The sequence below is a fragment of the Nonomuraea sp. NPDC051941 genome, from assembly GCF_044593615.1.
In genome coordinates this window covers 1-45,014 of record NZ_JBIUCF010000076.1, presented here as the reverse complement: position 1 = coordinate 45,014, position 45,014 = coordinate 1, and the positions used below count along the sequence as shown (strand labels likewise).

The 45,014-nt window shown below is 70.8% G+C and carries 34 protein-coding genes; 12 read left to right on the top strand and 22 right to left on the bottom strand.

The genetic code is table 11. The annotated features are described in order from the left end of the window. Window positions 1-176: 176 nt before the first annotated feature. Genes ACIHFD_RS62545 through ACIHFD_RS62515 form a run of 7 tightly spaced genes read right to left on the bottom strand, consistent with a single transcriptional unit; the run spans window position 177 to window position 7,881 of the window. Window positions 177-1,238, bottom strand: a complete 1,062-nt coding sequence (locus ACIHFD_RS62545) for a hypothetical protein (RefSeq protein WP_397375054.1) — start codon at window positions 1,236-1,238, stop codon at window positions 177-179. After that, on the bottom strand, window positions 1,235-1,492 hold the full coding sequence (locus tag ACIHFD_RS62540; protein ID WP_355199297.1) for an acyl carrier protein: 258 nt from the start codon (window positions 1,490-1,492) through the stop codon (window positions 1,235-1,237). Before ACIHFD_RS62540 ends, ACIHFD_RS62545 begins: the two co-directional genes overlap by 4 nt. 5 nt (window positions 1,493-1,497) lie before the next feature. Next, window positions 1,498-2,688 (bottom strand): radical SAM protein, encoded by a 1,191-nt coding sequence (locus ACIHFD_RS62535; RefSeq protein WP_397375053.1) that lies wholly within the window; start codon window positions 2,686-2,688, stop codon window positions 1,498-1,500. A gap of 22 nt (window positions 2,689-2,710) precedes the next feature. Continuing rightward, window positions 2,711-3,679, bottom strand: coding sequence for a phosphotransferase family protein (locus ACIHFD_RS62530; protein ID WP_397375052.1), 969 nt, complete (start codon window positions 3,677-3,679; stop codon window positions 2,711-2,713). After that, window positions 3,679-4,698 carry a MupA/Atu3671 family FMN-dependent luciferase-like monooxygenase gene (locus ACIHFD_RS62525; RefSeq protein WP_397375051.1) on the bottom strand — a complete coding sequence of 340 codons (1,020 nt, stop codon included), beginning with the start codon at window positions 4,696-4,698 and terminating at the stop codon, window positions 3,679-3,681. Before ACIHFD_RS62525 ends, ACIHFD_RS62530 begins: the two co-directional genes overlap by 1 nt. After that, the gene (locus ACIHFD_RS62520) at window positions 4,688-6,151 is read right to left on the bottom strand and encodes an AMP-binding protein (protein ID WP_397375050.1); all 1,464 of its coding nucleotides are present in this window, start codon (window positions 6,149-6,151) and stop codon (window positions 4,688-4,690) included. The genes ACIHFD_RS62525 and ACIHFD_RS62520 overlap by 11 nt, the downstream gene beginning before the upstream one ends. Beyond that, a complete protein-coding gene (locus ACIHFD_RS62515) occupies window positions 6,148-7,881 on the bottom strand; it encodes a condensation domain-containing protein (RefSeq protein WP_397375049.1) in 1,734 nt (577 codons plus the stop codon). The genes ACIHFD_RS62520 and ACIHFD_RS62515 overlap by 4 nt, the downstream gene beginning before the upstream one ends. A 300-nt stretch (window positions 7,882-8,181) precedes the next feature. Here ACIHFD_RS62515 and ACIHFD_RS62510 point away from each other — a divergent pair, with 300 nt between their 5' ends. Next, the gene (locus tag ACIHFD_RS62510) at window positions 8,182-9,960 is read left to right on the top strand and encodes an ABC transporter ATP-binding protein (protein WP_397375048.1); all 1,779 of its coding nucleotides are present in this window, start codon (window positions 8,182-8,184) and stop codon (window positions 9,958-9,960) included. Further along, a complete protein-coding gene (locus ACIHFD_RS62505) occupies window positions 9,957-11,708 on the top strand; it encodes an ABC transporter ATP-binding protein (RefSeq protein WP_397375047.1) in 1,752 nt (583 codons plus the stop codon). Before ACIHFD_RS62510 ends, ACIHFD_RS62505 begins: the two co-directional genes overlap by 4 nt. Window positions 11,709-11,714: 6 nt before the next feature. Here ACIHFD_RS62505 and ACIHFD_RS62500 read toward each other — a convergent pair whose 3' ends face one another. The 3 genes from ACIHFD_RS62500 to ACIHFD_RS62490 form a co-directional block, all read right to left on the bottom strand. Further along, on the bottom strand, window positions 11,715-12,443 hold the full coding sequence (locus ACIHFD_RS62500) for an NAD-dependent epimerase/dehydratase family protein (protein ID WP_397375046.1): 729 nt from the start codon (window positions 12,441-12,443) through the stop codon (window positions 11,715-11,717). Window positions 12,444-12,497: 54 nt separating this feature from the next. Then, window positions 12,498-13,616, bottom strand: coding sequence for a HesA/MoeB/ThiF family protein (locus ACIHFD_RS62495; protein WP_397375045.1), 1,119 nt, complete (start codon window positions 13,614-13,616; stop codon window positions 12,498-12,500). A gap of 193 nt (window positions 13,617-13,809) precedes the next feature. Continuing rightward, the gene (locus ACIHFD_RS62490) at window positions 13,810-14,571 is read right to left on the bottom strand and encodes a phosphotransferase (RefSeq protein ID WP_397375044.1); all 762 of its coding nucleotides are present in this window, start codon (window positions 14,569-14,571) and stop codon (window positions 13,810-13,812) included. Between the two features lie 213 nt (window positions 14,572-14,784). On the opposite strand from ACIHFD_RS62490, the gene ACIHFD_RS62485 reads away from it, so the two are divergent. Next, entirely contained in the window at window positions 14,785-15,108 is a 324-nt protein-coding gene (locus tag ACIHFD_RS62485; RefSeq protein WP_397375043.1) for a hypothetical protein, read from the top strand. 104 nt (window positions 15,109-15,212) lie between these two features. Next, on the top strand, window positions 15,213-16,199 hold the full coding sequence (locus ACIHFD_RS62480; protein ID WP_350740162.1) for a polyprenyl synthetase family protein: 987 nt from the start codon (window positions 15,213-15,215) through the stop codon (window positions 16,197-16,199). Window positions 16,200-16,266: 67 nt separating this feature from the next. On the opposite strand, the gene ACIHFD_RS62475 is transcribed toward ACIHFD_RS62480, so the two are convergent. Continuing rightward, window positions 16,267-19,149 carry a choice-of-anchor L domain-containing protein gene (locus tag ACIHFD_RS62475; protein WP_397375042.1) on the bottom strand — a complete coding sequence of 961 codons (2,883 nt, stop codon included), beginning with the start codon at window positions 19,147-19,149 and terminating at the stop codon, window positions 16,267-16,269. Between the two features lie 290 nt (window positions 19,150-19,439). Here ACIHFD_RS62475 and ACIHFD_RS62470 point away from each other — a divergent pair, with 290 nt between their 5' ends. Both ACIHFD_RS62470 and ACIHFD_RS62465 read left to right on the top strand, forming a co-directional pair. Further along, complete coding sequence (locus ACIHFD_RS62470; RefSeq protein ID WP_397375041.1) at window positions 19,440-22,043, top strand: M4 family metallopeptidase; 2,604 nt, start codon at window positions 19,440-19,442, stop codon at window positions 22,041-22,043. Between the two features lie 8 nt (window positions 22,044-22,051). Continuing rightward, window positions 22,052-25,552, top strand: a complete 3,501-nt coding sequence (locus ACIHFD_RS62465) for a S8 family serine peptidase (protein WP_397375040.1) — start codon at window positions 22,052-22,054, stop codon at window positions 25,550-25,552. Between the two features lie 51 nt (window positions 25,553-25,603). Here ACIHFD_RS62465 and ACIHFD_RS62460 read toward each other — a convergent pair whose 3' ends face one another. The 11 genes from ACIHFD_RS62460 to ACIHFD_RS62410 form a co-directional block, all read right to left on the bottom strand. Beyond that, window positions 25,604-26,884 (bottom strand): amidohydrolase, encoded by a 1,281-nt coding sequence (locus ACIHFD_RS62460; RefSeq protein ID WP_397375039.1) that lies wholly within the window; start codon window positions 26,882-26,884, stop codon window positions 25,604-25,606. Further along, window positions 26,881-27,978 (bottom strand): tartrate dehydrogenase, encoded by a 1,098-nt coding sequence (locus ACIHFD_RS62455; protein WP_397375038.1) that lies wholly within the window; start codon window positions 27,976-27,978, stop codon window positions 26,881-26,883. The genes ACIHFD_RS62460 and ACIHFD_RS62455 overlap by 4 nt, the downstream gene beginning before the upstream one ends. Continuing rightward, entirely contained in the window at window positions 27,975-29,510 is a 1,536-nt protein-coding gene (locus ACIHFD_RS62450) for an ABC transporter substrate-binding protein (RefSeq protein WP_397375037.1), read from the bottom strand. Before ACIHFD_RS62450 ends, ACIHFD_RS62455 begins: the two co-directional genes overlap by 4 nt. 123 nt (window positions 29,511-29,633) lie before the next feature. After that, window positions 29,634-31,127, bottom strand: coding sequence for an aldehyde dehydrogenase family protein (locus ACIHFD_RS62445; RefSeq protein ID WP_397375036.1), 1,494 nt, complete (start codon window positions 31,125-31,127; stop codon window positions 29,634-29,636). Then, on the bottom strand, window positions 31,124-32,125 hold the full coding sequence (locus ACIHFD_RS62440) for an oligopeptide/dipeptide ABC transporter ATP-binding protein (RefSeq protein WP_397375035.1): 1,002 nt from the start codon (window positions 32,123-32,125) through the stop codon (window positions 31,124-31,126). Before ACIHFD_RS62440 ends, ACIHFD_RS62445 begins: the two co-directional genes overlap by 4 nt. A 35-nt stretch (window positions 32,126-32,160) precedes the next feature. After that, window positions 32,161-33,165 (bottom strand): ABC transporter ATP-binding protein, encoded by a 1,005-nt coding sequence (locus ACIHFD_RS62435; protein ID WP_397375034.1) that lies wholly within the window; start codon window positions 33,163-33,165, stop codon window positions 32,161-32,163. Next, window positions 33,162-33,965, bottom strand: coding sequence for a GntR family transcriptional regulator (locus tag ACIHFD_RS62430; RefSeq protein ID WP_397375033.1), 804 nt, complete (start codon window positions 33,963-33,965; stop codon window positions 33,162-33,164). Before ACIHFD_RS62430 ends, ACIHFD_RS62435 begins: the two co-directional genes overlap by 4 nt. A gap of 113 nt (window positions 33,966-34,078) precedes the next feature. Further along, window positions 34,079-35,011, bottom strand: a complete 933-nt coding sequence (locus tag ACIHFD_RS62425; protein WP_397375032.1) for an ABC transporter permease — start codon at window positions 35,009-35,011, stop codon at window positions 34,079-34,081. After that, on the bottom strand, window positions 34,998-35,933 hold the full coding sequence (locus ACIHFD_RS62420; RefSeq protein WP_363968981.1) for an ABC transporter permease: 936 nt from the start codon (window positions 35,931-35,933) through the stop codon (window positions 34,998-35,000). Before ACIHFD_RS62420 ends, ACIHFD_RS62425 begins: the two co-directional genes overlap by 14 nt. Window positions 35,934-35,979: 46 nt before the next feature. Next, window positions 35,980-37,260 (bottom strand): FAD-binding oxidoreductase, encoded by a 1,281-nt coding sequence (locus tag ACIHFD_RS62415; RefSeq protein ID WP_350740199.1) that lies wholly within the window; start codon window positions 37,258-37,260, stop codon window positions 35,980-35,982. A 16-nt stretch (window positions 37,261-37,276) separates the two neighbouring features. Next, window positions 37,277-37,951, bottom strand: a complete 675-nt coding sequence (locus ACIHFD_RS62410) for a haloacid dehalogenase type II (protein ID WP_397375031.1) — start codon at window positions 37,949-37,951, stop codon at window positions 37,277-37,279. Window positions 37,952-38,406: 455 nt separating this feature from the next. On the opposite strand from ACIHFD_RS62410, the gene ACIHFD_RS62405 reads away from it, so the two are divergent. From ACIHFD_RS62405 to solA, 6 genes are read left to right on the top strand one after another with little or no spacing between them, the layout of a single operon-like run. Continuing rightward, window positions 38,407-39,678, top strand: coding sequence for a cation diffusion facilitator family transporter (locus ACIHFD_RS62405; protein WP_397375030.1), 1,272 nt, complete (start codon window positions 38,407-38,409; stop codon window positions 39,676-39,678). A 5-nt stretch (window positions 39,679-39,683) separates the two neighbouring features. Beyond that, on the top strand, window positions 39,684-40,265 hold the full coding sequence (locus ACIHFD_RS62400) for a GNAT family N-acetyltransferase (RefSeq protein ID WP_397375029.1): 582 nt from the start codon (window positions 39,684-39,686) through the stop codon (window positions 40,263-40,265). After that, on the top strand, window positions 40,249-40,662 hold the full coding sequence (locus tag ACIHFD_RS62395; RefSeq protein WP_350740211.1) for a hypothetical protein: 414 nt from the start codon (window positions 40,249-40,251) through the stop codon (window positions 40,660-40,662). The genes ACIHFD_RS62400 and ACIHFD_RS62395 overlap by 17 nt, the downstream gene beginning before the upstream one ends. Window positions 40,663-40,715: 53 nt before the next feature. Next, a complete protein-coding gene (locus ACIHFD_RS62390; RefSeq protein WP_397375028.1) occupies window positions 40,716-41,978 on the top strand; it encodes an aspartate aminotransferase family protein in 1,263 nt (420 codons plus the stop codon). Then, window positions 41,953-43,485, top strand: coding sequence for an NAD-dependent succinate-semialdehyde dehydrogenase (locus ACIHFD_RS62385; protein ID WP_397375027.1), 1,533 nt, complete (start codon window positions 41,953-41,955; stop codon window positions 43,483-43,485). Before ACIHFD_RS62390 ends, ACIHFD_RS62385 begins: the two co-directional genes overlap by 26 nt. Next, window positions 43,482-44,672 (top strand): N-methyl-L-tryptophan oxidase, encoded by a 1,191-nt coding sequence (solA, locus tag ACIHFD_RS62380; protein ID WP_397375026.1) that lies wholly within the window; start codon window positions 43,482-43,484, stop codon window positions 44,670-44,672. Before ACIHFD_RS62385 ends, solA begins: the two co-directional genes overlap by 4 nt. Window positions 44,673-45,014: the final 342 nt, after the last annotated feature.

Here is a 45,014-nt window from a genome sequence, read left to right as displayed (position 1 = left end):
CCCCGCCCGGCCAACTGCCCGCGCTGGCCATCGACCAGATCGTGTGCACGGCCGCCGCCATGGCACCGGAAATCCCTGCCGGCCAGGTCACCGTCCTCGGGGCCGGGCAGGACAGCGGCCCCCGAAGCTGCCCGAGGTAATGCTGGGCGGCTCGTGACGGGGGAGCGAGCACGGCGTCAGCTGGCAACCGCCGCCAACTCCCGCGCGTAATCACGGGGCCGGTCGTGCAGGTCGAGCAGGCGGCGGTGCATCCGCGCCAGCGGTTCCAGCGAGAAGCCGGTGTCCCGCCACGCCTCGAACGTGATGCCGATGCCCAGGTCAACGCAGAACTGCACGTTACGATCCTCGTGCTCGCCGTACCCCTCCAGGCAGATGATCGGCGTCGCCGCGGTGAACGCGTCGAGGATCGTGCCTCCGCCCAGCTTGGCCATGATCGCCACGGCGTGCCTGGTCAGGTCGAGTGCCTGGTGATGGTCCTCGGCCTGCTCGTACACGGGGGGCGCGTCGGCGACGATCTCGCCGAAGGGCGGGAAGCCGTCGTCGTGCCAGGGATTCCAGGACGGATCCATCATGAAGCGACGCGAGCCGGGAGCCAGGTCGGGGGACTCGCCGACGTCGCGCACCACGAGGTCGAGGGGCAGGCCCGCGGCGTTCAGCTCGGCGGCCCGCTCCAGGTACGTGCCCATCGACCAGCCGCCGCCGTGCGCCAGGACACGCCTGTCCCGATCCTCCCAGCGCAGCGGCGGCTCGGTGGTGGCCCTGATCGTCCAGGGGATGTCGTTGCCGGCGGAGTCGAACAGCCACACCTCCCGATGCCTGTCCAGCGACTCGGCCCGGCGGGCGAAGGACGGCGAGTTGGCCGAGTCGGCGTGGCACACGTCAACGGGTACGGCCCCGAACTCCTCCGCGTAACTCTCCACGACGGGCAGCCAGAGACCGCTGAAGACGACGAAACGGTGGACCGCGCCGTCATGCCAGCGCTTCTTCGCCGATGCGATCAGCATCGGGTCGAAGGCGTCCGACAGGTTGCGGAAAAGGCGCTGGCCGACCCGGGCGAGACGGAAGTCCCGCTGGTACGCCTCCTTGCTCGCGGAGATCCTGTCGCGCCGTTCGGGCTGCCAGAACGCCTCGGCCAGGAAGACCTCGCCGGACGCCCCGAGCTCCTTGAGCCGCCGCCTGAGCAGCAGGCCGGTGACGTGGGCGCCGAGCCCCGGGCCGCCTGTCAGGATCGCGATCATGCCAGGGCGTTGACATGCGACAGGACGAAACCGCAGAAGGCGCGGATGGAGTACAGCCCCTCGATGTCCAGCCGGTCGAAGTCGAGCTCCACGTTGAACCTCTCCTCGACCATGAACAGGAAGTTGATCAACTGGATGGAGTCCATGCCCAGCTCACGGATGATGTCCGCGTCGTCGCCGAGCTCCTCCGCGGCCCAGTCGTCGCCCAGGGCCTCGGCCAGCATCGACTTGATCTGCGGCAGGAGGTCGTCCATCTCGTTCACACTCCGTTTTCGTAGAGCGATGAGCACTTCGAGCAGACGGGCATCAGGCCCGTCGCGCGCAGCGTGGTGCGCACCCGGCGGAAGGCGGGGCTGTGCCAGACCTCCGCCAGCGTCCCGTCCCTGATGTCCCCGACGATGAACTCGGGGAAGAACTTGCACGAGCTGACCTTGCCGTCGGCGTGCACCTCCAACCGGCTGGAGACCGCCAGGCAGGTGGACTTGCCCGCGACCAGCCGGCTGCGGCCGAGGGCGAAGTCGGTGACGTCGTCGAGCGTCACCTCGGGCGTGTAGCGGATCCAGGGCTTCCACACGCGTCCGGCGAGCCTTCTCATCGACTCCAGCAGGACGGGGATGTTGTCCGGTTCGAGGTGGTAGGTGTAGGAGTGCCAGGTGGCCTGCCCGGGCGGGGGCGGCGGGTTGAGCCAGGCGAAGTCGCGCGCGTACACCTCGTCCATCCGCGTGGCGGCCTCGGGAGTGATCCACCAGGGCAGCTGGAAGAAGACCGAGTGGAGCTCCAGCTCCTCGGCCCACTCCATGAACTCGTACAGGCGGCCCGCCGTCGCGTTGCTGACCATGGAGTTGACGGTGACCTCGCCCTGATACTCCCCGCTCCTGCGCAGGTCGAGCAGGGTCTTGAGGTTGCGTTCCGTCCTGGAGAACGACCTGGGCCCGCGCAGCGCCTCGTGGTCGGCTTCGAGCCCGTCGAGGCTGACCGTCAGGTTGAGGTTGCTGCCGAGCTTGAGCAGGTGCTCCAGGTTGCGCTCGATGAGCAGGCCGTTCGTGCAGATGTTGACCTTGCGCGGGTAGCGGAGAAGGAGCTCGACCAGTTCGGGCAGGCGGCGGTACATCAGCGGCTCGCCGCCCCACAGCCAGGTCTTGGGCCTGGTCGCGTCCGTCTCGCGGAGCAGCCGTTCGAGCACCTCGATGTCCAGCTCGGCGGTGACCCGGTCTCTGCTGTAGTCGCGCAGGAAGCCCTGGTCGTTCCACTGGAAACAGTGGTCGCAGCGCAGGTTGCAGGAGTAGGTGAGCTGTAGGCTGAGCTCGCCGGGCAGGTCGGTCGCGTAGCCGGGATCGGCTCCGACCCCCCTCTTGGTCCGCGACCGCACCGTGAGCTTGCGCCGGACGTCGGCGAACTCGGCCGGGGTCAGCGTCCTGCTGGATCGATTCTCCGTCAGCTTTCTTTCCACCTTGCTCATCTCCCTGCGCGGTTCAGCGGATCAGCTGTTCGAGGAGCACTTTCACGACGCGGTCATGGCGGTCGGCGTCATCGAATCCCCGGGGCTTCTCTTCGATGATCATGATCAGGTAGAGGTAGGTCCGATAGAGGGCGAGCCTGGTTCGCGCGCTCCCGGTGAGTTCGAGGCGCCCGCCGGCCTGCCGGTAGCCCTGCAGCAGGTCCGGGTCGTGCTCGGCGCGGCCGTACACGTCGAGGGAGACGAAGTCGGCCAGCGGATCCCCCCAGAACGCGCGTTCGTGATCGATCAGCGCCGCGATGCGCGGCGGCCGGCGGTCGAGGTCCAGCAGGATGTTGCCGGGCCACAGGTCGAAATGGACCAGGGCGGGCTCGGTGATCTCGTCGAGCGCGCCGGCGTCGGCCCGTACGGCACGCGCGATCTCGTCGGCCGGCCAGGGAAGGTCGGCGTCGAACCGGACGGCGTCGGCGAGGAGGCCGTCGACCATGGCCAGGAAGGCCTCCCGCCAGGTGGCGGCCCTCATCCCGGGCAGATGCGGGTAGCCGAACTCCGTCCCCTTGATGCGATGCAGCGCGGCGACGTACTCCCCGAGCGTGGAGCGCAACTGCCGGGACTCCTCCTCGGCCAGCCGCTCGGTCGCGTCCGACCAGGGGACTCCCTCGACCGCGGTCATGATCAGATGCGGTACGGGGCCATCGAGGCAGGCGTGGAGCAACCGGGGCTGCGGGACGCCGGCCCCCTCGGAGAGGGAGTAGAACAGCGCCTCCGTCCGGATGATGTCCCGCTCGTAGGCGAGGAGTCCGGCATCGCCGGGAGGGCTGAGCTTGAGGACCACCTCGGAACCGTCGTCCAGCCGGACGCGCCACAGCGCGGCGAACGTACCCGCTCCCAGCTCTCGCGCGGCGACGGCGCGGCGTCCGAGGGCGCGCTGGACGAGCCCCTTGACCTCGGCCTCGGGCAGGCGCCTCTTGGTGTGCGCGTCCATCAGTGATCACCGCTGTCCAGCAGCTTGCCCAGCAGATCCAGGCTCCCGAGGACCGCGGACGTCTCCAGGCCGAAGTCGATGAGGCAGGCGATCTCGTCCACGCCGATCGCCGCCAGCCGGCGGACCCGTTCCGCCGCGACGGCCGGCTCGCCCAGCAGGCCCGCCTCGTCGAAGAACCGTTTGACGGCCCTGCGCGTCATGAACTCGACAGCCTTGGGGCCGAGCGCGGCGGGGTCGACGTCGCGCGCCGAGCCGGCGCTCGAACCGAGGTGCAGGCCGACCGAACTCCGGACGTACGCCGTCAGCGCCTCCCGCACCGCGTCGGTGGGCGGCCCGAGGTGGGTGTGCAGCATCACCACCACGTCGCCGGGCCTGCCGTCGAGCCCCGCGCGGTATTCCTTGATCTTGAGTGCCAGCTCGTCGACGCTCTGGCTGAGCAGGTTGGTCAGGACCCCGACGCCGAGGGTGCCGGCAGTGCGGAACGTCCCGACGCTGCCGGAGCTCGTCAGCCAGACCGGGAGCTCCGGCTGGACGGGTGGCGGGAAGATGCGGACCCGCTGTTCCTCGCCCACCCCGGTGACGACGCTCACCTCGTCCCCCCGCCACAGGCGGCGGACCTGTTCCAGCGTCTCCACGGTGATGCGGGTCCTGTCGGCGTACCTGTCGGGGTTGAAGGCGAAGTCCACCGCGTGCCACCCGGAGGCGAAGGACACCCCCACCCGCCCGCCGGACAGGTTGTCGACCACGGCCCAGTCCTCCGCGATGCGGATCGGGTGATGCAGCGGGGCGACCACGCTGCCGGCGCGGACGGCCACGCGTTCGGTGACCGCGGCGACGGCCGCGCCGGTCACCGCGGAGTTCGGATAGAGCCCGCCGAACGCGTGGAAGTGCCGCTCCGGCGTCCACACGGCCGTGAAGCCGTGCGCGTCCGCGTAGCGTGCCCCCTCCAGGAGCAGCTCGTAGCGGTTGGCGGAAGGTTGCGTGCTGTCGTCGGCGAAGTAGAACAGACTAAAACGCATCGGCTCTTTCTCTTCCGCGGGTCTTCTCCGGAGGCTGGGGCAGCCGGGGGCGGTCGACCTTCCCGCTCAAGGTCCGTGGCAGCTCGTCGAGCCACACGAACACGGTGGGAACGACGCCCGGCGGGAGATGTTCGCGCAGATGGTGCAGCACCTCCTGCTCGTGGCGGCCGTCGTCGGCGACCACGTACGCGCAGAGCTTCTCATCCACGAGGACGACGTGGGCGTCGTGGACCCCGGGGGAGCGCATGAGCACGTTCGCCACGTCGTCGAGCTCCACGCGCACGCCGTTCACCTTGACCTGCCGGTCGCGTCTGCCCAGGAGCTCCAGGGAGCCGTCCGGCCGGAACCGCCCGAGGTCGCCCGTCCGGAACCGGTGCGGATCGGACGGGTCGAAGCCGCCTTGCCGTTCCCCGAGGTAGCCGTGGAGCGAGAAGGGCGTGCGCAGCTCGACCTCGCCCGACTCCAGGAGCCGCACCGTCACACCTGGGAGGGGTTCGCCGACGGGGACCGATTCCGCCGTCGCGTCCGCGGCGGTGATCCGGTGGAAGAGCTTGGTCATCGTGGTCTCGGTGGGGCCGTAGAGGTTGATCAGCTCCTTCTCCGTCCCGAAGAGCTCCTGCCAGGAGCGGACGTCGGAGGGACGTACCGGCTCTCCCGCCAGCAGGACGGCGCGCAGTTCGCGCAGCGACCCGGGTGTCAGGTCCGCCGCTCGGAGCGTGCGGAAAACCGTGGGGACGCAGTGGAGGATCTGCACGCGGTTGGTCTCCAGCCAGTGGGCGAGCCCCTGGCCGCTGCGGGCGCTCTGCGGGGCCACGACCATCGTCCCGCCGGAGCACAGCGGGACGAAGGCGTCGCGCAGGAAGGCGTCGAACCCGGCGGAGGTGAGCGAGGAGACGCGCGTCCCCCTGCCCGCGCCCACGAGGTCGATCTCCCAGGTGACGAAATGCGTGATCGCCGGGAGGCTTCCCACGACCCCCTTCGGCCGGCCCGTGGTTCCCGAGGTGAAGTAGACGTAGCCGGGGCCGTCCGGCTCGCCGGGGTTCCATCGTGCCGGATCCACCGCGTGGTCTCGTACGTCCCGGGCGTCCAGGGTCCGGAACCCTTTCGTGCCGGTTCCGGCCAGGACCGGAGCTCCGGCCCGGTCGACGACGACGGCTCCCGGCCGCAGGTCGTCGATGGCCATGGCCAGCCGCGCGGGCGGCGTTCGTACGTCCACCGGAGCGAACACGCGGCCGCAGGCCATGGCCGCGAGCATCGCGGCGACGGTCTCCACCGGATCGGCGCACACGATGAGCACCGGATCGCCGCCCGGGACGGTATCGAGTTCCGCCAGGTGTCCCGAGGCCCGGACCGCGAGGTCGTGGTAGGTGGCGACCCGCTTCCTGCCGTGGATCGCGATGTCCTGCGGATGAGCCCGAACGTGGCGCATCCACCGGCCGACGACGCCGGTCATCCCGGCTGCCCTGTCGTACGGCCCGCGCCTTCCGCCACCACGGGCCGGTCCAGCCAGGCGTCCAGGTCGCTCACGTCGTCCGGGGCGTGATCGCAGAGCACATAGCGGCGGGGCGTCATCGCGGTGGGACGGCGGCGCAGGCCCTCCATGCAGAGCGCGTGCGCCTCCTCGGCGGATCGGACCCGCGGGCCACGGGCGAGGAAGGCCACCAGCGGCTCACCCCGGACCTCGGGGAAGACCCGGGCGGGGAGCGGCGTGAGCACCTCGTCGAGGAGTCGCTGCACCTCGCCGACCTGGATCCAGCACGAGTCGACCAGCAGCCAGTCGCCGTCCCGTGGAAGCGGGCCCAGCCCGGTGACCTCGTCCATCCGCGGGCGGCTCAGATCCTCCGAGGCCGCCGACAGGAGGAGGCGCTCGATCGCCAGCAGGATCCGTTCGAGCTCGTCCCTGGGGACCCGGTCCAGGTGGCCGGTCCACAGCCGCAGGCGGAGCGTCTCCTCCGCGGCGAACAGGTCGAACCTGAGCATGACGTCGGTCTCCACCATGGGTGTCCAGGTGAGAGCGGTCTCGGCCGGGGCCTCCGGAGGCTGGGAGTCGAGCCGGCCCACCACGAGATTGTTGAACAGGGGCTCGAAGCAGAAGCGGACACCTCGCCGATGCTCGGCTCGTCCGGCGATCTGCGAGCGTTTCTCGACGTCGTAGATCCCGTGCTTGCCCGCCTTCACGGTCGCCAGCCAGGCCTGGTGGACACATCTGTCGAAACTCATGGATTCCAGGTCCACGCGCATGGGGGCCGACTGCACCAGAGTCCCGAGGTAGTCCGCCGAACGGCTGTCGTACCGGTTGCTGGAAAGCGTCAGGAAGTCACCGGCGGAGTGCCCGGTGCGCTGGGAGAGCACGGCGCAGATGGCGGCCAGGACGATCGCCGGGCGGCCGAATCCGACGCGCGCCTCTGTCTCGGCCAAGGCCGTCGCCGCCGCCTGCGAGCACAGTTCGGCGGCGACCGAGTCGCGCGGCGAGCCCGTGGAGGCGGCCGTGTAGAGGTGGTGCGGCGCCCGGTTCAGCACGCTCTCCCACAGCGCCAGAGCGCTCGCCGTACGGCGCGCCAACGGCGGACGCCGCTCGGCCCAGGCCTGGTCCAGCGGCTGATGACGGGCCTGCCCGATCTCACGCTCCGCGGGGTGGCGCACCAGGTGCGCGAACTCGCGGCCGAAGACGGCGAGGCCGAGGAAATCCGCGGTCAGATGAGAGAGGTCCATGACGCCGGCGAGGACCTTGCCGCCGCGCGTGGCCAGGGCGACGCGCAGCGGATGCGTCTTGGGACTGTACGGCGGGCGTGTGTCCAGGAGGGTTCCGAGCTCCGCCGCCAATGCGGCGGACTCCACCGGCCCGGCGCCGGCGTCGAAGCGGTGGATGATCAGCTCACCCGCCGCGGCGACCCGCTGGGCCGGGGGAGGGCCGGTCGCGTAGGTGGAGCGCAGCCCCTCATGACGGGCCAGCAGAACGGCGAAGGTCTCGGTGACGTCGTCCAGCTCGGTGCCCTCGGGCAGCTCCAGCGCCCACCGCATCCAGCCGTGCGCGTCGGGAAAACCGTCCAGCCACCGCAGGATGTTCAGCTGGCCGAGGGTCAGGGGCCCGTCACCGGCGCGATCGCCCTGGAAGGGGACGACGATCGGTTCGCACTCCGTCAGCGTGAGCTCGTGAGTGAGCGCGGTGAAGACATTCGGCATCGACGCAGATCACCCTCGCAGACACGTGCTTCGCGTGGACCGAAGGACCTTGTTCCTCTGCATTCAGCCCATCGCAGAGTCCAAGCTGCCGAAACTTTCGGACTGCCCCCGATAAGCTAGCCGGAGCGTATGTGAGCATTTTTTGATCGTCAAGAGCCATCGGAAGCCTTGTCAAGGACATGGAGCGGGTGCCGGCCGCACGGGAAGGCTCCATTGACCGACCCGCGGAATCGGACATACGCTGCGCAAGATTTCGCGAGGGAATGGAAAGTTTTCGTCGGCCTTGCCTGAGGGATGCCCATGCGAGAAAGGCTGGACCTGCTGAGGCTCTTCCGCTACGCGGGCCCGGCGGTGTCCATCGCGTTGACCGTGATGGTTCTCATCGATGCGGTGGTGCCCGCGGGCGTCGCGATCGCCGTCCAGGAACTGGTGGCGGCGGACGGCCGATCCGCGCTGGCGCCGGTGCTGCTCATGAGCGGCGTGGTCCTGGCCGGGCAGCTGGCGCTGGCGTTCCGGCTCCCCGTGGGACGGCTGGCGGCCGACCGCATCGACGGCGCGCACCGCACGCGGATCGCCGCCCTGGTGATGGGCGTGCCGACCGTGGACGTGGCCGAGAGGCAGGACGTCCAGGACCGGGTGAAGACGACCACGGCGGAGCCGCGGGACTGGGTCGACAGGACGTCGGGCGACGGCGCCGTGAGCCAGCTGGAGCTGGTGGGCCATGCCGTCGGGATGGCGTCATCCGCGGTGGTGCTGGCCTGGTGGTCGTGGTGGCTGGTGCCGGCGACGGTCATCCCGGCGGTGTGCTTCCGCATGATGCACGGCCGCCAGTGGGTCCGGCATTTCCGGATCTGGGTGGAGGGCGTCCTGTACCACCGGCGGTGGAAGTACTGGGGTGAGGTCGCCACCACGCCGGCGGCGGGCCGGGAGCTGCGCGTCTTCGGAGCGGGCGAATGGCTGCTCGGGCACTACACGCGTGACATGCGCACCCACGTGGATCCCGTGTGGGAGGACGATCGGCGGGTGCTGCGCCAGTTGTGGCTGGCGCTGCTCCTCCCGCTGGCCGGATGCACCGTGGCCTTCACCTGGGTGGCCCTCGGCACGGCGGCCGGCCAGGGCAGCATCGCGCTGGAGGTGGCCGTGGTCACCGCGGCCTGGTCGGTGTTCAGCGTGGCCATCAGGACCGACGACGTGATCTCCCTCGAAGGGGCTCGGCCGGTCAGGCGGGCCGCCGGTGAGCTGGAGCGGATCAACCCCGCGCCGATCCCGCTGCGCGCGCACGCCGAAACCCCAGCGGGCCCGCCGCCGCTGCTGCGCTTCGAGAACGTACGCTTCGGCTACCCGGGCCGGCAGGTGCTCAACGGCGTCGACCTGGAGATCAGGCCGGGGGAGTCGCTGGCGCTGGTCGGGCTCAACGGCGCGGGCAAGTCGACGCTGACCAAGCTGCTGGCCGGGCTGTACCGGCCCGACTCGGGCAGGATTCTCGCCGACGGGACGGACATCGCGGACATCCCCGACTGGCAGTCCCGGCTGAGCGTGGTGTTCCAGGACTTCCTGAAGTACCCCCTCTCCCTGCGCGACAACATCGCCCTCGGGGCCGCCGACCCCGATCTGCTCTCCGGCGTCGTCCGGGACGCCGGGCTGGTCCCCGTGGTGAGCCGGTTGTCCGGCGGGTACGACACGCCGCTGTCGCGCAGCCGTACCGCGGGGGTGGACCTGTCGGGCGGCCAGTGGCAGCAGGTCGCGCTCGCCCGCGCGCTCTACGCCACCCGCCGTGGGGCCAGGATCCTGGTGCTGGACGAGCCCACGGCCCACCTGGACGTCCGCACTGAGCACGACCTCTTCCAGCGGCTGCCGGACATCACCGAGGGGATCAGCGTGGTGCTGATCTCGCACCGCCTCTCGACGGTACGGCAGGCGGACCGGATCGTGCTGCTCGACGGCGGCCGGATCACCGAGTCCGGGACGCACGAGGAGCTCATGGCCGAGGGCGGGCAGTACGCCACCATGTACGCGCTTCAGGCCCAGCGCTTCAGCCAGGGATACGACGACCGGCTGGACGAAGGAGATCTCGCGTGAGGGAGTACGCGCGCCTGTGGCGTGAGCTGATCGTGCTGTGCCGGCAACGCCATCCCGGGGCGACGGCCTTCCTGATCGGCTGGCACGTGGCCTCGACGGTCATGTTCGCGGCGGTGGGGCTCACGCTGCGCGCGCTGGTGGAGGCCACCCAGGCGGGCACCGCCACCGCGATAGGCGTGGCGGCGCTGGGCGCCGCGCTGGTGCTCACCCTCAACCTCGGCGTCGAGCACATCGCCTACCTGCGGACCATCCACCTGGTGGAGCGGATCAGCCTGACCGAGGTGGAGCCCCGGATCCTGCGCGCCTGCGCCGAACTGCCGCAGGTGGGACATCTGGAGGAGCCCGAGTTCCTGGACCGGGTCACCACGTTGCGCGGCCAGTCCGGCGCGGTGGTGGACTGGGCGTGGGCGGTCCTTCAGGCCGTCGCCGCCACGATCGGACTGCTGGTGGCGCTCGCGGTGCTGGGCGGCGTGAACCCCTGGCTGCTCGCGCTGCTGCCGTGCGCCGCCGTACAGCTGGCCATGGAACGGCACGGCCGCAAGAAGATCGCCGAAGAGGACCTGGAGTCGGCCGAGGACCTGCGCCTCCACCGGGACCTGTACGACGACATCTGCGTGAACCCGGCCGCGCTGAAGGAGCTGCGTGTCTACGGCGCCGCGGCGGAGGCGCTCAAGCTGCAGGCCGAAGCCTGGGAGCGGGTGACGCGCTCACGCGCCCGCGCCGCCCTGATCGCCGCCGGCTGGTCGTCGGCGGGCTGGCTGGTCTTCGGCGCCGGTTTCACCCTGGCGATCTTCCTGGTCACCGCGGCGGGCCACCCGGGGGACATCATCCTGGCCGTGTCCATGGGCGTCCAGTTCCGCAACGTGGTGGAGCACGCGCTGCACCGATCCATGCAGGTCGGCGGGTACCGCCGGCTGCTGCGGCCCTACCTGTGGCTCATGGAGTACGCCCGGACGCACCGCGACACCGCCGACGCGGCCCCGCCCGTCCGGCTGCGGCGCGGGATCGAGCTGCGGAACGTGTCCTTCACCTACCCGGGGACCACCGAGCCCGTCCTCGAGGACCTGTCCGTGCACCTGCCCGCCGGAGCGGTGGTCGCGGTGGTCGGCGAGTACGGTTCCGGCAAGACCACGCTGGTCAAGCTCCTGGCGAAGATGTACGCCCCCGACTCGGGCAGCATCCTCGTCGACGACGTGGAGCTGTCGGCCCTGGACACCGCCGGCTGGCGGGCCTCGATGAGCGCCGCCTTCCAGGACTTCGGCCGTTACTGCACCACCTTCGAGGACTCCGTCCTGATGGGCGGCCGAGGCGATCTGAACTCCACGGTGCGCGACGCCGACGCCGGAGAACTGGTCTCCCGCCTGCCCGACGGCCCCGCCACCGAGCTCGGCCGCCGCTTCGGCGGGATCGAGCTGTCGGAGGGCCAGTGGCAGAAGGTGGCGCTCGCCCGCTCCGGCGCACGGGCCCGGCCCCTGCTGTTCGTCCTGGACGAGCCCACCGCCTCCCTGGACGCCCCGAGCGAGCACGCCATCTTCGGCCGCTACGCGCGGCGTTCCCGCGAACTCGCGGCCTTGAACGGAGCGATCAGCGTCATCGTCTCCCACCGCTTCTCCACCGTGGCCGACGCCGACCTCATTCTGGTGATGGCGGCGGGAAAGCTGGTGGAGTGCGGCGGACATGACGAACTGCTCACCCGGAACGGCATGTACGCGGACCTCTACGGCATTCACGCCGCCGCGCACGCCTGAGCTTCTTCAGAAACGGTAATAGCGGTCGATGACGCTTCGATAGTAGGTCGGCGAGAAACCCATCCGGGCCGTGGACGGCGCGTGCTGCGCCATTCTCTTCGTCGACACGTTGTAGTCGTTGGCCGGGGTGTCGACATAGACCTTGGTGACGGCCCGGCCGGACAATGTCAGCAGATAGGAGACGATTTCCTCGGCGGTCACCGGATGGCCCGAGGCGATATTGACCGTCGCGTGACGAAGGCCGCAGGAGAGGAGTTCGGCGGCGATGGTCACGAGGTCCGCGACGTCGATGAGATCGCGGCGCGCGCCCCGGTAGACGGTCACCACGCCGTCGTTGACCTGGGAAACCAGTGCGGGCAGCAGCTGATGCCGCCGTTGGTGCGGCCCGACGACCTCCGTCACCCGGAGGATGAGATGGTCCACCCCGGACGCCCGTATCGCTTTCTCCATCTCCACCTTGTGGCGCCCGTACGCGGTGGTGGGATGAACCGGGTCCTCTTCCGAACGCGGCGATCCGTCGCCGTTCCCGTAGAGATGTGCCGACGCCGTGGAGAAATAGAGGAGCCGGCGGGCGTCGCCCATCGCCTCATGGAGCAGAGCGGCTTCCCGGCGAAACTCCGTCGCTTCGGTCGTGGTCGACCGCGACACCCCGGCGGCGAACACCACCGTACCATCCATCTTCATCGGTGAATTGACGAACGCCCGGGCAATCATTCCGTCGCCGACGACCTCCATGGAAATCTATTCTCGTATGAAGACCAGCATTCGGCGAGGTTTCTCGACCTGGATTCACGGCGTTGTTTCCCGTTTCTCGGCAGAGAGCCGTTCTCCGCAGTTCGGGCAGTCGGGCCGCCTCGGGATGGGCCGCGAGCGGATCTCCAGCGGCCAGAAGTCCACCTCGCTCCACCGCCCGCTCAGCGCCGGGGGCAACCCCGTCAGGACCCGGATCGCCTCCCAGGCCAGAATCGTGCCGACCAGCCCGCACAGCGCCCCGATGGCGCCCGCCTTCTGCCTCTTGCCGACCAGCGACTCCATCCGGCCGCGCCCGTGGTCGGCGAAGGTCTCGGCGCGGACGCAGGTCCAGCACGCGGTCTCGCCGGGCAGGACCGTGGTGCCGAGCACCCCGATGTGGTACGCGTACCCGGTGCCCAGGATGTGCGGCACGTCCGGCCAGCAGGCCTCGCTGACCCAGGTGGACGTGTCGTTGGGCGTGGGCAGGTCGATCGCGTTGATCACGATGTCCGCGCCGTCCACCAGGTCGGCGAGGTCGGCGGCGGAGGTGACGCGCCGGTCGAACGTCTCGACCGTGACGAAGGGATTGGCGGCCCGCAGCCTGGCCGCGGCCGCCTCGACCTTCGGCGCTCCCACGTCGGCGACGCAGAACAGGGTCTGCCGGGTCAGGTTCGACGGCTCGACCCGGTCGAAGTCGCACAGGCGGATGGTGCCGACGCCCGCGTTCGCCAGGGAGAGTGCGACCCAGCCGCCGAGCCCGCCGACCCCGCACACCACCGCGGTCGAGCGGTCGACCCGCTCCTGCAACTGCACGCCGCTGGAAAGGTCGGTGAGGCCCTGGTCGCAGAAATCCTGGAGCAGCCGCAATTGGCGGTCGTAGAATTGGGCGCGATCGTCGCCGAGCCGCGCGAACGACCCCTCGAGGTGACCGACCCGGCTCAGCAGCCTCTCTTCCGTGAGGATTTGCAGCACCTCGCCGAGCGGCTGCGAGTCACCGACGGACCGCTCGATCTCGGCATATGTACGGGTGCCGTCCAGAAGTGTTATCACCCGTTTCACAAAGGCGTCGGCGGCGAATCTCTTCACCGTTCTGTCCGCCGTGCAGAGGAAGAGCAGTTCGTCGCCCTCGGTCTGGACGATCACGCTTTCCCGCAGGCGGGGGCGCCAATCCGTCACGTGTTCCTCCGAGTGCGGGTGAGGTGAAAACACCTCACCCGCACGCTGTCAGTTGCCGGCGGAATTCGAAGCGGTGACGGCGCCGACGCGCATGCTCGTCTCTTCGAGCTTCACCATGACAGGACGTCTTCGCATGGCCCCACCTTACGTCCGGACGGATTCCTTCACTGCATTCTCTCCATGACAGAGTTTTTTACAAGGGAAACTCGGACAACTCCTGAATCGCCTGGTCGAGGTCGTCGGCGACGCCGCCTTCGTACAGCTGGACGTAAAGCTCGTCGGGGCCGCGGCCATATCTGCGTATCTGGCCGGCCCGCACGCGCAGGCGCGCCTGCGCCTCGCGGACGATCTCCTCGGGGCCGCCGCGCCAGCCGTACTCCTCGAGGAACAGGCGCAGCCGCTCCGGCCGGGCGGCCTCGTCGCGGAATCCGTCGGCCGTCGCCGCGCGCCGGGCGTACAGCGGCACCCAGGCGATGGCCACCCACGCCACGTCCGAGTCCGGTGTGACCGGCCCGGCGAAGTCCCAGTCGAAGAAGCCGGTCAGCCTGCCCTCGTGCCACGCGGCGTTGAACGGCCCGGCGTCGTTGTGCGCGATGATCGTTCCCGGGGTCCAGGACCCGCCGAGCCGCCAGCGCGCCGTGGGAGCGGGCACGTAGTCGGCCACGGCCTCGTGGTAGTCGCGCAGCCAGCGGGCCACCTGGACCAGCGCGTCCTCGCTCCACGCCCACGCGGGCCACGGTGGCGCGCCGGCGATCTCGCCCGCCAGGTAGGTGAGGATCTCCCGGCCCTCCGCGTCCACGCCCAGGACGCGGGGAGCGCCGCCGAACCCCTTGCGCTCCAGGTGCCGCAGGAGCTCGTGAACCGACGCCGACCACGCGCGCACCGGCCGCCGCACCGTGGCGCCGATCCGCACCACGGCCTGGTCGTTGCCGCCCATGAGCCGGTCAGCGGCCATGGCCGTCCCGGGTCGCGGGCTCGGCGGCGAGTGCGCGTACGGTGTCCGGGCGGTGGTGACGGCTGGGAACGGCCGGCCAGATCTGCCGCAAAATCCCCATATCACCGGTCCCCGGGTCAGCCATGTGTCGGCCAGCGATCTCCACCCTAATTTTCTCGCCCGAGGCTGTCCATGATCCCGTGAAGGGCGCGATGACATGCGATCATCGGCGCTATGACGTCCCCCCTTGATCAGCGCACCCGCCGGACCGGCGCCGTCGGCTTCTCCGTCGTGTGCGTGGCGGCCCTCACCGGTTACGGGCTGTTGGCATGGAGCGTCTACGCGCTGGAGTGGATGACCACGGAGCTGATCATGGGCAGCGTCATCGCGGCCGTGGCCCTTCCTGCCGCCGGCATCGCCGTCGGGGCAGCCGTCACGGCAGGGCGGCCTCGTGACACGCGGATCTTCGCGGTTGCGGCGGGCGCGGCCCTTGGCGCGGTCTGTCTGCTGCTCGGCTCCACCGGCTCCTTCATGTTCGCGTTGTTCGGGAACGTGTAGCGGCTCGGCGGGACGGAGTTCGACGCCGACTACGACATCTCCCCGCGGCGCGGATCTCAGGGTTAGAGTCTGCCGGATCATGAAATATCACGGAGAAGGCGGATATGTCGGCTATCGAGCAGCTGAAGTTAACCGACCCTGACCTGGCGGAACACCTGCGCAAGAGCATGGCCGAAGTGGAGGCCAGGCTGCACGTGGCGGCCGCGGAATCGCCCGACCCCCTGGTGAGCCAGACCGCCGGCTACCTCCTGGGCGCGGGCGGCAAGCGGTGGCGCCCGCTCCTGGTGCTGCTGGGCGCCCAGTTCGGCGACCCGGAGCGCGACTCGGTGCTGGACGCGGCCGCGGTCGTCGAGCTCGTCCATGCCGCCTCGCTGTACCACGACGACGTGATGGACGAGGCGCCGCTGCGCCACGGGGTGCCCAGCGCGCACACCCGCTGGAACAACAAGATCGCGATTCTGGCCGGCGACCACCTGGTCGCCCGCGCCGCCACGCTCAGCCTGGGCCTGGACGAGCAGGCGCGCCGCGCTCAGGCGGAGGCCTTCGAGCGGCTGGTGATGGGGCAGATCAGGGAGGTGGCGGGCCCGCGTCCCGGCCAGGATCCCGTCGCGCACCACCTGGAGGTGGTACGCGACAAGTCCGCCTCCCTCATCGCGCTGTCCGTACGGCTGGGCGGCATCTGCGCGGGCGCCGACGCCGGCACGGTCGCGGCGCTGGGGGAGTACGGCGAAGCGCTCGGCGTGGCCTTCCAGCTGTCCGACGACCTGATCGACATCGTCTCCGGCGCGGACAGGGCGGGCAAGGCGGCGGGGACCGACCTGCGCGCCGGCGTGCTGACCCTGCCCGCCCTGCTGGCGCTGCGCGAGGGCGGGCGGCTCGGCGAGCTCCTGGCCGCCGGCCCGCTCCAGGACGCCGAGCTGCACGCCGAGGCGCTGGAGCTGTTGCGCTCGTCGGCCGGCCTGGCCGCCGCCGGGTCGGAGGCGGCCAGGTACGCGGCCGAGGCGCGCTCGGCCGCCGGGCGGCTCCGTGACTGCCCGGCCAAGCAGGTCCTGGAGGCTCTGTGCGAGCTGGTGTCCTCCCGCGCGGCCTGACAGCAACCCGCGAACGCCGACCCGGGCCGTTGCCGCGGGCCGGGTCAGCGTCCCCGTGGGGTCCCGGTCAGAGGTTGAGCGGGATCTTCACGTACGAGCCGTCGATGTTGCCCGCCTTGTCGATGCTCCGCAGGTGGAGCGTCCAGGTCCCGGTGGAACCGGTGGGCTTCATCCAGTAGAACGGCAGGCCGTACGTGGAGTACTGCGGGGTGTCGTCCGGATCGCTGGACACGATGGCCCATTCGATCCGCCCCACGCCCGACCCGCCGGCGTCGGTCGCGGAGGCGTCGACGTGCACCCGCTTCCTGCCGTCGTACTCGTCGTACCCGAGCGTGACGTCGGTGTCGGGCGGGGTCTCGTCGTCCGCCGCCGAACCGGTCACCGTGGGCAGCGGGTCCTGGGCCGGGCAGCCCGAGTCGCACGGCGTGACGGAGACGCGGGTCGCGGGGACCGTGACGCCGCCGCCGTTGAGGGTGATGTGGTCGTTCGGCCCGATGAGGATGGGCTCGTACGGGATGGTCGAGGTGATGACGCCGTTCTCGTACGTGCGCAGCCGGAGGTAGACGTAGCCGAAGTCCGTCGAGGTGATCGTGGCCGCGGCCCTGCCCTGGCGGAGGAAGGCGGAGATGCGCTTGTACGGGCCGACGCCCGCGGCGTAGGAGCTGCCGGGGATGTCCTCCAGCTCGACCTCGGTCGCCGGGTCGGTGAACCCGGTGCGCAGCCCGCCCGCGTCGGTGAGCAGCAGGTTGACCGGGCCTCTGATCTCCACTTCGGTGCCCGTGAGCCCGCCGGCGGCGGCCGCCTGGACGCTGTCGTCCTGCTGCGGCGCGAGGGCGGACGTGACGGGTCCTTCGCCCTGGATGGCGTTGACGGCGTCGTAGACGACCTGCGACTCGTTGGGCAGTTCGACGTGGCCGATGCCGGAGTAGGCGGGCTGGACCACGGAGTTGCCGCGCAGCCCCGCGGTGAGCCGGGCCGAGCCGAGCGGCACGGTGCCGTCACCGAGGTCACTCCAGTTGATCATGACGCCGGTGCCGCTGACGCAGCCGTCCCACCAGCCCTTCTTCTCGTTGCAGTGCGCCTCGGGGAACTCGTCGAAGCTCACCGGGGTGGTCACGCCGGTGCCCACCAGGCGGGTCAGGCCGACCCTGGACTCGGCGGGGTTCCAGGCGTCGGACGCCCGGTGCCAGGCGCGGGCCTTGTCGATCAGCGCCAGGTTCTTGTCGCTGAGCATGTCGCGCACCTGGTCGGGGGTGAGCGGGCCGCCCGGTACGCGGTTGACCGGCGGCTCGACCACGGTGTGGTAGTTGTCGGAAGGCAGGAGCTCCAGGAAGCCGGGGAAGTTCTTGGTGATCTTCGCGGCCTGGTTCCTGTTGAGCAGGCAGCGGCCGGCGGTCAGGTCGATCACGCAGGGCGTCTTGTAGTGCATGACGCCCAGCGCCTTCGCGGCGCCCAGGTACGGGGTGGCGATGGTGGAGATCCGGTTGATCTTGCCAACGGAGCGCTGCATGCGCGTGGCGCCCAGTGTCACCAGCCCGCCCTGGGAGTGGGCGATGATGTTGACCCGGTCGGCGCCGGTGGCCTGCAGGACCGACTCGATCCGGTCCAGCAGCTGGTCCGCGTTGTGGTCCGACGACTTGCGCCAGTCCACGGGGTTGAGGAAGAGGTTCTCGCCCGGCTGCGGGTTCTCGATGTCGCCCAGCACGTACCCGGCGTTCTGCAGGTGGCTGACGGTGCCCGCGTAGATGGACTTGATGTTGAGGATTTTCATGATGACCTCGGGTGCGTAGACGCCGTTGCTCTTGGCGTCGGTCTCCCCGTCGTCGTTCAGCATGATGTTGTCGAGGTGCGAGTCGCTCAGGCTGAGCAGCTTGGTCAGGGTGCCCGGCCAGTACTCGGTGCTCGCGTCCCTCAGCTTGGACCCCATGATGCCCGGCACGAAGATCACCGGCTTGGTGACGGGCTTGGCGCCGGTGCCGCACTCGGCCGGCTCGTCCTGGGTGTAGGTGAGCTTGCGCACCAGCGCGGCCGAGTCGTAGACCGCGTCGTGCTGGTCGAAGATCGACAGGTAGAGCTTGTGCGACCCGCCGGTGATGGGGGTGGAGGCCTTCATCAGCGGCGTGGCCCCGTCGTACGTCGTCCCGGCCGAGGCCGAGGCGGTCATCGCCAGCAGGCCGGTCGTGTTGGTGGAGATGACGTTGCCGGAGGGGTCGAAGGCGAAGTTGTCCGGTGCCAGGATGGTCGACTCGTTGGTGGTCCAGGTGGTGCGGTCCAGCTCGGCGACGAAGCCGTCGTTGTAGGCGGACCTGACGAACTCGGGGAACTCCTCGCTGAAGTACTTGACCTCGAAGGTCATGCACGTGGCCCAGGACGGGACGTCCAGGTCGACCCGGAGCACGGTGACGTCGTAGGCGCTGTCGCCGCGGACCTTGCCGCCGCCCGAGTCGCGCCCGTCGGATTGGAACTGGTTGGCCTGCGGCGCGAGGGTGGCGTCGCCCGTGGTCAGCAGGGCGCCGGTGCCGGAGAGGCCGCCGATGCCGGTGCCCAGGCCGTTGGTCCCGGTGGCGGGCGGGGTGGTGACGTAGGAGGCCGTGACCAGGCTGCTGTCGCCGACCAGGGCGCCGGCCAGCGCCCTGGCGCCGTCGGCGCCGGTGTCCACCGGGGTCACGCTGCCCGCGTCGACGTCCAGCGTGGTGACGTCGGCGGAGCGGGTCTTCCGGGCCTCGCGCGCCTTGGCGGCGCGCTCGCGGGCGGTCTTGCGGTCGGTGGGCCTGCCGACGGAGATCGTGTGGCGCTCGGAGGAGGGTGCGCCGGTGGAGGGGGCGCTGGACAAGGCGGGAGACGGGGCGGGGGAGGGGCTGACGGGATCGGCGAGGGCGGGGGCGGGGGCGGTCATTCCGGTCCCTGCCATCGCGACGGCGAGCATGACCAATAAGAACCTGCGGCGCATCGGCTGCTCCAGGCTGGGTCGGGCCGTGAGAACGGACTTCGCTCCGGGCGTTCGTGTCACGGCGGGCCGGGACCAGCGACACCAAGATCAAAGCGGAGAAAACGTATACATCAACACGTACGCGGTCAAGTCCGAAAAATGGATATTGACGGAACATGAAGGAGGCTCAATACTCCAGGTGATCAATCCCCTGGCCTCCCTACAGCCCCCGTGAGCACTGGTCTACGCATGCCTGTGTGCTGGCGGTCTGCACCCTTCCCGATACCCCCCGCACCTGTGTGGAGCATGCCATGCGCTTGGCCAAAAACGTTTTCCGTGCCTTATGGGCGGGTGGGCTCGCAGCCGCGGCCTGCGTCGCGGTGACCTGGGGGATGCTGGCGCTGCTCGTGAGCGGCGCGGAAGGACTGGTCGGGAGTTTCCTGGCCAGGAGCGTGAACGGGGTCACCACCGCGGCGGCCGCCGCCACGGGCGGGCCGGTGGACTGGTGGTCGGCTACGCTCTCCTCCGGCGGCCGGATCTGGCCGCTGCGCTTCCTGCTCCAGGGCTCGCCGATGGTGCTGCTCGCGCTCGGGCCCGTGGCGGCCGGGCTGACGGCCGGCCTGCTCACCCGGGGCAGGGCCCGGCTGCTCGCCGCCTCAGCCGGGTACGCCGCCGTGATCACCACCACGGCCACGGTCACCGCCCTGGTGGCGCCGGGCGAGCTCGCGGCCGTCAGCACGCCCTGGCCGATCGCGTTCGTGCTGGCCCTGGCCTGGTGCTTCACCGTGGGGCTGGCCGGCCAGGCGGCGCGCCGCGTGAAGGTCGTGGCCGCCGGCGCGGCCGTCCTGCTGCTCGCGCAGCTCTCCGTCTCCGGTTCCGCGGTCGCCGCCCCTCCGGCCAAGGCCAGGACCGAGCTGCCGGTGACCATGGCGGCCGCGGGCCCGCCCGAGCCCGCTCCGGTCGGCTACTTCCGTCCGGGCGTGACCGAGGCGCTCGCCAAGGTGGGGGTCTCCAACGCCGCCGACGGAGCGAAGATCGCCGCCGACACCGGCGTCACCATGGCCAAGGACCCCTGGCTGGGCGTGCCCACGATGCTGAGCCTGCAGAGCCCCGCCGGCAAGGACGTCAAGAGCTGGCTGCGCGCCAACGCCGGGCTCCTGGCGGCCAAGGACCCCGTCGCCCAGCTCACGGAGCTGCCGGCCAGGCCCAAGGACCCGCTGGGACTCAAGCACGACTGGTTCCAGCAGCAGGTCGACGGCGTGCCGGTGTACGGCGCGCGGGTGGGCGTCCATCGCGACGCCAAGGGCAAGACCGTGCTCAGCCTGACCAACAACTTCATCCCCGACCTGGCCCCCACCGGCACCAAGCCGACCCTCGACGCCGGATCCGCCGTGACCGCCGCCGGCCGGGCCATGCCGGGCGCGAAGGCGGGCGCGGCTCCCGAGCTCCTGCTGCTGCCCGACGAGCCGGACCCCGGCAAGCCGGTGGCGGCCACGCTGGTCTGGCGGGTGCCGATGGCCGCCGACGACGGCCGTGCGACGGTCTTCTACGTCGACGCGCTCAGCACCGGGCGGATCGTCAAGTTCGAGCCCGGCCACCTGGAGTACAAGAACCGCAGCGTCTGGGACCTGAACAACAACCCGCGCCCCAGCGGCGGCCCGGCCAGGACCGAGGGCGAGGGCCCGGTGTCCGAGCCCGACGTCAACGCCGTCTACGACCACAGCGGCCGGTTCTACGACTACCTGTCGAGCACCTTCGGCCGCGACAGCTGGGACGGCGAGGGCGCCAGGATGAACTCCTACGCCCGCTACTCCAACGACCGCAACCACCAGCCGGTCAAGAACGCCTTCTTCGACCCGCTGACCGGCGAGACCATGTTCGGCGAGGGCACCGCCACGCTCACCATCGTCTCCCACGAGTGGCAGCACGGGGTCACCCACTCCAGCGCCGGCCTGTTCTCCTTCTTCCAGGGCGGGTCGCTCCACGAGAGCTTCTCCGACGTCTTCGCGGCCTTCACCGAGTACAAGGTCAAGGGCAGCACCAACTGGAAGGCGGGCGAGGGCAGCTCGCTCGGCGTCATCCGCGACCTGGCCAACCCCAGCGCGCTCAGCTATGACGGCAAGCCGCACCCCGACCACTACAGCAAGTACTGGCTGGGCTGCGCAGACGGCGGCTGGGTCCACTTCAACAGCCTGATCCCCAGCCACGCCTGGTACATCCTGGCCACCCGCATCGGCATCGAGAAGACCCAGGAGATCGCCTACCGCGACCTCACCACCCAGCTCGGCCCGCGCTCGCGCTTCTCCGACACGCGCGCCGGCGCCATCCAGGCGGCCTCGGACCTGTACGGCAAGAACTCGCCCGAGATGCTGGAGGCCTGGCGTGCCTTCGGCGCGGTCGGGATCGACGGCAACTACGAGTCGCCGCGCCAGGAGTGCATGTGCTTCGCCGACGAGTCGCTGACCGGCGTCGGCCTGGAGGCGCTGGACCCCGACGGCGCCGGCACCGACGCGACCGTGGCCGGCCTGCTGCGCGTCCGCGACATCTTCGAGAACGCCGAGTCCGGCGCCGTCATGCACTACGCGCAGCTGTACGCGCGAGCCAACAGCCGCGCCATGGAACTCCTCACCACCAGCGACACGCTCCGCAGGCAGACCGCCCACCTCATGCAGAGCATGGAACCGGCCTTCCGCACGGTCAACACGCCGCAGGGTGACCTGACGACCGTCACGCAGGGGCAGATCGACGAGATCAACGCGCTGGTCGACGCCTACCTCGAGGCTGACATCGACGCGGGCAGCGACGGCACCTGGACGGCTCTGGCCCGCTCGGAACTCGAGTACGCCAACATCCAGTCGATGGTCGGCATGTCGGTCAACGAGGCGTACGCCTACCTCGAATCACTCTTCGACTAAGGAAACACATGCGCCGCCGCCTCCTGACGGCCCTCTGGCTGGTGCCCGCGTTGTTGCTGGGCTCAGCCGTACCGGCCGCCGCCGCGAACGACCCCCTGCCCGACCGGCTCGACCGCGCGGTCGCCGCCAAGCTCGCCGAGCACGACACCACCGACGTGTTCGTGATGCTCAAGGAGAAGGCGGACCTGTCCGGCGGGAAGTCGCTACGCGGCCATGCCGCCAAGGCCGAGCACGGGTTCCGCACGCTGCGCTCGACCGCCGAGCGCAGCCAGCGGGGCCTGCGCTCCTTCCTCCAGGACTCCAAGGCGATCTTCACGCCGTACTGGCTGGTCAACGCCGTGCTGGTGCGCGGCGCCGACGCCGGCCTGGTCAAGCGGCTGGCCGAGCGGCCCGACGTGGCCCGGGTACGGCCGGCCGGCAGCGTCTCGCTGCCGGAACCCGAGCGCGCGGCCAAGGCCGCGGCCCAGGTCGCGGGCGTGGAATGGGGCGTGGACTCCGTCGGCGCCCCGCGCGTCTGGTCCGGCTTCGGCGCCAAGGGCGAGGGCATCGTCGTCGCCACGATCGACTCCGGCGTACAGTACGACCACCCCGCCCTGGCCGGGCAGTACCGCGGGCGCAAGGCCGACGGGAGCTACGACCACAACTACAACTGGTTCGACCCCACGCTGGTCTGCGGCGTCCCCTCGGCGACGCCGTGCGACAACAACGGGCACGGCACCCACACCATGGGCACCATCGTCGGCGCGGGCGGGATCGGCGTGGCGCCCGGCGCCACCTGGATCAGCGCCAAGGGCTGCGAGACGAGCAGGTGCAGCGACGTCTTCCTGCTGGAGGCGGGCCAGTGGATGCTGGCGCCCACCGACCTGGAAGGCAACAATCCGCGCCCCGACCTGGCGCCGCACCTGGTGAGCAACTCGTGGGGCGGTGACGCGGGAGACCCCTTCTACCAGGAGATCGTGAACTCCTGGGTGGCGTCGGGCATCTTCCCGCTCTTCGCCGCGGGCAACGCCGGGCCCGAGTGCGCCACCGCGCACTCGCCCGGCGACTACGCCAACACCTACGCCGTCGGCGCCTACCAGTCCGACGGGAAGATCGCCGACTTCTCCAGCCGCGGCGACCCGGAAGGCACGGCGATCAAGCCCAACATCGCCGCGCCCGGCGTGGCGATCCGCTCGTCCGTGCCGGGAAGCGGCTACTCGGCCTACAGCGGCACGTCCATGGCCACGCCCCACGTGGCGGGAGCGGTGGCGCTGCTGTGGTCCGCCGCGCCGACCCTGCGCGGCGACATCGCCGCCACCAGGCGGGCGCTGGACGAGACCGCCGTGGACGTGACCGACTACAGCTGCGGCGGCGACAGCGCGAACAACCGGGTGTGGGGGCAGGGGCGGCTGGACGCCTTCGCCGCCGTCACCTTCGCGCCGCGCGGCCAGACCGGCACGCTCGCCGGAACCGTCCGCGACGCCACCGGCGCGGCCGTGCCGAAGCCGACCGTGACCCTGACCGCCTCCGGCGTCAAGCGGACCCTCACCGGCGGCGACGACGGGACCTTCAGCATCCCGCTGCCTCCCGGCTCCTACGAGGTCACCGCCTGGGCCTTCGGCTTCGCGCCCGCCACCGGCACCGCCACCGTGGTCGCCGGCGCCACCGCCACCCGTAACCTGTCCCTGGCCACGGTCCCGCGTTACGACGTCTACGGCGAGGTCCGGCAGTCCGGCGGCGAGCCGCTGCCCGGCGCGGTGGTCAGCATCGAGGGCACCCCCTACGCCCCCGTCACCACCGAGTCGGACGGCGCCTTCGCCATGCTCGGCGTCCCCGTCGGCACCTGGCGGGTGAACGTGCAGGGAGCCCGGTGCGGCGCCTCCACCACGGTGACGCTCGTGGTCGACTCCGACGAGGTCCTCCAGATCGACACCCCGCTGCGCAAGGACGCCTTCAACAACAAGTGCGACGTCATCCCGACGCTCACCTGGGAGTCGGGCACCACCCCGCTGGCGCTGACGGGTGACGACGCGGGCGTCGCGGTCACCCTGCCCTTCTCCTTCCCGCTGTACGGCAAGCCATACACCAAGGCGTGGATCTCCACCAACGGCTTCATCAACTTCCAGCGGCTCAGCACCCTGTCCATCAACAGCGCGATCCCGAGCGGCGGCCTGCCCAACTCCGCGATCTACGCCTTCTGGGACGACCTCGTCGTGGACTCCTCGGCGCAGGTGCTCACCGCCACCCTCGGCGCCGCGCCCAACCGGCGCTACCTCGTCGAGTGGCGCAACGTCACCCTGGTCTCCCAGCCCACGGCGCGCCTCACCTTCTCCGCGGAACTGCACGAGAACGGGCAGATCCTCATCCAGTACAAGTCGCTGTCGAGCGGCCTGATGCCACGCGGCTCCTCGGCCACGATCGGCATCGAGAACAGCACGGGGACGCTCGGCTTCGAGTACTCCAGCAACGTGCCCGTGCTGCGCTCGGGCATGGGCATCCGCTTCTACGGCGCGGGCGTCGTCCAGGGCGTGGTGCGCGACCCCGCCGGCACGCCTCTCAAGGGCATCGAGGTCGGCTACGCGATGCCGAACGACTCGACGCTCATGGAGCAGGCCGTCACCGACGCCACCGGCGCGTACCGCCTGTTCCCTCTGCCGGGCGAGTACACGGTGTCGATCGCCGCCGCCGACTGGGAGTACTACTCCTCCAAGGTCACGCTCGGCGAGGAGGGGCAGGTCATCGACCTCGACATCACCCTGTATCCCAGCAGCAGCGACATCTCCGGCGTCATCAGGGACAGCTCGGGCAAACCCCTCCCCGGGGTGAGCGTGGCCGTCATGGACCGCAACATCGCGGCCGCGACCACGGACGAGACCGGCGCCTACCGGCTGACCGGCGTCCACGGTGGCACCCAGTGGATCCAGGTGTTCGCCCGGGCCTGCGAGGTGATCGTCCAGAAACGGCTGACGGTCACCGGCGACCTGGTCGTCGACCTGACCCAGGGCATGCCCGTCGACGACTCCGGCTTCGCCTGCACGCGCAAGCCACGCGCGTGGGTCGAGGGCACCGAGGTGCGCAACGTCAACGCGACCACCAGCGAGATGGTGCCGCTGCCCTTCTCCTTCCCGCTCTCCGGCGACACCTTCACCAGCGTGGGCGTCACCGGTCTCGGCATGCTGCTCTTCTACGACGCGCTGACCGGCGAGTGGTCCTGGGCCGCGCCGTACACCGACAACCTGGACTACGACGACCAGTCCTCGGTGCGCACCGCGACGGTGAACGGCGCGTTCGTCGTCGAGTGGCGCGGCGTCCTGCTCAAGGGCACCGGCCTGCGCCTCACCTTCGAGGCGGTGCTCCACCCCGACGGCCGCATGGTGTTCCAGTACGGCGACCTGCCCGACGACCCGCGGATCCGCAACGGGGAGGGCGTCGTGGCGGTGTCGAACGCCTACGGGCCCGACGTGCTGCTGATCCGCGGCACGCTCGACCCCGAGACGGCCTTCGAGGTCCGGCCGGCCCCTCAGAGCTGAAGGCCGGACGGCGACCGCCCGCTGACGGGCGGTCGCCATGCCCGGGCGACGTCACCAGGATCGGATGAGCGCGGCCAGCAGGTCGGCGGCCGGGGCCAGCGCGGCCTCGTCCAGGTCGAAGGTCGGCGAGTGATGCGGTCCGAACGTTCCGGCGCCCACGAGCAGGTATCCGGCGAGCCCGCCGCGTTCCTGGACGCGCCGCATGAACAGCGTCGCGTCATCGCTCGCGCGCAGGGGACGCGGCGGCAGAAGCCGCAGGCCGTGGCTCGGGGCAAGGGTCTCGATCCTGGCGAGGATCGCGCCGTCGGTGGTCGCGCTGGTCGCCCAGCCGGTTCTGGCGATGTCCACGGTGACACCGTGCATGGCGGCCGCGCCGTGGAGGACGGCGCGGGCCCGCCGCTCCAGATCGTCGTGCTCGGCGGCGGCGTCGGCCCGGACCTCCGCGCCGAGGACGGCAAGGGCGCTGACGATGTTCGCCGCACCGGGCGCGTGCAGCGTCCCGACGTTGACGCGGGTCGTCGCCGTCGCGTAACGGGGCAGAGCGTGCAGGCCCAGAACGGCGGACGCCGCCGCCAGCAGGGCACTGCGGCCTTGTTCGGGCGCCCAGCTGGCGTGGGAGGCGATCCCGGTGAACTCCGCCCGCAGTTTCGAGGTCCCGTACAGCTCGGTCGCGGCCGCGACGCATCCGTCCGGGGTGCCGAAGCCGAGGTGGACGGCCAGCAGGACGTCGACGTCGTCGACCAGCCCGGCGGCCAGCATGGGAGCGGCGCCGCGGACGCCCTCCTCGGCAGGCTGGAACAGCAGTCGTACGGTGCCGGCGAACTGCCTGTCGGACAGCAGGGCCGCGGCCCGCAGCGCGATGGCCACGTGCCCGTCGTGCCCGCAGGCGTGCATCGCGCCGTCGATGTCCGAGCCGAAACCCCCGGCCGCGGGGTGGTGGCCACCGGAACGGCTCTCCTGGATCGGCAGGGCGTCCATGTCCACCCGCAGGCCGACCAGCGGACCCGGGCGAGTGCCGTGCAGCTCCGCGACGAAGGCGGTGTTCCCGTCACGGAAACGGTGCACCGACTCCGGCGGCACGCCCTGCGCGGCGGCCCGCCGGACGGCGGCGTCGAGCTCGTCACGGTCCGGCAGGCCGGGGTGATCGTGCACGTCGACGAGGTCGCCGCCGCCGCCGCGCAGCCGCCAGCCCAGGTCGGACAGGAGGCTCCAGGCGAGATCCGCGGTCTCGATCTCGAGGAAGCCGACCTCGGGCCGCCGGTGCAGCTGACGCCGGACGGCGGTCGCGTCCAGCGGATCCGGCCGGGCCCCGGATCGCCGGCGCGTGCTCACGATGTTCCAGCGGCGAGGGCGTGGACGACGGCGGTCGTGAACTGCTCGGTGCTCGCCGTGCCGCCGAGATCGGGGGTGGCGGTCCCCGCACGGAGGACGTGCTCGAAGGCGGCCACGAGACCGGCCGCGGCGTCGGATTCGCCGAGATGATCCAGCATCATGGCCGCCGCCCAGAGGGTGCCGACCGGATTGGCGATGCCCATGCCGGCGATGTCGGGCGCCGATCCGTGCACCGGCTCGAACATCGACGGGTACGTCTTGGTGGGGTCGAGGTTGGCGCTGGGCGCGACCCCGATCGACCCGGCCAGGGCGCCGGCGAGGTCGGAGAGGATGTCGCCGAACAGGTTGGAGGCGACGATGACGTCGACGCTCTCCGGCCGCAGCACGAGTCGTGCGGCCAGCGCGTCGATGAGGACCTTCTCCAGCCGAACCCCGCTGCCGTCGGCCACCTCGGCCACCACCTCGTCCCAGAACGGCATCGTGTGGATGATGCCGTTCGACTTCGTCGCCGAGATCAGCCGGCCCGAGCGCCGCAGGGCCAGGTCGGAGGCGAAGCGCGCGACCCGTTCGATGCCGGCCCGGGTGAACACCGCCTCCTGGACGGCGAACTCACCGGGCCGGCCGCGGTTGACCCGGCCGCCGACCTCGCTGTATTCGCCTTCGACGTTCTCGCGTACGACGACCAGGTCGATCGGGGCGTCCGAGCGCAACGGCGAGCGGATCCCGGGCAGCGAACGGACCGGCCGGAGGTTGACGTACTGGACGAACTCCCGGCGGATGGGGATGAGCAGTCCCCACAGGGTGATGTCGTCGGGGATGTCCGGCGCGCCGACGGCGCCCAGCAGGATGGCGTCGGCGGAGGCGAGCTGCTCGAGGCCGTCGACGGGCATCATGCGCCCGTGCGCCCGGTGGTGGTCGCACCCCCACGCGCGCTCGCGCCACTCGACGGTGAACCCGAAGGTCGCGGCCAGGTGGTCGACGCAGCGCACGGCGGCGGGGACGACCTCGGTGCCGATCCCGTCACCCGGGACGACGTCGACGACGTAGCGCCGTGCCGTCCCGGGGCCGGTGTGTTCCGGGGAAGTCGTGGTCACGACAGCTTCGTGTCCTTCGTGAGGAGGGTCCGCTCCAGCGGGTCGGTCGGCAGTCCCTTGACGGTGTCCGCGACGCCCATGGTGAGGCTCTCGTGGACGAGCGGGACGAAGGCCACGTCGGTGGCCAGCTGGGTGGCGATCTGACCGTAGAGGTCGTGGCGCTTGGCCGAGTCCGCCGTGCTCCCGGCCTCCTTGACGAGCTCGTCGACCTTCGGGTTGCAGTAACCGGCGAGGTTGAAGCTGCCCTTGCAGGTTTCGTCCGAGCGCAGAACGCTGATGGGCTCGGGCAGGTCGATGAGGTGGTTGCGGGACAGCAACGTCGCCTGGAAGTTGCCGCCCATGAGGTCGTCCTCGACCGAGGCGTAGTCCCCGGTGCGGATCTTCACGGTGATGCCGGCCTCGGCCAGCTGCGCCTGGATCACCTGGGCGAGGTCGGCGAACTCGGGCCGGTCGGAATAGGCGATGAGCTCGAAGCCGAGCGAGCCGGGGTCGATGCCGGCGGCGGCCATGGCGGCCTTGGCGTCAGCGGCGTTTCCCTGCACGGGCTGCAGCCCGGCCGGCGTCCAGGGCTCGTCAGGCGTGAACGGTCCGGCCGCGGCGGTGGCGGTGCCCTCGTAGACCGCCTTGACGATGGCGTCGAGCCCGATGGCCTTCTGGATCGCGCGGCGCGCCTCGACCTTGTCGAAGGGGGCCTTGCGGGTGTTGAGGTACAGGCCGGTGGTGCGGGGCAGCGCGGTCTGCTGCAGGGTGATGTTGTTGTCGCCCTTCAGGGTGGTGAGGGTGGTGACGGGGAGGTTGGCGGCCACCGAGACCTCACCGGCACGCAGCTGCGTGGCGCGGGTGGCGCCGCTCTCGGCGTAGCGGATCTCCGCGCTGCCGAGGGCGACGTCCCCGCCCCAGTAGCCGTCGTTGGCGGCCAGCGACAGCGACTGGCCGGTGCCGATGCTGGTGATCTTGAACGGCCCGGTGCAGGTGCCGACCGGGTTCGTGGTGGTGCCGGAGAACGCCTCAGGGGCGAGGATCCCGGTGTTCGGGACGCTGACCCGCAGCGGCAGGAACAGGTCCTCCTCCGGCGTGTCGATCCGTACGGTCCGGTCGTCGACCGCGGTCACCGCGGAGATGACGCTGGGGGCGAAGCTGCGCGGCGGCGCCGTGGCCTTCAGCAGCCGGTTGAGATCGTCGGCGACGACCTTCGCGGTGAGCGCGGTGCCGTTCTGGAACTTGGTGTCACGGATGGTGAACGTCCAGGACTTGGGCTCCGTCTGCTTCCATTCCGTCGCCAGGGCGGGCTGGGCGTGGTTGTCCTTGTCCACGGCCACCAGGGTCTCCAGGCAGCCGGCGCGGGTGAGGGTGAAGGCGTCGTCGGTCTCCAGGGCGTACCCGGAGTCGGGCGCCCACAGGTCGGCGATGATCAGCTTGGAGCCGCCGCCGCCGCTCGCGGTGGCCTCGGGACTGCCGGAGTCGAACGAGCAGCCGGCGAGCACGACGAGGGCTGTCGACATGCCGGCGAGGGTTTTCCAGGTGCGTGCCATGCTGGTGTTCCTTCTGAACGTCGTCGGGGGGAGAGCAGGGGAGTGGGCACCACGACATGACCGGTTGACGCTCGTGTGTCCCGGTCGGATGGGCAGCGGATGAGGAGTTGCCGGTGAGGGAGCTCAGCTGATGGAGGTCAGCCGGGCCGCGATGACCTTGGGTGCGGTCATCGCCACGACGGCGCTGGTGACGCCTTCCCGGCCGATGCCGCTGCGGTGGAAACCGCCGAACGGCATGGCGTCGATGCGGAAGTCGGAGGTGTCGTTGATCATTACGGCGCCGGCCCGCAGCCGGCGGGCCGTGCGCAGGGCCGCGGTGGTGTCGCGGGTGAAGACCCCGGCCTGAAGGCCGGTGGCCGCGCGGTTGGCCTGGTTCACGGCGTCGTCGAGATCGGCCACGGGCAGCACGCTGACCACGGGGCCGAAGATCTCGTCGGTGACGATGGGGTCGTCGGGGGCGAGGTCGGTGAGGATGGTCGGCTGGTACGTGGCGTCCTGGCGGACCGCTCCCGCGCGTACGACGGCGCCGCGGGCGACGGCCTCCTCGACCCGGCGCTCCACGCGGCGCGCGGCCGCCGCGTCGATCAGCGGCCCGACGTCGGTCGTCTCGTCATGCTTGCTGCCGACGCTCAGGTGAGCGGCCATATGGGTCAGGTGGCCGAGCAGTTCGTCGTAGTGCCGGGCGACCACGTAGACGCGCTGCACCGACAGGCAGTTCTGTCCCGCGCACCCGAACGCCCCTTCGGCTATGGCCTGCGCGGCCGCCATCAGGTCCACGCCGTGGTCGACGATGACGGGGTTGGACCCGCCCAGCTCCATCAGCAGGGTTCGGGCGCCGGCCAGGCGGGCCACCTCGTCGGCGGTGCGGATCCCACCGGTGAAGGAGACGACGTCGACGCCGGGGTGCGACACCAGCTCCCGCCCGGCGGTCGGGCCGCCCGGCAGCACGGCGATCCGGTCGCCGGGAACGCCCGCCTCGAGGAGCAGCTCGGCCAGGGCGAGCGCGGACAGCGGCGTCGCCTCGTGCGGTTTGACCGCGATGACGTTGCCGGCCAGCAGCGCCGGGCCGACCTTGTGCGCCACGAGGTTCAGCGGGTCGTTGAACGGGGTGATGGCGGCGACGACCCCGAGCGGTTCCCTGCTGCTCCACCCGAGCCGGTCCGCGCCACGGGAGGTGTCCTCGAAGGGCACGCTGGCGCCCTGCAGGGCGTGTCCCGCACCGGCGGACAGCTGCAGGGTCTCCGCCGCCCGGGCCACCTCCCGGCGGGCATCCCTGATCGTCTTGCAGCCCTCGGAGCCCACGATGGCGGTGAACCGTTCGGCCTGCTGCCTCAGCAGGTCGGCGGCCCGGTGCAGGGCCTCCCGGCGCTGCCACAGCGGCCAGTCGGCACGGTCGGCGGCGGTGCCGGCCCGGAAGGTGTCCACGAGCGCGTCGACGGCCGCGCGTACTTCCGCGGCGGTGCTGTCGGCGACCTCGCCGAGGAAGGCGCCGGTCTCGGGGTCGATCACGGCGGTGTGCCGTTCGGTCTCCCGCCAGCGTCCGCCGGCGAACGCCTTACCGGGCGGAGTCCAGCGGGTGGCGACGGACGGGGCGGTTTGTCCGGTCATCAGGCTCATGCGGGGATCTCCTCAACGACCAGCCGGCTCCGGCTCTCCGCGGAGCGGTGACAGCGGACGTGGTGGCCGTTTCCGTTGTCGACGAGGTCGGGTTGCTCGGTGCGGCAATGGTCGGTGGCCAGCGGACAGCGGGTGTTGAAGCGGCAGCCGGGAGGCGGGGAGACGGGGCTGGGTGGTTCGCCTTTCAGCTGGTCAGGTTCGCCGGCGTCGATGCGGTGTCCCTGACCGGAGTGCAGCAGCGCCAGGGTGTAGGGGTGCAGGGCGCCCGTGAAGATGTCGTCGTGCGTGGCCATCTCCACGATCTGCCCGAGGTAGAGAACCGCCACCCGGTCGGCGAGGAACTTCACCACCCTCAGGTCGTGGGAGATGAACAGCATGCTCAGCCCGCGCGACCGGCGCAGATCGACCAGCAGGTTCAGGATGGTCGCCTGCACCGAGGCGTCCAGGGCCGACACGGGCTCGTCGCAGACGAGCAGCTTGGGTTCCAGCAGGAGGGCTCTGGCGATGACCACCCGCTGCAGCTGCCCTCCGGAGCAGTCGCCCGGCCGGCGCTCCAGGAAGCTGTGGTCCAGGCCGACCTCCGCCAGCGCGGTGGTCACCCGCCGCAGGCGTTCCTGCGGCGTGCCGATGCGGTGTTGCTGCAGGGGGGCGAGCAGCGATTCCCGCAGCGTCATGCGCGGGTCCAGCGCGGAGTGCGGGTCCTGGAAGACCAGCTGCGCCGACCGGCGCAGCTGACGGAGCTGGGCGCCGCGCAGCTTGCCGACCCTCAGCCGATCGACCTCGATCCGTCCGGAGTCGACCGGTACGAGGCCGAGCAGGAGCCGGGCCAGCGTGCTCTTGCCCGAGCCCGACTCACCGACCAGCCCCAGTACCTCCCCCTCGCGGATGGTCAGGGAGACGTCGTCGACGGAGTGCACGTGCGGCCGGCGCCCGAAGCCGTTCCGCGCCAACGGATAGTGCTTGGTGACGTGGTCGATGACGGCGATGTCGGAGCTCATGTCGGAGCTCATACCGGGGCTCTGCGCGGGGTCGCTCATGCCGGGACCTGTCGTCGGGGGTCGATGGTGACCCAGCAGCGTGAGTTGCGACGGGTGCCGCAGCCGGCGAGATCGGGTTCCTCGGTGTCACAGTGGGAGCCCAGTTCCCCGTCACTGGCCGCGACGTCGCAGCGCGGGCGGAAGCGGCAGCCGTGACTGACCGCGCGTGCCGCGGTGGCGTTGCCGGGGATGGTGTGCAGATGGCCGGTGTCGTCGGTCTGCAGGGTGGAGCAGCGCAACAACGCCTGGGTGTAAGGATGCTCGGCGGCGGTGATGACCTCGGCGGCCGGTCCGTCCTCGACGATGCGGCCCGCGTACATGACGGCGATGCGGTCGGCGATGGAGGCGACGGTGGTGACGTCGTGGGAGATGAACAGGACCGACATCCCGGTCTCGACCTGCATGGCGGCGATCAGCCGCAGAATCTGCGCTTCGACGGTGACGTCGAGGGCGGTGGTGGGTTCGTCGGCGATGAGGACGTCCGGGTGGGCGGCCAGCGCCATGGCGATCATGACGCGCTGGGCCATGCCGCCGGACATCTGGTGTGGATGCTCACCGGCGCGGCGATCGGGATCGGGGATCCCGACCGCGGCGAGCAGCTCCACGACCCGGCGGCGGGCGGCCTGCCTGCTCATGCCGAGATGCCTGCGCAGCGGCTCGGCGACCTGGCTGCCGACCGTCGCGGTCGGGTCGAGCATGCGCTTGGGCTGCTGGTAGAGCATGGAGATCCGCCGGCCGCGTACGCCGTCCAACGCCCGTGAGGAGGCGGCGAGCAGGTCGAGATCGCCCAGCCGCAGGCCCTCGGCGTGCATGTGCAACCCGGCCGGCAGCATGCGCAGCACCGAGTGGGCGGTCATGCTCTTGCCCGACCCCGATTCGCCGACCACGGCCAGCACCTCGCCGGGATCGAGGGTCAGGCTGATGCGGTCGAGGATGGGTGGGGCCTGTCCGGGCCGCCCGGCGTGAACGGTGAGGTCGCGGACCTCCAGACGCGCGCTCATGGCTGCTCCCGGGGATGCGGTGGGGCTTCTTGGTCGTCGCCGTGGCGGTAGCCGTCGGCGTGTTCATGGGAGGCCGACGGATCCTGGTGGCGATGCGAGTGAGGGCGAAGGCGCTGCTTGGGCGGCTGGTCCGAGGCCCCCGGCTGGAGCTCGCCGACCTCGGCGAAGTGACGGTCCAGAAGTTCCTTGGCGGCGAACCTGTCACCGCTGGCGATGACGTGCAGCAGTTGGTCGTGCTCGGCCCACAGCTTGGAAGGGTCGCTGTAGCTGTCGACGATCATCCGGAAGCACAGCTGCATCTCGTTGGCGATGAGGCCGTACAGCCGATCCAGCCGGGTGCTGCCGGCGGCACTGACCAGCCGGCGATGGAAGGCGAGGTCGAGGGCGGCCAGCGCGCTCTCGTCCGCGTGGCCGACGGCGTCCCTCATCCGCGCGACGATCACCTCGAGGTCGGCGACCAAGCCCGCGGAAACCCCTCGGGCGGTGACCCGGCGCAGTGCCTCCCGCTCGATCGCCTGGCGGGCGACGAAGATGTCCTCCAGGTCCTCCGTGGTCAGGGTGGGGACGAAGACCCCTTGGCGGGGGTAGCTGACCAGCAGGCCTTCTTGCACCAGACGCTGCATCGCCTCGCGCAACGGGCCGCGCGAGACCTCGAAGTACGCCGCGAGCTCGACTTCGTTCATCTGGGTCCCCGGCGGGAACTCCCCGCCGAGGATGCGGTCCCGCAACAGCCCGGTGACCACCTCCGTCAGCGTCCGCTTCGAGGTCCTGCCCGCCGGGGCCGGGGTCTGTTGGCTCATGAGTGTGCTTCTCCGGGTTCGTGTTCCGTTCCCACCGCTCGCGCTCTCCAGCCGCAGGAGCGCGTGATCGTTTCCAGTGTGACCGCCGCGCGGGTGCGGCGGGACTCCGCAGCTCATGTGGACCGCCCTGCCCGGGCCCGGCGCGTCTCCAGGCCGCGACCGGCGAGTGTGACGCTGAGGGCGGCGATGAAGATCGCGGCACCTGGGGCCAGGACCAGCATCGGCAAGCGGTCCAGGTAGGGGATGGCCTCGGACAACATCGACCCCCAGTCGGAGAACGGTGGCTGGACGCCGAGCCCCAGGAAGGACAGGGCGCCGACGGTGATGAGCTTGTGGCCGAAGCGCACTGCCGCGTGGGCCAGCAACGGGGGCAGGGCGTTGGGAAGCAGATGGCGGCGGATGATGAACCACCCCGAGCACCCCAGAGCATGAGCCGCTTCGATGAAGTCACGGCCGTTGATCTCCAGCGCGACGCCACGGGCCAGCCGGCAGAACGGCGTCCACCCGCCGATGGTCAGGGCGAGCACCAGCGTCAGGTCACCGGTGCCGAGGATCGCGACGAGGAAGAGCGCGACCACCATCTCGGGGAAGGCCAGCAGGATGTCGGTGACGCGCATGACGACGGTGTCGAGCCAGCCACCTCGCCGCGCGACGACGAACCCCACGAGAGTGCCGGTGACGGCGCAGATCAACAGCGTGACCGAGGCGACGGCCAGGGAGAACCGGCCCCCGTCCAGCAGCCTGCTGAGCACGTCGCGGCCCAGGTGGTCGGTGCCCAGCAGGTGGGCCGCGGAGCTGCCTTCCAGGCGCGCGACGAGGTCCTGCTGCGCCGGCGGATAGGGCGCCAGCCACGGTGCCAGCAGCAGGAGCGTGGCGATCACCCCGAACAGGACGGATCCGGCCAGCAGCGCCGGCGGCCACGTTCCGCGCCCGCGGCGCGCCGGGGCGGTGGCGGTCTCGGCCGGTGACGGCGACGGTGACGGCGGCGGCGCGGCGCCGGGTTCGTCGCGACGGGCGTCGTCGCCGAAGACGTCAAGCACGGACACGGCTCGTCCTCGCGTTCGGGTTGATGGCGGTGTAAAGGACATCGGTGAGGGTGGTGATGAGCACGGCCAGGCCGACGACCGCCACGACCCCACCCTGGATGAGCGGGACGTCGTTGTTGATGACCGCGTCGTACATCTGCCGCCCGACTCCGGGCACGGCGAAGATGACCTCGACGACGACCGACCCGCCGAGCAGGCCGGCCAGCCAGACCGCGAACAGGGTCAGGACCGGCAGAACGGAATTGCGCAGCCCGTGTCGCAGCATGGTCTGGGCGAAGCTCAGCCCGCGCCCGCGGGCGGCGGTGATGTAGGGCGCCTCGAGCACCTCGATCATCGACGAGCGGGCTACCTGGGTGAAGTAGCTCATCGGCCGCAGCGCCACGGTCAGGCAGGGAAGCACCATCGACTCCACCCCGTGCCAGCCGGAGGAGGGCAGGACCCCGAGCTGCAGGGCGAACACCAGGACCAGGACCGGGCCGAGCCAGTACTCCGGGACGGCCACGAACGCCTGCGTGACGCCGGTGATCGCTCCGTCGAGCGGGGTCCCGCGCCGTACCGCGCAGACGGCTCCCAGCGGGACCGCCACGAACAGGGCGAGCAGGAGGGCGATGACGGCGATCGAGGCGGTGACCGACAACGCCCGCATCAGCTGGGGGAGGACCTCCGTGCCGTTCGTGAACGACCGGCCGAGATCACCCTGCAGCGCCGAGCCCAGCCAGGACAGGTACTGCTGGAGCAGCGGCCGGTCCAGCCCGTACTCGACCCGGAGGCGGGCCAGCGTCTGCGGGTCCTGGACCAGGTCGCCCACTCTGGCCCGCAGGATCCGCGCGGCCGGGTCGCCGGGCGTGACGTAGGGGATGAGGAACACCAGGAAAGAGGCGACCAGCAGGGTCGTCACGAGGACGGCGAACCGTCTCAGCACGTACAACACTCGGGTACCTCCGGGTCGTCACACGTTCGCGGATCGATCAGCGCACGGCGTCGAGCGCGCGGAAGAACGCCCCGGCGGCCGGCAAGAACCAGGGCGGCCCGAAGTGGCCGGGAACCGGCGGGAACGCCAGCCCCTTCCAGGGGTTGACCGTGGGGTCGCCGCCGATGACGTCGGCCATGACCTTGCCCATGTGGGTGGCCATCTGGACCCCGTGGCCGCTGTAGCCGACGGAGTAGTGCATCCCGTCCCGTACGCCGGCGTGGACCATCTGATCCATCGTCATGTCGACCAGCCCGCCCCAGCAGTAGTCCAGCCGGACGTCACGCAGCCGCGGGAACACCTCGGTGACGGCCTTGCGCAGGATCTCGCCGCTCTTGAGGTCCGACTGGGCGTCCGACAGGGCGAACCGGGCCCGCCCGCCGAACAGCAACCTGTTGTCCGGCGTGGGACGGAAGTAGTACAGCAGGTTCTTGGTGTCCGACGCCATCCGCCGGTGCGGCATGAGCTGGGCGACGAGGTCGTCCGGCAGGGGTTCGGTGACGACGATGAAGCTGCCCACCGGCACGATGCGGCGGCGCAGCCACGGGGTCAGCGATCCCGTGTACCCGCTGGTGGCGATGAGCACGTCGGAGGCGGTCAGGACGCCGCGCGTGGTCTGCACCCGATGCCCGTTGCCCGGGCCGACGCGGCGGACGCCGGTCACCGCGGCGTTCTCCGCCACCAGGGCCCCGTGGCCGACCGCGGCGCGGGCCAGCCCCATGACCAGCTTCCCGACGTGGGCGCCCGCCCCGTTCGGATCGACCTGCGCACCGTGATAGCGGTCGCTGCCGAGCTCGTCCCGCATGCGGCCGCGGGGGACCAGCTGGACCGAGCGGCCGATGAGCCTCTCGATCATCTCCGCCGACCGCTCCAGCGCGGCGTAATGCGCCGGTTTGGCGGCCAGGGTGAGCTTGCCGGACCGCACGAAGTCGCAGGCGATCTCCTCGTCGGTGACGATCTTCTCGACGGTGTCGATCGCGTCGTCGTAGGCGGTGAACATCGCCGTCGCACGCTCCGCGCCGTACCGCTTGACCGCGGCGGGGAAGGAGATGGCCAGGCCGGTCGTGGCCATGCCGCCGTTGCGGCCGGAGGCTCCCCAGCCCACGGTGTGCGACTCCAGCACGGCGACGCTGGCGCCGCGGCGGGCGAGATGCAGCGCGGCGGACAGGCCGGTCAACCCGGCGCCGATGACCGCGACGTCGACCTGCTCGGGGAGTTCGGCACGGCGGAAGTCGCCGGCCGGTTCGGCGGTGTCGAGCCAGTAGCTGGTCAGCTTCACGACGTCCTCCTTCCGGTCAGAGACCCAGCACAGCGGGGACGCCGGACAGGTCTGTGGTCTCGGCGTACCGGTAGAAGGGGGTGGAGGGGTCGTAGCCGCGGTTGACGTAGACCTTGTGCGGGATCCGCAGCTCGTGGGCGGGGATCAGGTCGTACCAGATGTGCGAGGAGACGTGCACGATCTCGTCGCGTTCGCAGCCCAGCTGGTCGAGCATGTACTCGAAGGCCTGGTAGCGCGGCTTGTACGCCTTGGCCTGCTCGGCGGTGAACACCTTGTGGAAGGGGGCGCCGAGCTGGTCGACATTGTGCTGCAGTGTCTCGTCGACGGCGTTGGAGAGGATCACCAGGGGGTAGGCGTCGGCGAGCTTGGCCAGGGCCGGGGGTACGTCCGCATGGGGACCCCAGGTCGGCACGCAGGCCACGATGGCCTCGCCGTCGGAGGCACGGTAGCCGATGCCCCAGCGTTCGCAGGTGCGCCTGAAGGAGTCCTTGAGCACGTCGGGGTAGAGCTTGAACTCGCCGAGCACCTCGTCCATCCGGTACGCGCGATAGTCCTTGAGGAAGAGCGGCATGTCCTCCTCGGAGATCCGGTCGGCGACCAGCGGCTTGACGGTGAGGTTGAGATCGAAGCTGGTCAGGGTCCCATAGCAGTCGAAGGTGATGTATTTGGGGCGCACGCTGGTCAGGTCCACGAGCAGTTCCTCCGGTGGGGGTCGGTCCGGTGGGAGTGGGAGCGTCGGTGCGAGCGGCGAGATGTCACGCTCGGTGTCAGCCGCCTGAGGCGACTGGCCGTGTGGTGTCTGGAACGCTAAGCATCCGATTCTCTGCTGTCAACAATTCCGAGCCGCCTGCTTGTAAAGAGTATGTTTCCCCAGCTTCTGTCGATCTTCAGGAGCTGATTGCCTGGTATTGGTGCTGATTTTCGCTGCCCGTACGGCCTTCGTCTCCGGAAGATTGTTGACAACAGTTGACCGTCGCTGGCTGTTGTGGACAAGATGTGGTGGCGCGGCAGACGCCACTCGGCAGCCGACCGCCCCTCTCCCGGCCCCGCGACTCACCCTCTCGGCCCCGCGACCCCCCTCCCGGCCTCCGCGACTCACTCACCCAGTCCCGCGACTCACCCTCCGCCGGCATGAACGGACTCTCGATGCGAGCTTCCACGACCCCAGACGATCACGGCCACGGACACGGCCACGGACACGGACATGGCCACGACCACCCGCACGATGACGCTCCCGCCGCCCCCGCGAAGGGCCACGGGCACGGGCACGGCCACTCCGATCACGACCACCACGAGCCCGAGGCTTCGGCCGCCACCGGCCACGGGCACGGCCACGGACATGGGCACGGACATGGCCACGGCGACGACCACGACCACGGCACCGGCCTGTGGGCGAGGGTCAAGCACACGCTGATCCCGCATGCCCACGACGCCAACGACGCGATCCAGAGCGCCGAGGAGTCGGCCCAGGACGGGATCCGCACGGCCTGGATCGGGCTGGCCGGCATGATGGCCACCGCGATCGGCCAGATGGTCATCGTCGCGGTGTCCGGCTCGATCGCCCTGCTGGCCGACACCATCCACAACCTCGGGCACGCCGCGACCACGATCCCCCTGATCATCGCCTTCCGGCTGGGCCGGCGCGCGGCGACCAAGAAGTACTCCTACGGTTACCGGCGCGCCGAGGACCTGGTCGGGCTGTTCATCTCCCTGGTCATCGTCGCCTCGATCGGGTTGATCATCTGGGAGTCGATCGACGCGCTGATCAACCCGCACCCGCTGACCAACCTGTGGTGGGTCTTCGCCGCGGGGCTCGTCGGCTTCCTCGGCAACGAGATGGTGGCCGTGTACCGCATCCGGACCGGCCGTCGCATCGGCTCGGCCGCGCTGATCGCCGAGGGCCAGCACGCCCGTGCCGACGGATACACCTCGATCGCCGTCATCGCCGGCGTGGTCGGCGTGTGGCTCGGGTTCGACCGCGCCGACGCCATCGTCGGCCTTCTCATCGCCGTGGCGATCAGCGGCATCCTGGTCAACTCCCTGATCATCATCGTCCGCCGGCTCATGGACGGTGTGGAGCCGGGGACGATCGACCGGATGCGCACCACCATCGCGGGCGTCGACGGCGTCGTGTCCGTCGGCGAGGTCCGCGTCCGCTGGTCGGGTCACCGCATGGAGGGAGACGCCGAGATCGGCCTCGACTACGGGCTGAGCATGATCGAGGCCCACGCCGTGGCCGAGAACGTACAGCACTCCCTGATGCACGCGGTGGGCAACCTCGACCGGGTCACCGTCCACGTCCACCCCACCTTCGACGGCGTGATCCCCGACGACCTCCACGAGTTGTCCGGCCACCACGCCTCGAAGGAGGCCAGGGAGGCGTACCGGGCCAAGCTCGCCACGCAGGGAGCGGGGTGACTCCCATGGAATGGTCGATCCACCCGCTGAGCGAGCGCACCCTGCCCGGCGCCCAGTCGGTGATGCGGCGCAGCATCGCCGAGGACTTCGGCGACGCCTACGACCCGCGGATCCACGCCGACGTCGACGACCCCATGACCCACTACGCCCCGGGAAACGGCCCCTTCCTCCTGGTGGTGACCGACGACGGCACGGGTGAGGTCCTGGCGACGGGCGGCATCCGCAGCGGACGGTTGAAGCCCGGCCTCACCCCGCAACACGTCGTCGACCGGTACGAGGACGGCCGGCACGGCCAGCTCGTACGCGTCTACGTCCGTAAGGAGGCCCGCCGCGCCGGCATCGCCAGGGCCCTGGTCCGCGCGGTGCTCGACCGCGCGGACCAGGAGGGGCACTACGAGGCCATCGCTCTGCACACCTATCGCCACTCCCCGGGCGCCATCGCCTTCTGGGAGTCCTTCGGCGCCCGGCTCGTCCATGACGACACGCAGGGAGCCAGCGGCGCGGTCTTCTACGACCTGCCGCGCAGCCCTCACAGCCACCCCCACCGCACTGGCGAGACAGGAGAACACCATGTCCAAGCGTCGTGACGTCTTCATCTTCGTTGCCGAGCCCACCAAGATCGAGGATGCCCGCACCAGCCTCGTCGACTGGCTGCGCAGCCTCGAGGGCCACCCCGGCTACCTCGGGGGCTCGGTGCTGCGCGAGTGCGCCGGGGAGCTCATCCCGAACACGCTGGTGATGACGCTGGAGTTCGAGAGCACCGAGGCCGCCCGGGCCCTGTGGCCGAAGATCGAGAACACGATCAACCCGCTCTACCCCGATGACAAGTCCGACAAGTCGATCGACCAGGGTGCCGCGTTCTTCACCGGCGCGGACGCCCCCGTGGCGCCGGAGGACCTGAGGTTCACCCGCGGCAACGGCCTGGTGGCCCGGATGCTGCACATCCACGCCGAGGTCGTCGAGGACGTCGTGGTCGCCGCCTGACCTGCACCGTTCCCCACCCGTAGTCCCCACCCCGATGTGATGAGGAGCCTTTCTTGACGAGCACCAGCCTGTGGCATCCGCAGACCGCGATGTCCACCATCGAGGAAACCCTCACGGTCATCGCGTCGGGGCGGGGAGCCTCGGTGCGTACCGAGGACGGCCAGGACCTGCTCGACCTGCCGGCCGGCCTGTGGCACGCCAATGTCGGACACGGCCGGACCCGCATCGCCGACGCCGTCCGTCAGCAGATGAACGTTCTGGAGACGTACCACCTGTTCCAGGGCATGGCCAACCGGCCCGCCATCCGGCTCGCCGAGCGCCTCGCGGAGCTGAGCCCCATCCCCGACGCGAAGGTCTTCCTCACCAGCGGCGGCTCCGACTCCGTCGACACCGCCTGCAAGCTCGCGCGCCGGCACTGGCAGCTGGCCGGGCGGCCCGGCAAGCGCGTCATCGTCTCCCGGCAGCACGCCTATCACGGTCTGCACGGGTTCGGTACGAGCATCACGGGCATCCAGAGCAACCGCGACGGGTACGGCAGCGACTCGCTGATCCCCGAGACCGCCCGCGTCCCGTGGAACGACCTGGCCGCCACCGAGGCGGAGCTGCTCCGGCTCGGACCCGACAACGTCGCCGCCGTCATCGCCGAACCGATCATCGGCACCGGGGGCGTGCTGCTGCCCCCGCCCGGCTACCTCACCGGGCTGGCCGAACTGTGCCGCCGCCTGGACATCCTGCTCATCGCCGACGAGGTCATCACCGGTTTCGGGCGGGTCGGGCAGTGGTTCGCCTGCCAGCGCTTCGGCATCGAGCCGGATCTCCTCACCATGGCCAAGGGCATCACCTCCGGCTACCTGCCGCTGGGCGGCGTGCTGGTGTCCCGGCGCGTCTGGGAGCCCTTCTTCGCCGAAACCCCCGACGCCCCGACGTTCCGCCACGGTCTGACGTACTCGGGCCACGCCGCGGCCTGCGTCGCCGCCGAGGTGAACCTGAGCATCCTCGAGGAGGAAGGTCTGCTGGAGCGCGTCCTGGACCTCGAGCCCGTCCTGGCCCAGGCCCTCACCCCGCTGCGCGACCACGAAGCCGTCGTCGACGTCCGGGCCGGTGCCGGACTTCTCGCGGCGGTCCAGCTCGCCCCCGACGTCGACGCACGGCCCGTACTGCGCGCCGCGCGGGAGCAGGGCGTCCTCACCCGGCTGCTGGCCGACAACTCCCTGCACGTCAGTCCCCCGTTCGTCATCACCGCCGAGGAGATCTCCCGTGCCGCCGACGTCCTCAAGTCCGCTCTCGACCGTGCCCGTACCCTCGAATCCGCCTGAGCCCGCGCAGGCGTCGGCGCTGCGGCCGGCTGACATCGCCCGGCACCGCGACCTCACGGAGACCGCGGCCGCGTCGCTGCCCGGCGGCTTCCTGGCCGCCGAGTGGGCGGCGCCGCGCTCCGGGCGGATCTTCGACGTCGCCGATCCCGCGCTCGGCCGGCCGGTCGCCGCCGTCGCCGACTGCGAGCCGGGTGACGCCCTGCTCGCGCTGACCGCGGCGAACGACGCCTTCCCCGCCTGGGCGGCCGCCCCGACCCGGCGGCGGGCGGACATCCTGTACGGGCTCTACCAGGCGATGCTCGCCGACGAGGAGCGCCTGGCGGCCCTCATCACCCTCGAGGTCGGCAAGACTCTCGCCGAGGCGCGCGGCGAGGTCCGTTACGCCGCCGAATACGTCCGCTGGTACGCCGAGGAGGCGGTTCGCAGCTCCGGCCGCAGCACCCCGACCCCCGACGGCAGCTGGCACATCGTCACCGCCCCGCGTCCGGTCGGCCCCTGCCTGCTCATCACCCCGTGGAACGTGCCGCTGGCGATGGCCACCCGCAAGGTCGCGCCCGCCCTGGCCGCCGGCTGCACGGTCGTGCTGAAACCGGCCGAACTCACCCCGCTCACCACGCTGGCCTTCGCACAACTCGCACGGGACGCGGGGGTCCCGGCAGGGGTCCTCACCGTGGTCACCACCACGGACCCGGGGTCGGTCTGCGGCACCCTCATCGCCGACCCACGACTGCGGAAGGTGTCCTTCACCGGGTCCACCCCCGTCGGGAAACTGCTGCTGCAGCAGGCCGGCGCGCACGTGCTGCGTACGTCGATGGAACTCGGCGGCAACGCCCCGTTCCTGGTCTTCGACGACGCCGACCTCGACCTCGCGGTCCGTGAGGCGGTCATCGCCAAGATGCGCCTCGGGGGCCAGTCGTGCGTGGCGGCCAACCGGTTCCTCGTCCAGGAACCGGTGGCCGACGAGTTCGCGGCCCGCCTCACCGAGGCTCTCACCGCGATCAGGGTCGGGCTGGGAACCTCGGACGTCGACCTCGGCCCGCTCATCGACGACCGCGCGGTCGCCAAGGCCGACCGGCTGGTCGACGACGCCGTCGCGAAGGGGGCGACAATTCTGGGGCGTGCCGACGCGCCCGGTGGTCCCGGCAGCTGGTTCGCCCCTGTGGTGCTGGACCACCTCAGCGCCGACGCTCTCCTGCAGCAGGAGGAGGTCTTCGCCCCGGTCGCGGGCATCCGCCGGTTCCGGACGGAGGACGAGGGGGTGGCGCTGGCCAACGACACCCCGTTCGGGCTCGCGGCGTACCTGGTGGCGCGCGACAGCGACCGGATCGCCCGGGTCGCCGGCCGGTTGGACAGCGGCATGGTCGGCATCAACCGGGGGCTGCTGTCCCACGTGGCCGCGCCGTTCGGCGGGATCAAGGAGTCCGGGCTCGGCCGAGAAGGCGGCGCCGAAGGACTCGTCGAATACCAGAACCTCAAGTACCTCGCCGCCCCGGCGCTGGCCTCATGAGACTCGCCGGAACTGCTCGAAGGAGCGCGGCGGTCATCGGGACCGGAGCGGTGGGGAGCATGGCCGCCTGGCAGCTGGCCGAGCGCGGCCTGGAGGTGCATGCCTTCGATCGCTGGGGCGTCCCGCACCACCGCGGGGCCTCCGGCGGGCAGAGCCGCCGGTTCGCGGTCATCAGCATGGGCGACCCGGACCTGCCGCCGCTGGTCCTCCGGGCCGAGCAGCTGTGGCGGCGGCTGGAGGAGGCGACCGGACGGCGTCTGCTCGAGCAGACCGGCGGACTGATCCTCGGCCCCGCCGGCAGCACCTCCGTCCGGAAGGCCGTGACCAGCTGCGAGAACTGGGGGCTGGCCCATCGCATCCTCGACGCACAGGACGTGCGGCAGGCTTTCCCCCAGCACGCCGTCGACGACGAGGACATCGCCGTCCATGACCCCGCGACCGGCTTTCTCCGTCCCGAGCCGGCGATCCTCGCCGCGATCGAACAGGCCACGACGCTCGGGGCGACCGTGCGCCACGACACCGAGGTCCTCGACATCGACGTGAGGTCCGAGACCGTCGGGCTGACCTACCGAAGCGGCGCGGACCGACCGCACAGCGAGACGTTCGACGCGGTGGTCATCGCCCCCGGCGCCTGGGCGGCCACGCTGCTGCCGGACGGGCTGCGGGAGGCGATCGGAGTGGCCGGGCTGACCGCGCGCCGGCTGGCGCAGACCTGGTTCGTGCCGGACGACCTCTCGCTGTACGGCGCGGAACGCTTTCCGGTCTTCGAACGCGTCGCCATGCCGGACGGCACCTCCATCTACGGCTTTCCCAGCCTGGACGGCGCCACGGTGAAGATCGGCGTGAAGAGCCGCCCGCACCCGGAGCTGACCGACCCGGCGCGCCCGGATCCCCACCTCGCCGCCGACCACCTGGCGGAGATCCGCGATGTCGTCGGGCGCTGGCTACCCGGGCTCAACCCGCGTCCGGTGCAGACCTCGGTGCACGTGGAGTCGTACACAGCGGACGGCCGGCCCGTCGTCGGGCTGCTCCCGGGCGCGGCGCACGTCGCGGTCGCCGTCGGCTTCTCGGGCGGAGGATTCAAGTACGCACCGGCGATCGGCGAGGCCCTGGGCGACCTCCTGGCGAACGGTGCCACCGAGGCCGGTATCCGGCAATTCGCACCGGGCCGCTCGGCGACGGTGTGAGCAGATCGCCCAGCCTCAGGGGACGGTGAGGGCGTTCCCCAACCCCTTCGTTCGCCAGGGCGATGGTGTAGGGGAACGTCACTCCGGCCGGGCGCGAGAGGGATGGGATGATCGCTTCCGTGTGTCACGAATGCAGGAGGAATGTTATGTAGGCAGACATCTCTGATTGCAATGCTGCGTGGGAGATGAAGGTCATGGCCCTTCGGAGTCGCCCTGCGGGGGGAGATTCCAAACCGCCTCGTGCTGAGTTGGCTGAAGACCGTCGTGGTGAGCGATCGAGGAAAAGGCGCCTGCGAGGCGTCAGGTGGGGACTGGAAAGGCGAGCGCAAGCGAATCGCTGCT

What these genes read in the sequence shown, in the direction of transcription:
- ACIHFD_RS62545 (WP_397375054.1), bottom strand. Translation starts at nt 1,238, where the DNA reads ATGATCGCGATCCTGACAGGCGGCCCGGGGCTCGGCGCCCACGTCACC.
- ACIHFD_RS62540 (WP_355199297.1), bottom strand. Translation starts at nt 1,492, where the DNA reads ATGGACGACCTCCTGCCGCAGATCAAGTCGATGCTGGCCGAGGCCCTG.
- ACIHFD_RS62530 (WP_397375052.1), bottom strand. Translation starts at nt 3,679, where the DNA reads ATGGACGCGCACACCAAGAGGCGCCTGCCCGAGGCCGAGGTCAAGGGG.
- ACIHFD_RS62525 (WP_397375051.1), bottom strand. Translation starts at nt 4,698, where the DNA reads ATGCGTTTTAGTCTGTTCTACTTCGCCGACGACAGCACGCAACCTTCC.
- ACIHFD_RS62520 (WP_397375050.1), bottom strand. Translation starts at nt 6,151, where the DNA reads ATGACCGGCGTCGTCGGCCGGTGGATGCGCCACGTTCGGGCTCATCCG.
- ACIHFD_RS62515 (WP_397375049.1), bottom strand. Translation starts at nt 7,881, where the DNA reads ATGCCGAATGTCTTCACCGCGCTCACTCACGAGCTCACGCTGACGGAG.
- ACIHFD_RS62510 (WP_397375048.1), top strand. Translation starts at nt 8,182, where the DNA reads ATGCGAGAAAGGCTGGACCTGCTGAGGCTCTTCCGCTACGCGGGCCCG.
- ACIHFD_RS62500 (WP_397375046.1), bottom strand. Translation starts at nt 12,443, where the DNA reads ATGGAGGTCGTCGGCGACGGAATGATTGCCCGGGCGTTCGTCAATTCA.
- ACIHFD_RS62490 (WP_397375044.1), bottom strand. Translation starts at nt 14,571, where the DNA reads ATGGCCGCTGACCGGCTCATGGGCGGCAACGACCAGGCCGTGGTGCGG.
- ACIHFD_RS62485 (WP_397375043.1), top strand. Translation starts at nt 14,785, where the DNA reads ATGACGTCCCCCCTTGATCAGCGCACCCGCCGGACCGGCGCCGTCGGC.
- ACIHFD_RS62480 (WP_350740162.1), top strand. Translation starts at nt 15,213, where the DNA reads ATGTCGGCTATCGAGCAGCTGAAGTTAACCGACCCTGACCTGGCGGAA.
- ACIHFD_RS62475 (WP_397375042.1), bottom strand. Translation starts at nt 19,149, where the DNA reads ATGCGCCGCAGGTTCTTATTGGTCATGCTCGCCGTCGCGATGGCAGGG.
- ACIHFD_RS62470 (WP_397375041.1), top strand. Translation starts at nt 19,440, where the DNA reads ATGCGCTTGGCCAAAAACGTTTTCCGTGCCTTATGGGCGGGTGGGCTC.
- ACIHFD_RS62465 (WP_397375040.1), top strand. Translation starts at nt 22,052, where the DNA reads ATGCGCCGCCGCCTCCTGACGGCCCTCTGGCTGGTGCCCGCGTTGTTG.
- ACIHFD_RS62450 (WP_397375037.1), bottom strand. Translation starts at nt 29,510, where the DNA reads ATGGCACGCACCTGGAAAACCCTCGCCGGCATGTCGACAGCCCTCGTC.
- ACIHFD_RS62445 (WP_397375036.1), bottom strand. Translation starts at nt 31,127, where the DNA reads ATGAGCCTGATGACCGGACAAACCGCCCCGTCCGTCGCCACCCGCTGG.
- ACIHFD_RS62440 (WP_397375035.1), bottom strand. Translation starts at nt 32,125, where the DNA reads ATGAGCTCCGACATCGCCGTCATCGACCACGTCACCAAGCACTATCCG.
- ACIHFD_RS62435 (WP_397375034.1), bottom strand. Translation starts at nt 33,165, where the DNA reads ATGAGCGCGCGTCTGGAGGTCCGCGACCTCACCGTTCACGCCGGGCGG.
- ACIHFD_RS62430 (WP_397375033.1), bottom strand. Translation starts at nt 33,965, where the DNA reads ATGAGCCAACAGACCCCGGCCCCGGCGGGCAGGACCTCGAAGCGGACG.
- ACIHFD_RS62405 (WP_397375030.1), top strand. Translation starts at nt 38,407, where the DNA reads ATGCGAGCTTCCACGACCCCAGACGATCACGGCCACGGACACGGCCAC.
- ACIHFD_RS62400 (WP_397375029.1), top strand. Translation starts at nt 39,684, where the DNA reads ATGGAATGGTCGATCCACCCGCTGAGCGAGCGCACCCTGCCCGGCGCC.
- ACIHFD_RS62395 (WP_350740211.1), top strand. Translation starts at nt 40,249, where the DNA reads ATGTCCAAGCGTCGTGACGTCTTCATCTTCGTTGCCGAGCCCACCAAG.
- solA (WP_397375026.1), top strand. Translation starts at nt 43,482, where the DNA reads ATGAGACTCGCCGGAACTGCTCGAAGGAGCGCGGCGGTCATCGGGACC.